Origin of the sequence: Arthrobacter silvisoli (genome assembly GCF_003369445.1) — a bacterium.
GTDB lineage: Bacteria > Actinomycetota > Actinomycetes > Actinomycetales > Micrococcaceae > Arthrobacter > Arthrobacter silvisoli.
This window is the reverse complement of the sequence record NZ_QRCU01000003.1, coordinates 1-54,857: the sequence shown is the minus strand read 5'-3', so window position 1 is coordinate 54,857 and position 54,857 is coordinate 1. Positions and strand designations below refer to the sequence as shown.

Sequence of the window (54,857 nt, the reverse complement as noted above, 5' to 3'; positions counted from 1 at the left end):
GCGGCGATCACGGTCGTGATGCGGTCGGCGGCCCGGAATCTTGCGATCAACGAGGTGAAATCGGCATCGGCGGAGGCGATCACGAACTCGTCGATGCCCACCGGCCCGGCAAGGACATCCATGGCGTCGAGGACGAGGTTGATGTCGGTGCTGCTCTTTCCCCGTTGGGTGAGGGAAGGGCAGTCGATCACCCGGAAGCCGGCCCGGGTCCAGTACACGCGGTACTTCGAGTAAATGACGGGGTTCAAGTAGCAGTTGCGGATCAGGAAACGCCGGGCGCCATCCCGCCCGCCGCCGTCCGCCAAGGCCGACGTCCACAGTTTGGGATCTTCGGCGAACACCCTGGCGGCGGCGGGATCCACCGCCTGCAAGCCGGAGTAGACGTTGTCGAAGTCGACAAACATGGCCGCCCTGATGCCCGGGCGGTGGACCTGGCTCGAAGGCACGATCATCCGCCCAGTTTTGCATTCCGCGGGCCGCCGGACCAGAGGCTGGCCCGCAGGCGCTTGGGTCTCCGGGGTCGCCGGAGCGCTGCGGGGTCGCCGGAACGTTCCAGCGACCCCGCAGCGTTCCGGCGATTTCGCGAGTTCGCCCTTAGCCCGCCGCTTCGATGTCGAGTTTCTCGAGCGCCCGTGCCCGGCGCCGGTGGCCGGCGAGTTCGTCCTCCACGATGGCCACGGCGGGGGCAAGGAGGATCACCAGCAGGCAGATGGTCACCGGAACCCCTGCCGCGGCAAGGACAACAGCGGCGGCCGCCGCAGCAACCACCAGGAACGCGAGCAGGAGATTGACGCGGTTCAGGCCGAGCAGGCTCCCGTAGATCCAGGTCAGGGTGACCTTGAAAACCGCCACGGGAATGGCGACGCTGGCCACGGCGGCGGCTGCACTGATGGTGGCCTCGTGGTCGATGTAGTAGGCCAGCACGTGGAGGCCGGCTCCCGTGGCTGCGATCGACGCGAAGATGAGCATGTGCCCGTAGCCGAAGATGAAGGCACGGTGGCGTCGGAGGTGCAGGGCCCGGCCCGCCGGCAGGATGAAATACACCCACCAGAGAGTGAAGGCCAGGCCTGTTCCGCCGAGGCCGACGAGTGCGGCGTCGAGGGTCCAGCCGTGGAGCGCGACGATCGACCGCAGCGTCTCGATGGCGCCGATGAGGCATTCGCCGAGGGCGATGATGGCCAGCAGTCCGTAGCGTTCGGCGATGTGGTGCGCATGCCACGGGGTCTTCACCTTCCGCTCGGCGATCACGGGTACCACCATTTCCGCCAGGATCAACGGGGCGTAGACCATCAGGGTGGTGGGGATGTCCGTCTTTACGAAGATGGCCGCCACCCAGCCCAGCTGGACCACGGTCAGCAAGCCCGCATACGTCAGGCACGTCTTACGCCGTTGCGGGTCCTGCCGTGCCGCGCGCAGCCACTGGACAATCAATGCCACGCGCATCACCACGTAGCCCAGCACTACCACTTCGTTGTGGACGTACTTCTCTTCCAGCAACGAATGAAACACGGGCTCGATCCCCATGGCCAGGATGAGCACGCCCACCATCTGCACCATGGTGACGATCCGGAAGATCCAGTCGTCGGTGTCGTAGGCACTGGCAAACCAGGAGAAATTGATCCAGGCCCACAGCACGCCGAACATTGCGATCGCGAAGCCGATCAGGCCGAGCCCGGGGTGGTCTTCCGCTACCGCATGTGCGAACTGGCCGCCTGCCACGCTGAAGGCGATCACGAAGGTGAGGTCGAAGAACAGTTCCAGGGGAGTGGCGGCGCGGTGCTGTTCGTGGGGATCGCGGCCGCCCATGCGGGAGAGGGCATGGCGGAGTGGGTTGGACATGCTCACACAGTACCGCCACGCCAACGCGGGGTCAGATACGGCCCATTCCGGGGCGCGACATGGGCCGTAGCTGACCCCGCGTTAGGGGAGCCGGAACGGTCAGACGCGGCCGAGGACGTCGATGTCTTCGAGGAATTCCTGCTGGACTTCCTTGCTGACGGTGGTCTTGGTGTCGGCGATCGCGTCGAGGTAGTCCTGCGTGGTGGGTCCCTTCCGCCCGTTTGAGCCCGGAGCCGTGCCGCCGTCGTCGTACACGGCCTTTTCCAGCGCCCGCTGGGAGGCGCTGCGGGCAGCGAACTCGATGTCCGCAGGGGAGAAGCCCTCGGTGCGGTCCACCAGCAGGGCTACGTCCACGGTGTCCACCACGGCGGCCGGGATGAAGCGCTGCCACATGGCCTCGCGGGCGTGCACGTCGGGCAGTCCGATGGGGATGACGTAGTCGAAGCGGCCGTGGCGCAGGAACGCCGAGTCCAAGGCGCGGATAAAGTTGGTGGCGCAGACCAGGAGGCGGCCGGGCTGTTCGCGGAAGGCCGGGATGATCTTCAGCAGCTCGTTCGTGACGCCTTGCAGCGGCGAGGGCGGATCGCCGGCTCGCTGGGCCGCGATCTCCTCCACCTCGTCGATGAACACCACGGCGTGCTCGAGTTCGGCGATTTCCAGGAATGTCTCACGCAGGGCACCGGCCAGGCCCTTGGGGTCGGAGGCCAGGCGGGAGGGGAAGACCTCCACGAACGGCCATTCGAGCCGGGAGGCGATGGCTTTGGCGAAGGTGGTCTTGCCGGTGCCGGGCGGGCCGAACAGCACCACCGCGCGCGGGGGCACCACGCCGTATTCGTCGGCGAGGTCGGCCTCGGCCAGCGGTAACACCAGGCGCCGTTCCAGCAGTTCCTTCTCCCGGCGCATGCCGGCCACGTTTTCCCACAGGTCGCGGGCCAGGACCCGGCCCCCGAGCAGGCCCAGCGGCTCCAGTTCCTGGCGCTGCACGGGGATGGTGCGTTCGAAGTAGCGCAGGTTCTTCTTCACCACGAAGCCGCGGCCCAGGAACGCCTCCACCCGGGTCTCGGACTCGGGCATCAGCGCGGAAAGCTTGTTCAGCCCGTGTGGTGCCATCCGGTTCTCGACGGCGGCCAGCAGCGAGGTGCCGATCCCGCGGCCGCGGAACTCCGGCAGGGTGGATAGGAAGACGATCCAGCCCTGGTCATGCGCAGCACGCCCGACGGCGGCCCCCACCAGCTGGTCGCCCTGCACCGCCACCACGGCATGGTCCTTCTGGCAGGAGGCAAGGACCTCCGAGAGCGCGTAGACCGGCTCGACACCGTCGGCCTTCAGGCTCTCCCACAGGTGCAGGATGCCGTCCAGGTCGGATGAGTGGAAGTCCCTGATGCGCCAGGTGGTCATGTGCTGCTCCTCGGTGGATCTCCGTTGATTCCTTGGAACCGAGCATAGGGGACGCGGGGGTTTCGGGCCCGGGGTGTTACGGAGCTGGCAGAATCTGGGGATGGGTGCGAACTGGGAAGAACGGATCAAGGATTTTTGGGCAAATGCCGATGACGCAGACGCGGCCGGCACCCTGGCGGCGATGAGGGGCCTCGTCGAGGAGAGGCCGGGTGATGATGCCGCCGCCGTGTACGAGTGGGCTTCCGGGCACGACTTCCTTGGCCGGGAATCCGAGGCGATCCCGCTGTACGAACGGGCGCTGGAGCTTGGGCTTGATGACGCCCGGCGCTCGCAGGCATGGGTCCAGCTGGCCAGTTCGCTGCGGAATGTCGGCAGACCGGACGAAGCCATCCGGCTGCTAGAAGGCTTTCCAGGAGACGGAATTATTGGTGACGCTCCCGACGCTTTCCGCGCGCTCGCGCTTTTCGACGCCGGCCGGCCGGGCGAAGCCCTGCGCGTCGCCTTGGCTGCGCTGGCGAAGACGTTGCCGCTCTATGGCGGAGCGGTGCGGCGCTACGCCGATGACCTTCCGTCAGGGGCGACCTCTTCGCATTGACAAGAACGCTCTCCGCGCTCGCGGGTCCCTTCCGGCCTGGCCGTTCCCAGCCCGGCGGCTGCAAGGGAGCCTGAGGGCGTGGTCAGCGTGAGCGCCACCTCACCCCACCGGGCGGAGCCGCAGCCCCTGCATGCCGCCGTCGATCGCCAGCGAGGTGCCCGACGTCGAGCCGGACAGCGGGCTGGCGAGGTACGCGACGGCGCCGGCCACCTCTGCCGGGTCCACCATCCGGCCGTGCGGCTGGCGGGCGTTGAGGGCGGCGCGTTCGGCGGCGGGGTCCGCTGCCGAATCCAGCAGCCGGCCCACCCACGGTGTGTCCACGGTGCCGGGGTTCACGCAGTTCACCCGGATGCCTTCGCGGATGTGGTCGGCGGCCATGGCGAGCGTCAGGGACAGCACCGCACCCTTCGACGCCGAATACAGCGCCCGTTGCGGCAGCCCCGCCGTCGCGGCGATGGAGCAGGTGTTCACGATCGCCGCGGCCGGGGATTGGCGCAGATGCGGCAAGGCAGCGCGGCTGACCCGGGCGATGCCCACCACGTTGATGTCCAGGACCCGCAGCCATTCCTCGTCGGAGTTGGCGGAGATGTCGCCTTGGGCGCCGATGCCGGCGTTGTTGACCACCACGTCCAGGCGCCCGAACTCGCGGACCACGGCGTCGACGGCGGCCCGCACCGAGGCGTCGTCCGCCACGTTGCACTCGACGCCGAAGTGCGGCGAGCCTGCCGGGTTCAGGTCCAGGACGGCCACCTTCGCCCCGCCTGCGGCGAGCCGGTCGGCGATGGCCGCGCCGATGCCGGAGGCGCCGCCCGTCACGAGGGCGGCCAGGCCCTCGAACTCGGTGCTCACCGGGCCGTTCATCGGGCTCACCGCACCGCCGCGGGATCCCCCGCGGAGGCGGCGGTGATGGCGCCGGCGGCCCGGTAGAACTCCTGGCGCTGGCGGCCGAGTCCCTCGACTTCGAGTTCCACCACGTCGCCCGGCTGCAGGAACGGGAAGCGGCCGGAGAGGGCCACGCCTTCGGGGGTGCCGGTGAGGATCACGTCGCCGGCCTCGAGCACCATGTACTGGCTGAGGTGGTGCACCACGGTGGCGGGGTCGAAGATCATGTCCGAGGTGTTTGAATCCTGGCGGATCTCGCCGTTGACCCAGGTGCGCAGCCGGAGGTTGGCGGCGTCCACCTGGTCGGCGGGCACGAACCACGGCCCCAGCGGGCTCGACGCCGGCAGCGACTTGCCCTTGGTCCACTGGCCCGCGGCGCCGGGCAGCTGGTAGTCGCGCTCGGAGAGGTCATTGGCCACGACGTAGCCGGCGATGTGCCCTGCGGCTTCCTCAACCGAAGAAAGGTAGGACGCTTCTTTGCCGATCACCACGCCGAGCTCCACCTCCCAGTCGTACTTTGCCGACGACGGCGGGATGGGGGCGGCGTCGAAAGGCCCGGCAACGGTGTTGGACGGCTTCAGGAAAACCACCGGGACTTCGGGCGGGAGGGCTCCGGATTCGGCGGCGTGCGCGGTGTAGTTCAGGCCGATGCAAACCAGGGAAGCCGGGCGGGCGATGGGGGAGCCGATGCGCAGGCCCTCTGCCTGGATCTCCGGGAGTTCCCCGGATTCAAGGGCCTTGCGGGTGCGGGCAACGCCGTCGGCGGCGAAGAAACTGCCGTCGATGTCCCGGGCCAGGCCGGTGAGGCTGAAGTACTTCGCGGCGCCGTTGCCCTCTTCGACGAGGACAACCGGCTGCTCGTTTCCGGCTGCTCCCAGCCGGGCGAATTTCACGTTCATGTCTTCCTCCATGCTCAGCGTCATTGCTCCGAGCTTCAAGTGTGGTGTTTCCCCCATTCTTGCGGAAATGTGACCCATTGACAATGGAAACATCCGATGTTTAGTGTCGTCCTAGATCAACGGTCCACACAGCCTCCCGGCTGGGTGCACCGCCCTAAGCTAGGAGCACGATGAGCGTCATCACCGCCATGGAAACCCTCGACATCCGCTTCCCCACGTCCCGGGAGTTGGACGGCTCGGACGCCATGAACCCGGACCCGGACTATTCGGCCGCGTACTTGATCCTGCGCACCGACGCGCAGAACGGTCACGAAGGCCACGGCTTCGTGTTCACCATCGGCCGCGGTAACGACGTGGAAACCGCCGCCATCGCCGCCCTGCGGGAGCACCTCCTGGGCCGCAACGCCGAGGAACTTCTGGAAGACATGGGCGCCACCTGGAAGCTGCTCGCCCACGATTCCCAGCTGCGTTGGCTCGGCCCGGAGAAGGGCGTCATGCACATGGCGATCGGCGCCGTCGTCAACGCACTCTGGGACCTGAAGGCCAAGCGCGCCGGATTGCCGCTCTGGGAGCTGCTGTCCGGGATGAGCCCGGAGGAACTCGTCTCCCTGGTGGACTTCCGCTACCTCAGCGACGCACTCACCCCGGAGGAGGCGCTGGGCATCCTGCGCGCCGCGGAACCGGGCCGCGCGGCGCGGCGGGCCCAATTGCTCGCCGAAGGCTACCCGGGATACACGACGACGCCGGGCTGGCTGGGATACAGCGACGAGAAGCTTTCGCGCCTGGCCAAGGAAGCCGTGGCTGAGGGATTTGCCCAGATTAAGCTCAAGGTGGGGGCGTCCTTGGAGGATGACATCCGACGAATCCGCACCGCCCGCGAAGCCGTGGGCCCGGACATCCGGATCGCAGTCGACGCCAACCAGCGCTGGGACGTGGAGGAAGCCATCGACTGGATGCGCCATCTGGCCCCCTATGACGTTGCTTGGATCGAGGAACCCACCAGTCCGGACGACATCCTGGGCCACGCAGCGATCGCCCGCGGCGTGGCGCCCATCCCGGTGGCCACGGGAGAACATGTCCAGAACCGCGTGGTGTTCAAGCAGATGCTGCAGGCCGGTTCGCTGCAGGTGCTCCAGCTCGATGCTGCACGGGTGGCCGGCGTCAACGAGAACATCGCCATCCTCCTGCTGGCCGCGAAGTTCGGCGTCCGGGTCTGCCCGCACGCCGGCGGGGTGGGGCTGTGCGAGGCTGTGCAGCACCTGTCCATGGTCGACTTCGTGGCGGTCTCCGGCACCAAGGAGGACCGCATGATCGAATTCGTGGACCACCTGCACGAACACTTCGTCACCCCGGTCGATGTCCATGGCGGCGCCTACTGGCCGCCCTCGGCGCCCGGCGCCGGAAATGAAATGCTCCCCGCCAGCCTGGCGGACTACCGTTACCCGGACGGGCCGGTGTGGGCCGCAGAGGCGGGCGCCGCCGCCGGGCCCCGCACAACTGCACGTGCCGCCGCGAGTACTACCGCCGTCGAGAGCTGAAGGAGGAGCCGTGATCCAGCACGCCCCGTGGTTCGAAGAGTCCCGCCTGGGCATGTTCGTGCATTGGGGGCTGTACTCGCTGGCGGCCCGCCACGAATGGGTGATGAACCGCGAGGAGATGACTGTGGAGGAGTACTCGAAGTACTTCCGCCGTTTCGACCCGGACCTCTACGATCCCCGCGAATGGGCCCGGGCCGCCCGCAACGCCGGCATGAAGTACATGGTGCTGACCACCAAGCACCACGAGGGTTTCTGCCTGTGGGACTCGGCCCTCACGGACTACAAAGCCACCAACACGCCGGCCGGCCGGGACCTTATCGCCCCCTACGTGGAGGCGCTGCGGGCCGAAGGGCTGAGGGTGGGCTTCTACTATTCGCTGATCGACTGGCACCACCCCGACTTCACCGTGGACTCGGTGCACCCGCAGCGGAACGCCGACGTCGGGACGCTGAACGAGGGCCGGGACATGTCCCGCTACCGGGAGTACCTGCACGGCCAGGTCCGCGAACTGCTCAGCAACTACGGCACCATCGACTACCTCTTCTTCGACTTCTCCTACCCGGGCGGCATGGACGGCCACCCGGCCGGCGGCAAGGGCCGGGATGACTGGGGTTCCGAGGATCTGCTGGCCTTGGTCCGGGAACTGCAACCCGGGATCGTGGTCAATGACCGGCTTGACCTGCCGGGCGACTTCGTCACCCCGGAGCAGTACCAGCCGGCCGGTCCCATGATGTCCGACGGCGTTCCGCTCGCCTGGGAGGCGTGCCAGACCCTCAACGGCAGCTGGGGCTACGACCGGGACAACCTCGACTACAAGAGTCCGGACCTGCTGGTACGGATGCTGGTGGACGGGGTGTCCAAGGGTGGCAACCTCCTGCTCAACGTGGGCCCCACGGCCCGCGGCAGCCTGGACCCGCGCGCCGCGGAGTCCCTGGCGGGCATCGGCGAGTGGATGCGGCTGCACGGCCGCTCCATCTACGGCGCAGGGCCGTCCTCGCACACTCCGCCCGCAGACGCCCGCTACACCCGCCGCGGAAACCGGCTGTACGTGCACCTGTTCGCCTGGCCATTCGGCTTCGTGCACCTGCCCGGGCTGGCCGGCACGGTGGAGTACGCGCAACTGCTCAACGACGCCTCCGAGCTTCGCCTCCAGGAACCGGACCCGGAGCAGGAGGCCTACGCCACGACACCCGGTGCCCGGCCCGCGGGGACGCTGAGCATCAAGCTGCCGGTCCAGCGGCCTCCGGTGGCCGTGCCCGTGCTGGAACTGTTCCTCAAGGAGGGCGCAGATGCCTGACGCGGCAACCCCGCAGGCGATCGCCCTGCACACCCGGCTCAAGTCCGGCGCGGAGCAGGAGTACGCCGATGCGCACGCTGCGATTCCCGCCGAGCTCGTCGCGGCGCTGAAGGACGCCGGAGTGCGGAACTGGCGGATCTGGCGCAGCGGCCTCGAGCTGTTCCACCTCGTGGAGGTGGACGACTACCAGGCCATGCGCCACGCCCTCGCCGACCACCCGGCGAACCTGCCGTGGCAGGCCCGGATGGCGGAGTTGCTCGAGGTGCAGGACGACTACTCCGGCAATGACTCCGGCATCCCCTTGGTCTGGGAGCTGCCATGACGGATCTCGGATTCGGCAGGCTCGGTTTCGGCGCCGCCGGGATCGGAAACCTCTACACCGCGATCCCCGACGGCGAAGCCCTCGCCACCGTCCTGGCCGCCTGGGACGCCGGCGTCCGCTACTTCGACACCGCCCCGCACTACGGCCTGGGACTGTCCGAACGCCGGCTGGGCGCCGTCCTGCGGGACAAGCCCCGCGCCGGCTTCCTGGTCTCCACCAAGGTGGGCCGGCGCCTCGAACCGCAGGACCCCGCAGGACGCCGGGACGACGAGGGCTTCGACGTACCGGCGACCGCAATGCGCCGCTGGGACTTCAGCGAACAGGGCATTCGGCAGAGCCTCGAGGACTCCCTCGAACGGCTGGGACTGGACCGGGTGGACATCGCCTACCTGCACGACCCCGATGCCTACGACCTCGACGCCGGCATCCGGCAGGCGCTGCCCGTGCTGGAGAAGCTCCGCGGCGAAGGCCTCGTGGACGCGATCGGCGTCGGCACGAACTCCGCGGAGGCAGCGCTCGCCTGCGTCGACGGCGCGGACCTGGACCTGGTGATGCTCGCGGGCCGCTACACGCTGCTGGAGCAGCCCGTCGTCCCGCTGCTGGACCGCTGTACGGCGCGCGGCATCGGAATCGTGGCCGTCGGTGCCTACAATTCCGGGCTCCTGGCCCGGCCCGAAGTGCCGGACGACGCCCATTACAACTACGGCCAGGCACCGCGCGCCCTGCTTGAACGCGCCCGGGAGCTGGCGGCACTGTGCAGGGACTTCGGCGTCGAGCTCCCGACGGCGGCCCTGCACTTCCCGCTGCGGCACCCGGCGGTGGTGAACGTGACGGTGGGGGCACGCAGCCCTGGGCAGATGGCCGCCAATGCGGCGCGCATGGAGACTGCCGTGCCGGAGGAGCTGTGGGCCGCGCTCGCGGAGGTTGGCGGGTGATCGATGCCCACCTGCACCTGTGGAACATCGACGGCGGCGGGTACGGCTGGCTCGGGCCGCAGCACGGTGCGCTGTTCCGCTCCTTCGGGCCTGCGGAGGCCGGCCACGAGCTGGCTTCCTCCGCCGTCCGCGGCGCCGTGCTCGTCCAGGCAGACGACACCCTCGCGGACACTGAAGCGATGCTCGCGGTGGCGGACGGCAATCCGTGGGTGCTCGGCGTCGTCGGCTGGATCCCGGTGGAGCGGCCCGCCGACGCCGAAGCCCAACTGGCGCGGTTGGCCGCCCACCCGCGGTTCCGCGGCGTGAGGCACCTGGTCCACGATGATCCGCGGGACGGTTTCCTGGAGCTCGCACCGGTGCGGGATTCGCTCCGGCTGCTCGCCTCGCAGGGCCTGGCCTTCGACGTGCCCGATGCCTTCCCGCGGCACCTCGGCGCCACGGTGCGGCTCGCCCGGGAGCTTCCGGAACTGACGGTCGTCCTGGACCACCTGGGCAAACCGCCCTTGGGTGCGGGCGTGGATTCGGAGCCGATGGCGCGCTGGCGGGCGGACTTCCGGGGATTTGCTGCTCTGCCGAACGCGGTGGCGAAGCTGTCCGGACTGCACCTGGCAGGGGTTCCCTACACGGCCGCGGTCCTGCGGCCGCTGTGGGAGGAGGCCCTGAAAGCGTTCGGCCCGGCGCGGCTGATGATCGGCGGCGACTGGCCGGTCAGCACGCTCGGCGCACCCTACGCGGAAACCATCGGCGTGCTGCTGGAGCTGCTCGGCGAGCTGTCCGACCTCGAACAGGAGCAGATCCTGGAAGGCACCGCAGTACGGGTGTACGGGCTGGAACTGTAGCTAGAGCGCCTGCCGCAGCCAGTTCTCCACGCCGCTGATGTGCACCGTGACCAGCGCCCGGACCAACTCGGCGTCGCCGCGTTCCAGGGCGTCCGCGATGGCCTTGTGCTCGGCCAAGGTGTGCGCCACCGCCTTCTCCTGGGTGATCCCGCGCCAGATGCGCGCCCTGACCGTGTCCCCGGAGAGGGCCTCGAGCAGTCCGCTGAGGTAGTCGTTCCCCGCGGCCGCGGCGATGATGCTGTGGAATTCGAGGTCGTGGGCCACGAGTTCCTCGACGTCGGTGCCCTCGTCGATCCCGTCCATGGTGGCGCGGAGGGCGGCCACTTCCTCCGGCGTGATGCGGCTTGCCGCCATGTGTGCCGTGGCCGGTTCCAGGATCCGGCGTACCTCGAAGAGCTCCAGGATGGAGCGGTTCTGGTGCAGTTCCACCACGAAGGCCACGGCCTCGTTGAGCAGCTTCGCATCCAGGCTGGTGACGTAGGTGCCGTCGCCGCGCCGCACGTCCAGCACCCGGATGAGTTCCAGGGCCTTCACGGCTTCGCGCAACGAGCTGCGGGACAGGCCGAGGCTTTCGCTGAGCTCCTTTTCCGGCGGCAGCCGGTCTCCGGCCTTGAGCTCGCCGCGGATCAACATGTCCTTGATCTTGCCGATCGCCTCGTCAGTCACAGCCATGGCTCAATCGTAACGGCGAGTGGTCCGATGTCTGCGGAACAGCGGCGCCATGCGGCGAAGTTGAAACTGTACCGTCTGGACGGTATAGTTTTTTCTTGCCAGACATCCACCCTTTTCCAGAGAGCGAGCCACCATGACCACGTCCGTCACCAAGCGCGAACGCTTCGCCGAGAGCGAGGCGGTCAACCGTCCCGATCCCGTCCGCGGCAAGCAGCACGGTGCCGGACGCCGCTGGCTCGCCCTCGGCGCCCTGATGTTCCCGGTGCTGCTGATCGCCGTCGACAACACCGTGCTCAGCTTCGCGGTACCGTCCCTGTCCCTGGCCCTTAAGCCCAGCGGCACCGAACTGCTGTGGATCATCGACGTCTACGCCCTGGTGCTGGCCGGCCTGCTGGTCCCGATGGGCAGCATCGGCGACCGCATCGGCCGCCGCAAGCTCCTGCTGATCGGCGCCACCGGCTTCGCGCTCGTCTCCGTGCTGGCGTCCTTCGCCACGAACGCCGGCCAGCTGATCGGCGCCCGTGCCCTGCTGGGCGTCTTCGGCGCCATGCTGATGCCCGCGACGCTGTCCCTGATCCGGAACATCTTCACCGACCCCACCGAACGCCGCACCGCGATCGCCGTCTGGGCGGCGGGCTTCTCCGGCGGCGCGGCACTCGGTCCGCTGGCCGGCGGACTGCTCCTGGAGCACTTCGAATGGGGTGCCGTGTTCCTGCTGGCCGTCCCGATGCTCCTGCCGCTGCTGATCCTGGCGCCGATCGTGGTGCCCGAATCCAAGGACCCGAAGCCCGGGCCGGTGGACCCGGCCAGCATCCTGCTGGTCATGGGGGCGATGGTTCCGTTCGTCTACGGCATCAAGGAATTCGCGCACGACGGCGGCCCGGCCGCGCTGCTGCCGCTCGCCGTCGGGCTCGTGGCAGGGGCCCTGTTCGTCCGCAGGCAGCTGCGGCGCCAGCGCACCGGCAGGGCGCCGATGCTGGACATGACCCTGTTCCGGAACAAGGCCTTCAGCGTGTCCCTGGCCGCGAACCTGCTGAGCATCTTCTCGCTGGTGGGCTTCATCTACTTCATGTCCCAGCACCTGCAGCTCGTGGCCGGCCGCACCCCGCTCGAGGCCGGGATGCTTATGCTCCCGGGCCTGGCGCTGACCATTGTCGCCGGCCTGGTGACGGTGCCGGTGGTGCGCAGGATCCGCCCGGCCCACGTGGTCACTGCCGGGCTGCTGCTGAACATGAGCGGCTATGCCGTGGTGCTCCTGTTCGGCCAGGGCGGGGAACTGTGGGCGCTGCTGCTCGGCTTCGCGGTCGTGGGCTCGGGCGTGGGTGCCGCGGAGACCATCTCCAACGACCTCATCCTGTCCAGTGTCCCGGCCCCGCAGGCAGGTGCGGCGTCGGCGATCTCCGAGACCGCCTACGAGGTGGGCTCGGTGATGGGCACGGCCGTGCTCGGCAGCATCCTCACCGCCGCCTACCGCTCCGCCGTGGACGTACCGGCAACGCTGGCAGGAGACGCAGCCCGCCAGGCCTCCGAAACCCTCGGCGGAGCGATCGACGCCGCCAAGCTGCTCCCGGCGGAGCAGGCCCGGGCGCTGCTGGAGTCCGCCCGGCACGCCTTTGATTCCGGCGTGGGGATGACCTCGGCGATCGGCATGGTCCTGATGCTGGCCGCGGCAGTCATGGTCGCCGTCGTACTGCGCCAGCGAGCCGGGTCGACAGCATCCTGATGTGTTCCACGAGTTCCGCGGGTTCGTCGACCTCGAAGTCGAACCCCTTGCCTGCAATGTAGATGGCCAGCTCGTCCAGTGAGTCGGAACCGGCCCGCAGGATGCAGCTGTGCTCGTCGACCGCTTCCAGCGCACCGGTGGTGGGGGCGATACGCTCCGCGGCCGTTTCGGCACTGACGTGCAGGGTGAACCGGCCCTGGTAGCGGTAGGCCGAGGTGGAGATCGCCCGCGAGGCGTAGCCGCTGATGTCGGTGTCTGGCGGGGTGCGCGGGGTGAAGCGCGGCCCCGTGGGGATGCGCGGATCGAGGCGGTCCACCCGGTAGGTGCGCCAGTCCTGGCGATCAACGTCCCAGCCGACCAGGTACCAGCGCCGGCCCGTGTGCACGAGCCGGTGTGGCTCGGTAGTGCGGATGCTGCTCGTTCCGTCGTGCTTGCGGTAGTCGAAGCGCAGGCGCAGCGAGTCGCGGCAGGCGGCGGCGATGGCGGTGAGGGTGTCCGGATCTGCCGTGGGACCGCCGCCGGCCAGCGGCACCGTCACCGACTGCAGCGCGTTGATACGGTGGCGCAGCCGGGACGGCAGGAGGGTCTCAAGCTTGGCCAAGGCCCGCACCGACGTTTCCTCGATTCCGGTGATCGACCCGCCGGCGGCCGTGCGCAGCCCCATGGCGACCGCCACGGCTTCGTCGTCGTCGAGCAGCAGCGGTGGTAAGTCCGCGCCGGCACCCAATTGGTACCCCGCGGTGCCGGCTGTGGCCAGTACCGGGTAGCCGAGGCTTCGTAGGCGCTCAATATCGCGGCGGACGGTGCGCGGAGTGATCTCCAGGCGCCCGGCCAGTTCGGCCCCGGACCACGTGCGCCGCGTCTGCAGGAGTGAGAGCAACTGCAGCAGGCGTGCTGAGGTTTGCCACATGGCCTAAAGTCTGCCACGACCTAGGACCGGAACTGACCTAGCACGCTCCTAGGGTGGTGGCTATGAAGACCAACAGCGAAGTCAAGCCCTTCACCATCGACATTCCCCAGGCCGAGCTGGATGACCTGCGGGAGCGCCTTGCCAGGACGAGGTGGACTACGGACCTGCCCGACGTCGGCTGGAGCCGGGGCGTGCCGGTGGCCTACCTCAAGGGGCTGGCAGAGTACTGGCGCGATGCCTACGACTGGCGCGCATACGAGCGGGAGCTGAACAAGTACCCGCACTTCACCACCGAAATCGATGGACAGAACATCCATTTCATGCACGTGCGCTCGCCCGAGCCGGATGCCCTGCCGCTGATCCTGACCCACGGGTGGCCGGGTTCGATCGTTGAGTTCCTGCGCATCATTGGCCCATTGACCAACCCGAGGGCACACGGCGGCGATCCTGCGGACGCTTTCCACGTGGTGATCCCGTCCATCCCCGGAAGCGGCTTCTCCGGGCCGACCCGCGAAGCCGGCTGGGACACTAACCGGGTGACCAGGGCGTTCGCCGGGCTAATGGACCGGCTGGGCTATGAGCGCTACGGCGCGCAGGGCGGCGACACCGGCGCGGTCATCTCCCCGGGACTCGGCCGGCTCAACCCGGACCGTGTGCTTGGCGTGCACGCGAACGGGCTCGCGGCGTTCACTGAGCCTCCCGCGGACAGAACAGGAGAACTGAGCGAGTCCGAGCAACTGCGGCTGAAGCGCCTGGAATACATGAAGACGGAGCAGTCCGGTTACGCGATGATCCAGATCACCCGCCCCCAGACCTTGGCTCATGGGCTGCACGACTCCCCGGTAGGCCAACTCGCCTGGATCGTGGAGAAGTTCAAGGAGTGGACCGACCCGGCTGCGGACCTGCCGGAAGATGCGGTGGACAAGGACCTGCTGCTCACCAATGTGATGCTGTACTGGCTGACCGGCACCGCGGGGTCCTCGGCCAACTGCTATTACGAGACGGCGCATGCCGGGGCGTGGGGCGCGAGCCAGCGTTCCATGGTGCCGACAGGGGTAGCTGTGTTCCCCATGGATGTGTCAATCCGGAGCACGCTCGAGCCCGAACACAATATCGTGCACTGGTCTGAATTCGGCCGCGGCGGCCACTTCGCCGCCATGGAGGCCCCCGAATTGCTGGTCGGCGATATCCGGGAGTTCTTCGGCAAGCTGCGCAGGCCGCAGGTGCCTTAAAGCCGCAGGTGCCTTAAAGCCGCAGGTGCCTTAAAAGAGTTGGCAGCCCGCGGCAATGTTTCAGAAGGAACACTGCCGCGAGCTGCCAGACCCGCGTTCAAGGAAGCTAGATGGAGTCTTCCGCGCCCGGTGCCGGGCGGTTGGCCACTACCGGGGACAGGCCGGTGTAGCCGTCCCGGGCCTCGGCGATCTCGTGGATCCGCTTGCGGCAGGCGTACCAGCCACCGATCATCAGCGCGCAGGCGATGAGGGTGACCAGGAGGGTGAGCGGCGAATCGATGAACACCATCACCAGGACCGCCACAAGGAAGAGCAGCGTCAGGTAGCCGGTGAACGGCGCACCCGGCATCCGGAAGGCCGGACGCTTGAGCCAGCCCTTGTCGGCCCAGCGCTTGAGCTGGATCTGGCACAGCACGATCGTGGCCCAGGTGGAGATGATGCCCACCGAGGCGACGTTGAGGACGATTTCGAAGGCCTCGGAGGGGACAAGGTAGTTCAGCGGAACACCCAGCAGGGAGACACCGGCGGTGATGGCGATGCCGCCATAGGGCACACCGGCCTTGTTCATGCGCTGGGCGAACTTCGGGGCGGAACCGGCCACGGACATGGAGCGCAGGATGCGGCCGGTGGAGTACAGGCCGGCGTTCAGCGAGGACAGCGAGGCCGTGAGGACCACCAGGTTCATGATGGTGTCCACGCCCTGCACGCCGATCGAGCCGAAGAAGGTCACGAAGGGGCTGACACCCTTCTGGTACGTGGTGAACGGCAGCAGCAGCGAGAGCAGGATGACCGAGCCGACGTAGAACACCGCGATACGGAAGACCACGGAGTTGATGGCCTTCGGCATGATCTTTTCCGGGTTCTCGGTTTCGCCTGCGGCCGTGCCCACCAGCTCAACGGAAGCGTAGGCGAACACGACGCCCTGCATGAGCAGGATCATCGGCATGATGCCGTTGGGGAACATGCCGCCGTTGTCGGTGATGAGCGAGAAACCGGTAGGGGCGCCGGTGGGGGTGCCGAACGCGACGAACCAGATGCCAAGGATCAGGAAGGCCACCAGGGCTGCGACCTTGATCAGGGCGAACCAGAATTCCATCTCGCCAAAGACCTTCACCGAGACCAGGTTCAGGCTAAGGACGACAACCAGTGCGATGAGCGCCCAGGCCCACTGCGGCACGGCGCCGATCCAAGGCACGTATTTGCCGAAGAAGTTCATGTAGATGGCCGCGGCCGTGATGTCCACGATGGTGGTCATGGCCCAGTTGATCCAGTAGAACCAGCCCGAGGCGAAGGCGGCCTTTTCGCCGAAGAACTCACGGGCGTAGGAGACGAAGGAGCCCGAGGACGGACGGTGCAGGACGAGTTCGCCCAGGGCCCGCAGGATCAGGAACACGAACGCGCCGCAGATCGCGTAGGAGAGCACCAGGGACGGGCCCGCGGCGTTCAGGCGGCCGCCGGCACCCAGGAACAGGCCGGTGCCGATCGCGCCGCCGATCGCGATCATCTGGATCTGACGCGGCTTGAGGTTCTTGTGGTAGCCCTTGTCCTCGGCGTGCAGCAGCTTCTCGGTTGCGTGCGCCTGCGGCGGGACCGTGTGGTCGGTGATGGGTTGATTGCTCATGGGGATCCTTAGGGGTGTCCTGTGGGGAGGTTCCGGTTAGGGGACGACGGCGGAAAGCCGGCCGCCGTCGTCGTGCTCGCTGCCGCTCCGGTGACGGACGCTTCCGGTAGGGACCCGGCGCGGCGGCGAGGTGTCAGCTGCTCAGGTTGGCAAGCCGTTCGGGACGCAGCAACTCGTTCAGCTGTTCTGCGGTCAACATTCCGTGCTCCAGGACCAGCTCGGCGACGCCGCGGCCGCTGGCCAGCGCTTCTTGGGCGATGGCAGTGGCAGAGGCGTAGCCGATGTGCGGGTTCAGGGCCGTGACCAGGCCGATCGACTGCTCCACGGTAAGGCGCAGGCGCTCGGCGTTGGCGGTGATGCCACGCACGCACCGTTCGGTGAGGGTGTGGCAGGCAGCTTCCAGGTGGGAAATGCTCTTATGGATGCTGTGGACGATGATTGGCTCGAAGGCGTTCAGCTGCAGCTGGCCCGCCTCGGCCGCCATGGTGACGGTGACGTCGTTGCCGATGACCTCGTAGGCCACCTGGCTGACCACTTCCGGGATCACCGGATTGATCTTGCCTGGCATGATGGACGATCCCGACTGGACAGCCGGGAGGTTGATTTCGCCCAGTCCCGCGCGCGGTCCGGAGGACAGCAGGCGGAGGTCGTTGCAAATCTTGGAGAGCTTCACGGCCACGCGCTTGAGCACGCCGGACAGGTGCACGAAGGCCCCGACGTCCTGGGTGGCCTCGATGAGGTCGATGGAGGTGACCAGCGGCAGGCCGGTGATCTCGGCCAGGTGCCGGCAGGCTGCCTCGGCGTAGCCCTTGGGGGCATTCAGTCCGGTGCCGATCGCGGTGGCGCCCAGGTTGATTTCGTGGATCAGCAACTGGGACTCGGCCAGGCGGGCGCGGTCCTCGCCGATCGTCACGGCGTAGCCGCCGAACTCCTGGCCCAGGGTCATCGGCACAGCGTCCTGCAGCTGGGTGCGGCCCATCTTGACGATCGAGCGGAATTCCCGGCCCTTCTCCGCGAAGGCTTCCTCGAGGATGGCGAGGGCCTTGAGGAGGCCCTGGACCGAGAAGATCGTGGCCAGGTTGACGGCGGTGGGGTAGACGTCGTTGGTGGACTGGCTCAGGTTGACGTGGTCGTTCGGGTGCAGGCGGGCGTAGTCGCCCTTGGGGTGCCCCAGGATTTCCAGGGCGCGGTTGGCGATCACCTCGTTGGCGTTCATGTTGGAGCTGGTGCCGGCGCCACCCTGGATCACGTCCACCATGAACTGTTCGTGGAGCTTGCCGTCCAGGATGTCCTGGCAGGCCTGTTCGATGGCCGCAGCGCGCTCCGCGTCCAGGAGGCCGAGCTCCCGGTTGGTGCGGGCGGCGGCCAGCTTCACGGCGGCCAGGCCACGGACCAGGTCCGGGTTGCTGGAGAGCCGCTGGCCCGTGATGGGGAAGTTTTCGATCGCCCGGAGGGTGTGCACGCCCCAATACGCGTCGGCGGGGACGTCGCGGTCGCCCAGCAGGTCGTGTTCCGATCGGAAGCGGTGATCGTTGTTGCCCTGATCGATAGTGCTCATGGCTGTCCTTATCAATGGTGTTGGCACGTGGTTTGTGTCCGGGGTCCGGCCCGCCCACGCTGTGTAGCGGCGCGGGTCCGGCGCCCGCGTCAGCGGGCGGGCTGCGGGTCCGGAGTCCGCGTCAGCGGGCGGACTGGAGGTCGGCGACGGGAAGGAAACCGGCGGCGCGGAGGACACCGACTGCTTTGCCTCCGCCCAGCACCGGCGGGATCTGCAGCCCAGCCAGGGCATCGGCGTCGACCCCCAGCTCGCTGAATACTCCCAGTTCGGCGAGGACCCGCAGGGTGACGGGCAGGCGGGCGCGGTCGCCGCCGTCGGAAATCTTGATCGCGACGCCGGTCCCGTCCGCCAGGCCGATCAGCTGCAGTCCTTCGAAGCCGTCCTTGGCGAGCAGGCCCGGCACCGCGCGCATCAGTGCGGTGACGTCGCGGCCTTCGCCGGCCACCATCTCCGGGAAAGCGCGCATGGCGTAGCCCACCTGGCCTTCCTGGGTTTCCGGTCCCGCGGCGGCGAGCCGGCCGTAGGCGCGGGCCATGCCGCGCAGGCTGTGTGCGAAGAGCGGGGTGCCGCAGCCGTCGGTGCTGACTGCGGCCGCGTCTTCGCCGGTGAGCTCGGTGATGGTGTCACGGACGAGGACCTGAAGCGGGTGCTCCGGGTGCAGGTAGCCCTCCACCGGCCAGCCGTTGATGGTGCAGACCGCGGCCATGGAAGCGTGCTTGCCCGAGCAGTTCTGGGCCAGCTGCGTGGGGCCGTTGCCGGCGCGGAGCCAGGCCTCGCGCTCCTGGGTGCCGTAGGGAAGATCGGTGCTGTTGGCCAGGGCCTCTTCGTCCAGGCCGTGCATTTCAAGGATCCGGCGGGCGCCGTCCTGGTGCATGGCTGCGCCCGAGTGGCTGGCCGCCGTGAGGGCGAGGAGGTCCTGCGGAAGCTCGAGTCCGGCGCGCAGCAGCGCAACCGCCTGCAGAGGCTTGAGGGAGGAACGCGGGTAGATGGGCGCGTCGGGATCGCCGGCGGCCACCTTGGTTTCCGTCGTGGTTCCGGGGTGTCCGGCGCTTGCGGGGCGTTCGCTCGCGGGGCCGAGGGCGATGAGCGAACCGTAGTGGATGCTCTCGACGAGGCCGTCGCGGGTCTGCTCGGCCAAGGGGACGTGGTGCGGGGTCGGCATGGCGTCCTTAGGTAGTTGTTTCGTAGTGGTCTGTACTGCTTCGGGCGGTTCGGCCCGCGGGCGGCAGGGCTAGTCCGCGTGGGAGTTGAGGATGCTGTCCAGTGCGAGGCTGACGGCCTCGAGGTGGGCTGCCATGGCGGCTTCGGCGGCCTTGGCGTTGCCGGCGTCGATGGCCTCGATGATGCGGAGGTGTTCGTTGTCGGAGGCGTGCCGGCGGTCGGCCACCATGTTCAGGGTTTCGGACTGGTGGGCGAGGGCCTCGCGGATATCGGCCACGACGCTTTCGAAGACCTTGTTGCCGCTGGCCCGGGCAATGATCGAGTGGAACGCGGCGTCGAGGCTGACCCATCCCTCGGGATCGTTTTCGGCAAGCATCTCTTCCATAAGCCCGCGGAGTTGCTTGAGGTCCTCATCGCTACGGCGCTGTGCTGCCAGGCCCGCGGCGGGAACTTCGATGTGCGGGCGGGCCTCGTTGAGGTCGCGGGCGGAGTATGGGCCCAGCGTCAGGTCGTTGGCCACCTTGTCGGCGACCACGAAGGTGCCTTTGCCGGTCTTCGTGACTGTCAGGCCGAGTGCGTTGCAGGAGCGGAGGGCTTCGCGGATCACGGAGCGGCTCACTCCGTACTGGCCTGCGAGGGTGGCTTCGGAGCTGAGTTTCGCGCCGAGCTCGACCGCGCCGGATTCGATGTCCTGCCGGATGGCGTTGAAGACTGCCTCGGCCGCGCTGAGGCGGACAAGGGGAGTGGCGGCACGCGGCGCCGGGGTGATTGGCAACGGCGACTGGCCGCCCTCGGCCTGTCCTGCTGTCCGGCTGTCTGACAGGTTCACGATTAAGAATATGGCACGGGTCACAAGGGCCTGTCAATTGGAGGTGTGATGGGGGCGTTTCGGGCCTGGGGCGTTGTGACGGGGTTCTGGTGGGCGGCTGGGTGGAGATTCTGCTGGATCACCGGGGCTGCTCCAGGGCGAGGCCGCCGGAATGTCCTGTTTTTCAGGTGGGCCGTGTGCGGGTGATCCAGCAGAATGTTCCGGTTCCCGGCGCATAATCGAGATGGGATGGCCGGTGAAATGCCGGCCCGCGGGCGGGGAGGTCCAGATGCAGGCGCCGCCGCGCATCACCATCGAGGTCCCGTTGCTCAAGCTGGGCGAGGGGCCGGCCGACTTTGAGGGGCTGGGCAGCCACGTTGATGCGCTGCGCCGGCCCCGTGGGCTGCACATGACCTTGCTGCACGTGGGAATCCTGGAAGACCTCGCAGCGGACGTGGCCGCCTGGACCAAGGGGTTTACGGGCGCAGACGTCGCACTCGAACGCACTGCAGCGTGGCTGCGCGGCCTGCCCGTCCTCGAGGGATTCGCGGCCTGTGCACGCCGCCTGGTTGTTCTGGGCGGAGGCAGTGTGTCCGGCCTGGAAGTCGAGGTTCCGCAGCCGGTGCGGGACTTCCAGCTTTCCCTGGTGGTGGCGTTGCACGGCCTCTTGGACGGCCTCGCCGTGGACAATATCGACGACTTCATCCTCAGCTCCCCGGCGCTGGGCTACAGGTCTCCGCGCTGGATACCCCACGTTGCCGTGGGCCGGCCGAAGAGCAGGTACCGAAGGCCCATCGAGATCGAGCCGTTGGTGCTGGAGTTCGGGGCCTCGCGCATCAGGAACGAGTGGGCGCTGGATGGGCCTAGGGGCGGTTAAGGTCTTTCTGCTCCAGTGCGGCGGATTCCGCGGCATCATTCGGCGCATGCGGCCACCCTGCCCTGGAATGACTGGCCCCGGCAGTCCGATATGGCGAATGATCGCGCGAAATCCGGCGCGACTCTGGTGGCGTGCCAAGGAGCGCTACCCTGAACCGTGATGCCCACCGAAACCAACGCCCCCGGGACAAGCGAGGCAAGCGCAACAAGCGGGGCGAGCGCAACAAGCGAAGCAGCAGCCTTCGCCCACCCCGCGATCGCCGCCGCGCTCAAAGACCTCCGACGTCAACTCGAGGCCAACACAAGGGTCATCCTCGGCATCACGGGCCCGCCCGGCGTCGGGAAATCCACCTTTGCCGCGTGCCTCGCCCGGCATTTCGGGCCGGAAACCAGCGTCGTGGTCCCCATGGACGGCTTCCACCTGGGCGAGGCGGTCATCGCCGGCACCGAACTAAAACAACGCAAGGGCGCCATCGACACCTTCGACGTCGGCGGCTACTTCTCCCTGCTGCAGCGGCTCAAGACGCGCGACGAGGACATTGTCTACGCCCCGCTCTACACACGGGAGATCGAAGAACCCATCGCCGCGTCGATCGCCGTCCCGGCCCGGGTCCCGCTGGTCATCACCGAAGGCAACTACCTCCTGAACCCGGATCCCGCCTGGCAGAAGGTCCGCGCACAGCTCGACGCCGTTTGGTACCTCGAACTCCCGGCGGACCTCAGACTTGACCGCCTGATCCGCCGGCACGTCGAGTTCGGCAAGGAACCCGCTGCCGCCGAAGCCTGGGCCAAGGGCAGCGACGAAACCAACGCCCGGCTGATCCAGGCCGACGGCCATCGGGCGGACCGCATCCTGCCCTGGAGCTAGGACTGGAGCCAGGGCTGGAGCCAGCGCCCAGGGCCACCGGGTACCGTGGAGATGACCCCCGACGCCGACCCGAGGACCTCCATGTCTCCGCGCACCCTGTTCCGAACCCTTGCCTTCGCCGAGGCCGTCACCTGGACATTGCTGCTGATCGGTCTGGTCCTGAAGTACGTCACCGGAACCACGGAACTGGGCGTGCAGATCGGCGGCGGCATCCACGGTTTCGTCTTCCTCTGCTACGCAGCCGTTGCCGCCTTCACCTGGATCAACCAGAAATGGAGCGCCGGAACCGGCCTGCTGGCGATCGCCTCCGCGGTGGTCCCGTACGCGACCGTTCCGGTCGAAAAGCGCTTGGACCGCAGCGGATTGCTCGACGGCGGTTGGCGGCTTGCAGAGGGCGGCGAGGCGCCGAAGGGCGCACTGGAGTCGGTGCAGGCCTGGGTGCTGCGCAGGCCGTGGCTGGCGCTCGGGCTCACCCTCGCCGGCGTGGCCGCCGTGTTCAGCTTCCTGCTGTTCATGGGCCCGCCGGACACCTGGTTCGCCTAGCCACACCGGCAGCAGCGATCAGGCCGGGAGAGCCTAAAGGTGCTGGATGCCTGCCCGCTGCATCGCGTCGCGGTACGTCTCGATGGTCTTCTCCAGCAGTTCCTGCTGCTTGGCCTCGGACAGGGCAAACGCCCGCCCGCCCAGTGCGCTGGCCTTGTAGACCTTGATGCCGTGCTCCCTGAGCGCTGAGTGGTAGGTCTTCTCGAACAGCGTCAGGAAGGACGCCGCTTCTGCCCCGTGCGCGACGACGGCGGAGACCCTGCGGTTGATCTTCAGGAACTGCCGGAACGGCTTGAGCCCGTCCAGCTTTTCCTGCGCGCTCAGCGACGGCGGCAGGCCGGCGTCGCGGACCCAGGGGTAGCTGTGCCACGGCATGACGTAGCGCGGGTCGAGCTCCGCCCCGGTGTAGATTTCCTGGGTACGGCGCGCTGAATCGTCGTCGTTGAAGAACGATACGAACCCGGACACCGTCCCGCGGCCGGGGCTCACCTGGAGGCTGACGATCCGGCACTCGTCCTCGTCGTGCACGGGGTCTATATAGGGGACCAGGGAGCCGGGTTTCCGGGCCATCAGTTCCTCGCAGAGTTGCGTCACAGCGGCAATATTCGGTTCGCGGAGCAGGGCGCGTTTGCTGTCCCAGTCAATGTCCACGTTCTCTCCTTCGGCAGCCCAGCCCCCAGAAATCGTCCGTCTCCTGACACTTTACGCGCCGCACCCGCGTGTCGTCGCCGATAAATTTTCCGAACGGCCGGGCGTGGACTCCGCGCTGCTCTTTCGGCTTCAACGGCGCCGTCGTAGGCTGGACGGCAAGGACAGGAACCATCCAAAGCCGCGTGACCCATGGGACGAACCCCTCCCAAGCTGGCTCTTTGCGCAACAATCGCCGCTGCCTTGCTTGCGGCCTTTGGAGTGGCGTCGCCGCCTCCGGCCGCGGAACCGGCAAGGGGACTGGCAAGCACGACGGCGGCAAGCACAGTTGCCGCCCCGTCCCCTTTGGCCCAATTGCGGCGGATGACCATGGGACAGCGGATTGGGCAGTTGTTCATGGTCGCCGCCAACGCCACAGGCGCCTCGTCCGCCACACTGTCCGACCTTTCCTCCTACCATGTGGGCAACGCCTACCTCTCGGGCCGCAGCGCGGAAGGCACCACGGCAACCGCCGCCGTCGTCCGGCGCATGACACAAGGCGTCTCGGCCGCCACGACGGGAAATGTCAGGCTGCTCGTGGGAACCGACCAGGAAGGCGGCTACGTCCAGGTCCTCAGCGGCCCCGGCTTCTCCACTATCCCCACGGCCCTGTCCCAGGGCACGCTCGCTCCCGCGACGCTGCAGGGCTACGCGCGGACCTGGGGCGGACAACTTGCCGCTGCCGGCTTGAACCTGAACCTGGCCCCCGTGCTGGACACGGTGCCCAGTGCAGCTTTTGCCCCATTGAACGCCCCCATCGGCTACTACGAACGCGAATACGGCTACACGCCCGCCACCGTCTCCAGCCACGGCTTGGCCTTTGCCGCAGGGATGAGGCAGGCAGGACTGGTCACCGCCGTCAAGCACTTTCCCGGGCTGGGGCGGGTCACGGCCAACACGGACACCAGCACCAACGTCCATGACACAGTCACCACGGTTACGGACCCGTACCTGCAACCCTTCCGGGACGCAGTGAACGCGGGCACCGGCATCGTCATGGTTTCCAGCGCCTACTACGACAAGATCGATCCCGCCCACATCGGCCCGTTCTCCGGCATCATCATGAAGACCATGCTGCGTGCGAGCCTCGGCTTCAACGGCGTGATCCTTTCCGACGACCTGTGCAACGCCGCGCAGCTGGCACCGTGGTCCCTGGCCGAACGCGCCGTGAACTTCTTCAGTGCCGGCGGCACCATGCTGCTGTGCGCCAACCCGGCCAGCATTCCCGCCATGTACCGCGCGGTGCTCAGCCGCGCCCAGTCGAGCACAGCCTTCGACGCGGTGGTCAACGCGGCAGCACTGAACGTGCTCCAGCTCAAGGCAGGCGCCATCCCGAACGCCTTCGGCCATGGAGCCACGAGCTACATGACCGACTTCAACGGTGACGGCACGGGCGATGTGTTGGCCCGGGACGCTGCGGGTGCGCTGTGGCTGTATGCGGGCAAGGGCAACGGCACCTGGTTTCCGCGGGTCCAGGTGGGCGGCGGCTGGCAGTACATGACGGCGTTGTTGAGCCCGGGTGATTTCAACGGTGACGGCACGGGCGATGTGTTGGCCCGCGACGCCGGCGGGGCGCTGTGGCTGTACCCGGGCAAGGGCAGCGGCACCTGGTTTCCGCGCGTCCAGGTGGGCGGCGGTTGGCAGTACATGACGGCGTTGTTGAGCCCCGGTGATTTCAATGGTGACGGTGCGGCGGATGTGTTGGCCCGGGACCCGTCCGGGGCGCTCTGGCTGTACCCGGGCAACGGGCGGGGGCTGTGGTTCCCGCGTGTTCAGGTGGGCGGCGGTTGGCAGTACATGACGGCGTTGTTCAGCCCGGGTGATTTCAATGGTGACGGTGCGGCGGATGTGCTGGCCCGGGACCCGTCCGGGGCGCTCTGGCTGTACCCGGGCAAGGGCAACGGCACCTGGTTCCCGCGGGTCCAGGTGGGCGGCGGTTGGCAGAACATGACGGCGTTGTTCAGCCCCGGTGATTTCAATGGTGACGGTGCGGCGGATGTCCTGGCCCGGGACCCGTCCGGGGCGCTCTGGCTGTACCCGGGCAAGGGCAACGGCACCTGGTTCCCGCGGGTCCAGGTAGGCGGCGGTTGGCAGAACATGACGGCAATTTTCTAGGGACAACCGGCAACGGCCCACGCGGACTCTGGCGGCCCCAGCCGGTGGTCCCTAGACTGGCAGTTACCATCGTGCGGAACACCCGCAGCGGGGGCGGGGTCCCACGGAATAACCCAGGGAGCATCCCCATGCGTGAAAACATCCGGCGTGGAAACGTCCGCAAAACGTCAAGAGCATTCCGTCGTGCCGCCGTCGCCCTGCTGGCCGTAGCAGGCCTCCTTTTCCTTCCCGGCCCCATTGCTTCGGCAAAAGCGCCGGCCCCGCATAAAACCCAGGCAGCCAAGTCCATCGTGCTTCCCGGAGCCGGCGGCGCCGAAGGCATCGCCGCGGGCAAGGGCACTGTGTTCTACGCCGGCGACCTCGCCACCGGGGATATCTTCCGCGGCGACATCCGCCAAGGCACAGCCGGACTCTTCATCGACGCCCCCGCCGGACGCGTGGCTGTCGGCATGAAGTTCGACCGCCGCCACGACCTGCTCTTCGTCGCGGGCGGTCCCGCCGGCACGGCCTACATCTATGACACCAGAACGGCCACCGCCAAGGCCACGATCCAGCTGACCGGCAAGCAGCCGTCCTTCATCAACGACGTCGTCCTCACCCGCGAAGGCGCATGGTTCACCAATTCGAACGTCGCCGAGCTCTACTTCGTCCCGGTGGGCGCCGACGGCAGCCTCGGGGCCGTCCGGACGCTCCCGCTCAGCGGACCGGCGTCGGACACCTCCGCCCAGTTCAACCTCAACGGAATCGCGGCAGCGGACGGCGGACGGACCCTGATCGTGGCGCACTCGGGCAACGCGGCCCTGTACACGGTCAACCCGGAGACCGGCGCCAGTGCGGCGGTATCGGGCGTCAGCGTCCCGAACGTGGACGGCATCCTGGTCCGCGGCCACGCGCTCTGGGCCGTGCAGAACTTCAGCAACCAGATCAGCAGGGTCAAGCTGTCCGCGGACCTGTCGTCCGGTGTCGTGAAGGATGTCATCACCAGCCCGCTGTTCCAGATCCCGACGACGGCCGCCAACTTCGGCGGGAAGCTCGCCGTGGTGAACGCCAAGTTCGGTGTCCCGGCACCGGGGAACTTCGACGTCGTGGTCCTGCGGGGGAAGTCCGGCTAGCGGCCGCTGCGCAGCTTTTCCATGTCGCGCCGGTCCTTCTTGGTGGGCCGGCCGGCGCCCCGGTCGCGCTGGGGCAGGCCGAGCGCCGCGGGCGCAGGCCGCTCGGGCGTGTGGTCGGTGAAGCAGTGGGAGGCCGCCTCGGCACCCACGCGCTTCGCGATCAGCTGCCGCACTTCCAGGATGCGCTCGAAGCCGGGCTGCCGGACGCGAACGGTGTCCCCGATGATCACCGTCTGCGAGGCCTTGACCGGGTTCCCGTTGATCCGCACGTGCCCGGCGCGGCAGGCGGCGGTGGCCGCCGAGCGGGTCTTGTAGGCGCGGATCGCCCACAGCCACGCATCGATGCGGGTGGAGGAGGTCGGCAGGCTGTTCATGGCTGCGAACGAGTCTAGCCCCTACCGCCACCCTGACCGCGCTGCGCTCGGCCAGGGAACCCTGGCGGCGTGGCCCCAGTTTGCCTGCCGGAACGGACGGCACGGCCTAGCGGCGGCGCAGTTCGGCGTACACCAGGTGCGGAACCACGGTGCCGGCGTCGCGCTCCAGGAAGTTGGTGCCGGGCGCCACGATGTCGTCGATCGCGTCCAGCAGGGTGTCGCTGAGAGTCGTGTCCGCTGCCTTGATGTAGTCGGTCAGGTGCTCCTCGGTGCGCGGGCCGATGATCACGCTGCTCACCGAGGGGTGGTTCAGGGCGAAGGCCACGGCCAACTGGATGAGGCTGAGCCCGTGCTGTTCGGCCAGGCGGGCCAGGGCGTCGGCGGCATGGAGCTTGTGCTGGTTGAACGGCGCGGTGACGTCGAAGCGGCCGGGCAGGGCGTCGGCCCGCGAACTGGCCGGCTGGCGGGCCCCGAGCCGGTAGCGGCCGGACAGCCAGCCGCCGTCGAGCGGTCCGTAGCTGAGCACCCCGAGGTTGTACTGCTGGGTGATGGCAAAGACGTCGCGCTCGTTGGCGCGGACCAGCAGCGAGTACGGAACCTGGTCCACCACGGGCGGGATGAGGTGGTTGGTGTTGGCGATCCACTGCGCCTCCACCAGCTGGGCTGGCGTGAAGACGGAGGTGCCGTAGTAGAGGATCTTGCCCTGCCGGATGAGGTCGTTCAGGGCCGTGATGGTTTCCAGGACATCGGTGTTGTAGTCCGGCCGGTGCGCCTGGTAGAGGTCGATCCTGTCCGTCTGCAGGCGGTTAAGGCTGGCCTCCACGGCTTTCATGATCCAGCGCCGGGAATTCCCCGAATGTGCCGGGTTCGAGCCCATTTGGCCGTGGAATTTCGTGGACAGGAAAACGTCGTCCCGGCGGCCCAGCAGCGCGCGGCCAACGATGGCCTCCGCTTCGCCCTGAGAGTAGATGTCCGCGGTGTCCACGCTGGTGATTCCGGCGTCGAGGGCGGTGCGGATGATCCGGATGCTGTCGTCCGGCCCGGTGGGGGCCGATCCCGTGCCGAAGTTGAGGGTGCCCAGGGTCAGTGCGCTGATCGGGACGCCTGTGCGTCCCAGCGTTCGAAGCTCGCTGAGGCTCATCTACGGCTCCCTTCATGGAGATGGTCGCGGTGAACCAGGAGTGGACAATCGATTGACACGAGGCTACTCATTTGCGAGGAACATCGCCCGAAAAGCGTAGGAGTTCTTAGCTTTTCGTATTCCGAAGTAACGAAAACGGCATCATGACGAAGCGTGAATGGGCGCGCGGACACGCAATTACACAAATATTGCCCTCTGCCGGATCCAGTGAATTAGTTGGAAAGGAAGGCGCAGGAATACGGAGAGAGGACGAACGGCATGACCCAGGCGACAGCGGACGGAACAGCTTCGATCAAGCAGGCGTTTGCGCAATTCCCGTCCGGGGTGGCCGCGTTCAGTGCCATGGTCGGTTTCGCCCCCGAGGTGCTGGTGGCCTCGAGCTTCACCGTGGGTGTTTCCCTGGAGCCGCCGTTGGTGATGTTCGCCGTGCAGAACTCCTCCACCACCTGGCCGAAGCTTCGCAGGGCGCCTCGCCTTGGCGTCTCAGTGCTTGCCGAGGGCCAGGAAGCCGTGTGCCTGCAGCTGTCCTCCCGCAAGGGCGGGCGTTTCGCCGGGGTTGCCACCTCAACCAGCGACGGCGGCGCGGTCACCATCGACGGGGCGGTGCTGGCCCTGGAGTGCGAGATCGTGTCCGAGACCCCGGCCGGTGACCACGCGATCGTGGTGCTCGAAGTCAAGGCCACCGAGATCAACGACGACGCCCGACCCTTGATCTACCACGGCGCGTCTTTCCGGCGCCTGACCGAAGCGGCGTGACGCCTTCCCAGGCTGCGCGCTTTCCAACGCGGGGTCACTTACGGCCGGTGTTGGGCGCCAACATGGGCCGTAAGTGACCCCGCGTTGGCGTGACGCGTTAACGGGAGCCGGCCGACGACTTTTCGGGGGACTTCGTGCGGGCTCCGTTGCGGGTCCCCGGAGGTGCTTCTTCGCGCGGCTCCAGGTGAGCCTTTTCGCGTGCTTCCTCCCGGGCCTTTTCGCGTGCTTCCTCGCGGGCGTCGGCTTCCGCGACGGCGGCGGCCCACTCGGCGTTGAGGACCGGCGGTTCGGGCGTCACGGCGAGCAGCAGCGGGTGGTGCTTCGCCTGGTTTTCGACGGCGGCGGCAGTTCCTTCCGCGATCCTGGTCCTGAGCTGGCCCGGTGTGGGCCATTCCTTCGGCGTGAACAGCTTCTTCCACGGGATCCTGCGGCCGGCGGACCCGGCGGGCGCGGCGGCTGCCGCCGCTCCTGAGGCTGCCTCAGCGTCGCCGACGGCGGATGCGGCGTCATCGTCCGCCGTCGCCGCTTCCGCAGGGGCGGTCGGTTCCAAGGTCTCCCCGGAGTCCGCGTGGCCGTGCGGGAGACGGACCACCGGGCCGGCGTCGTTCTTCGGGAAGATCCCCACCATTGCGAGCATGATGACCGACAGGAGCCGCGCGAGCCCCGCGAGCACGAGGGTGACCATCATGCACAGGGCCAGGCCCAGGAACATCAGGAAGGCCAAACCAAGGGTCCCGAAAAAGGTCATGTTGAGGGCGAGTGTTGTCGGATCTTCCACGTAACCTCCCCGCGCCGAAGTTTCGACCCGTGCCGGATGCCGGGCACGGTTCCTAGCCTACGATTGAATCCGGCCGGAATCACCCGGCCGGCCGCGCGCTGCCCCGGGTTGTAGCGAAGCTGTTATCTCGTCCGGGAGGAACCATGCCGCTCGACCTTTCCAGGCTCCGGAACGGCGCATGCCCGTGCCTGTCCGGCGAACAGTACGAGCAGTGCTGCGGAGTCTTCCACCGCGGCGACGCCGAAGCGCCGACGGCGGAGCAGCTCATGCGCTCCCGGTACAGCGCCTTCGTGGTGCTGGACCCCGGCTACCTGCTGCGCACCTGGCACCCGGACACCCGTCCCGCCGCCTTGGACCTCGACCCGGACACGCAGTGGCGCCGCCTGGACATCATCGGAACATCCCGCGGCGGCCCGCTGGACTCGGAGGGGACCGTCGAGTTCGCGGCACATTTTTCGCACGACGGCGAACGCGGAGTGCAGCGCGAAAAGAGCCGCTTCCTGCGGGTGGACCGCCGCTGGTACTACCTCGACGGGATAGTCGGCTAAAGCGCCGTGCCGAGGGCCACCGACGCGAGCTTGGTGTTGGGACGGTCGGCTTACGCGCTAACGCGCTACGCGCGGTACTTGCGGTGCAGGTTCTCCCGGGCAGACGGTCCGGGCGTCGCATCTGCGATCCACGGGCCGGTGCCTTCCGAGGAATCCAGGATCCCCGCCTCCAGCCAGGCGTAATCCCCGGCGAGGACCTTCCTCGACACCGCATGGTCGGCGTCGTCCGTGTTCTTCCAGAGCTGCTCGAAGGATGCATCCACCCGCAGCCGGGCCTGTTCGCAGTAGGCGTCGGCGAGTTCGAAGGCCGCGGCGCCGTGCTCCGGGTTGCTGCGCAGCAGCGCCTCTGCCCGCGAGCAGCTGGCGGCCATGGCGAACAGCTCCGCGCCGATGTCCACGATCCTGCCCAGGAACGCCTGCTTGTGCTCCAGCCCGGCCTGCCAGCGGCCCATTCCGTAGAAGGTCTGCCGGGCCAGCTTCCGGGAGGCCCGCTCCACGTAGCGCAGGTGCCGGGCGAGCCGGCCGAACTCGCCGTAGGAGCGCGGGTCCATGCCCGCCCCGGCCACCAGCTTGGGCAGCCACCGTGCATAGAAGCCGGTGGCGCCGACGGCGGCCCTGGCCTTGTCCTGCAGGCTCGCGTCCGCTGAGGCGAGGTCGCCCGCTGCCGCGAGGTGCGCGTCCACCGCTTCGCGGGCGATCAGCAGGCGCATGATCTCCGAAGACCCTTCGAAGATCCGGTTGATGCGCAGGTCCCGGAAGAGCTGTTCGGCGGCGACGGCACGTTCCCCGCGGGCCTCCAGGGAGTCGGCCGTTTCGAAGCCGCGGCCGCCGCGGATCTGCACCAGCTCATCGGCGATCTGGCAGCTCAGCTCCGTGGACCAGAGCTTGGCCAGGGCCGCTTCGATCCGGATGTCTTTCTGCCCCGCGTCGGCCATTTCGGCGCACAGCTCAAAGACCGCCTCCAAGGCGAAGGTGGTGGCTGCGATGAACGCGATCTTCTTGCCCACGGCCTCGTGCTTGCCGACAGGACGGCCCCACTGGGTGCGGGCGTTGGACCATTCACGGGCGATCTTGAGGGACCACTTGCCGGCAGCCACGCACAAGCCGGGAATGGAGAGCCGGCCCGTGTTGAGGGTGGTGAGGGCGATCTTCAGGCCCTGGCCTTCCTTGCCCAGCCGGTTCGCGGCCGGAACCCGGACCTGGTGGAAACGGGTGACCCCGTTTTCGATGCCGTGCAGGCCCATGAAGGCGTTGCGGTTCTCCACCGTGATGCCGGGGGAGTCCATGTCCACGACGAAGGCGGTGATGCCGCCCTTGTGTTCCGTGCCGTCCGGGGCCGTGTAGGGCGGGACCTTGGCCATGACCACCACGAGTTCGGCGATCACCCCGTTGGTGGTCCACAGTTTCACGCCGTCCAAAACATACGAACCGCCGTCGTCCGCCGGGATCGCGGTGCAGCCCATCCGGGCGGGGTCGCTGCCGACGTCGGGCTCGGTCAGGAGAAAAGCAGTGATGGCGCCGGCGGCACAGCGCGGCAGGTACTGCTGCTTCTGTTCGTCGGTGCCGAAGACCTTGACCGGCTCGGGGACGCCGATGGACTGGTGGGCCGAGATCAGGGCGCCCAGGCTGGGGTGGACCGAACCCAGCAGCGCCAGGGCCCGTCCGTAGTAGACGAGGGACAAGCCGAGGCCGCCGTATTCCCGCGGAATCTTCATCCCGAAGACACCGAGCTCCGCCAGCCCGGCAAGGTGGCGGTCGGGGATGCGGGAGTCGCGTTCAATGGCGCGCCCGTCCATGGTTTGGCAGTACTCGCGCAGGGCCGTCATGAACGCTTCGCCGCGTTCGACGTCGTCCGCCCGGGCCTGCGGCCACGGATGGATCAGCCCGAGGTCGAAATCACCGAGGTAGAGGCCCTTGGCGAAGCTGGGGCGGGACCATTCCTGCTCCCTGGCCGCTTCCGCGACGGCCCGCGCTTCGGCTGCGGTGACGGTGGAACTGCTGCGCCCAACCGCGCTGTTCTCGGTGGTCGATGTCATGGCAGGACTCCTCCGGCCGCGTCTGCGGCATAGGACCCAGGGTTCGCCTCGGGTGGTGAACCCTTCAGCTGTCCCTCAATGCTACCCGCGGGTAGCTAGCTCTGCCAGAGAACGCGTTGGGCCCGGGAGAAGCCTCCTCCGGGCCGCCGGCTGCCATCCGTCACCTGAAAAGGGCCTTGCTTGGCAATATTCAGCGATATATCGTTAAGTATCGCCAGATGGTTGGCGTTCATCAGGCAGAAAGGCTGGTGCCACCATGAAAGGCACTCACAACAACGAGCACGGAGACTGCAGGCCCGGCAACGGTCGTTTCGAGCGCGGCAGGAGCCACCGCGGACCCCACGGCCATGGTGGAGGCGGGTTCGGACGCGGCGGGTTCGGACCCGGCTTTGGACCGGGCTTTGGCCCCGGCGGTTTTCGGCGGGCCAGCAGGGGTGACGTCCGCTGGGCGATCCTTTCCCTCCTGGCCGAGAAGCCTTCCAACGGATACGGGCTGATCCAGACCATTGCCGAAAAGACGTCCGGCGCCTGGCGTCCCAGCCCGGGGTCCATCTACCCGACGCTGCAGCAGCTTGTGGATGAGGAACTGATCGAACCCGTAGGGGAGGGCAGGCGCACAGAGTTCACGCTCACGGAGGCGGGCAAGGCCTACGTGGCCGAGCACGCCGAAGAGCTGAACAACGCCTGGGACGCGGACCCCGAGGGCGCCCTGCCCGCGTTTCACGAGAGCGTGGTGAAGCTCATGCGGGTCATCCATCAGTTCCGCATCGCGGCGAGCGATCAACAGCGCAAGGCCGCCATGGAGAAAATCGATGAAGCCCGGAGGGCGCTGTACCACATCCTTGCGGACTAGCCGGCCGTTCGCCGGTGCTGTGGTGGTGTCCGCGGCTAGTGAAGCGTATTGGGCTGGCGCACCAGGGAGCCCGTCATTGCCTGCAGTTCTCCCGGAATCTCAACATTCCCGGCTTGGTGGACCACCCGCTCCCAGGCGAAGTTGATTCCATCGACCAGCGCGCCCAAGGCGCTCCGCAGCAGGAACCAGAGGAACTGCCCGGTCCCTGCCAAGGCAAGCGTTGCCAGTGCAGCCACGGCCAGGAAGGCGGCCAGGGCGAGCCCGATCAGCAGCGTTCCGATGAAGACATAGACGGACGTGTCCAGAGCCGTGAAATCGAGGTTCATTGGTCCCCCTTTGGACTTATGTGCCTGAGGAATGGTGTGCCTGAGCTGAGGGTGGTGCTTTGAACAGGGTGTGGTGCAGTCCGGGGAAGGCCGGTGTTTCGAGATTAGGAGCGGCCCGGGGTTTCCGGCCAGCAACGCGGGCGCGCCGCGCGGAGTTGTTGCGTGATTGAAATCGTCCGGGGAAGCAAGGTCACGGCGCGGTTGCGGAAGGTCCCCCGAAGCCGGGCGGACGGGCCGGGCCGACGGCACCGGCCGCCCTGCGTTAACCTTGAACGGGCAGTTTCCGGAAAATCCCGCTGCCACGACGTACCGCGGCAGCTGAAGGAGAGTGTGTGTCACGCTCAGCGATGTCCTCGGCTGACGCCATCGGTGCCCGACTCCGGGACCTGGAACTCCTCACCAAGGGCCCGGCCTGGGCCCTGACGCGCTCGGCGCCCTGGGTGATTGCGGTGCTGCAGGCATCCTTCACCCGCGCCCGGCCGCAGCTTCCGCTCGAAGAGTTCCACGCCGACGTCGACGCCTTCCTTGAGCAGCTCCGCCGCCAGGAGCCGGGACTGGGCGGATCGGCGAACGGCAAGTCGTTCGGCGACGAATGGACCCGCAAGCAGTTCCTGACCCGCCGGAACCAGTCCGGCCGGATCGTCTACGAAGTCACGGAAGCCGCGGCCCGCGTGCTGGCGTTCCTGGACAGCCTTTCCAGCGAACGCTCCACCCTGAACGGTTCCCGCCTGGGGACGCTGCTGGGCGACGTCGAGAAGCTCGCCAACGAAACCAACCCGGACCAGAGCGCCCGCCTGGAAGCCCTGGAAGACGAAATCCAGGAGCGCCAGCAACTGATCGCGGACATCAGCTCCGGCGATTTCGACGGCCTGCTGGACGACGAGGAAGCTGTCGAGGCCGCCGGGAACATCCTGGACCTCGCCGCCAGCCTGCCCGCCGATTACAAGAAAATGCGCGACCGCATCGAGGAACTGGTGGGCGAGTTGCGCAACCAGATCATCGAGGAATCCCTCAGCAAGGGCGCCACCATGGCCCAGGTCCTGGAGGCGGACAAGCGCCTGCGCCAGAGCCCCGAAGGCAGGACCTTCCGCTCCTTCACCGCGTTCCTCGAAGACCCCCAGCAGCAGCTGCGCTTCCGCTCCGCAATCGGCGAGGTGCTGGGCCGGCAGTTCGCCGACGAGCTCAGCCATGAGGACCGCGAGACACTCAGGAACCTTGTGGCCGAACTCCGCACCCAGCACAGCCAGATCCAGCGGATCTACGGCAAGCTCTCCGAGAGCCTCAACGCCTACATCCAAAGTGACGATATCCGCCAGTCCGTGCGGCTGCGGAACGTCCTGCGGGAGGCGGAGCAGGCCATCCGTTCCATGCCGTACGAACGCGACCGGCCCGGCCTGGTCCGCGCCCCGGTGCTCTACAACGCCGCCTTCGAGTCGCTCGCCATGGTCAAGCTCTTCGACCCGGACGAGTTCGCGGCGCCGCCCAAACTCGCAGAGCCGATCGCCTTCAGCGATGCGGACCGCGTACGGTCCCTGCGGTCCGCGAAGGCGAGGCCCGACGTCGTCCGTGCGGCTGCCGCGGGAGCCTCCACCTTGGCGGAGGCCTGGGAGAACCTGCCCGGCGACGAACGGCACATCAACACCGTCCGCGCCCTGCTGTCGCACGCCCTGCACAGCGGCGCGGCGTTCGGACAGGAAGCCTGGGAAAACATCGACTTCGAACAAATCGACGGCAGCACCCGCACTGCGTACCTGCCGCTCGTGACACTCACCGTCCCCGACGTGGCCTCCGCTGCTGTGACCTCCGACAAGGATTCCGATGACTGACGCCCCCACCACCGACGGACAGGTCCACCCACCGCAGGACGGCGTGGACATAACGCACCATGTCCATGCGGAGGCATCCGGGGACGGACATGTCCACCTCGAACATGTCAGCGCAGATCCATTCCGTGTGACGCCGCGCGATACCTTCGTTGACGGCGCTGCCCTCTTCCCGGGGGACACCGGGGTGCTGCCCATGAAGCTGCGCCAGGCCCTGGTGCGGCTGCTGAAGGGGCCATATGTCGACGGCGGCCGGGACGAAAAGCTCTGGACCACCCTGCTCGACAACCAGCAGATCCTCCGCAGCCGCCTCTCCGAGCTGTTCCTGAACCTGCAACTCGACCACGAACGCAAGATTGCGGTGCTCCGCCCGGTGGACCCGGAAGTGATCGGCGGCGGTGCCCGCTCCAGCATCCTGCGCCAGCAGCGTGCCCTGAGCCGCGTGGAAACGATTGTGCTGCTGCGCCTGCGCCTGCTGCTGGACCGGCACGCCTCGGCCCAGACCGAGCCCACCATCACCCGCGAGGAAATCTCCGAACTCGTGGCCCACTACCAGCCCTCCGGACAGCAGGACGCCCTGCGCGACGCCGACGTGGTCAACCGCACCATCACCAAGCTCCTGGCCCGCCAGCTCCTCCTGGCCACCGGCATTGACGACACCTTCTCCATCTCCCAGGCCCTCCCGCTGGCCCTCCCCTTCGAAAACATCGGCGACATCCCCGCCCAAATCGAAGCCCTGGTAGCAGCGGGGGCCGACGAAACCGGCACCGAGCCGCTCCTGGAACTGGCAGAAACGGACGACGACGGCGAGGCTTCCGAAACTGGTAACGGCACCTTGGGTGGCGAGAATGCCGATGCCGGCCCCGCCTCTTCGGCGGCATCGGCATCCACCGCGGAGGCATCCGCAACCACAACTGACGGGAGCACAAAGTGACCATCGCGAGCATGCTTCCGATCGGCGAGCAGGTGAACCCGGGCCAGATGCGGCTGGCGCTGGTGCAGGTGGTCAACTGGGGCACCTTCCACGGGGCGCACACAATGCACGTGGACCGCAACGGCACCTTGCTGACGGGCAACTCAGGCGTCGGCAAGTCGACGCTGTTCGACGCCATGCTGCGGGTCTTCGATGCCCGGCCGCGCTCGAACGAGGCGGCGGCGCAGCGGGCCGGCGGTTCCGTGGAGGACAGGCGCACCACGTTCACGTACATGCGCGGCAAGGTGGGCGACAAAGCGGTGGGCGAGGGCTCGGCCAGTGCCTTCCAGCGGCCGGGCGCCACCTGGTCCGCCGTCGCGCTGACGTTCGACAACGCCGCCGGCACCCGGGTGACGGTGTCGGCGCTTTTCGACCTGCCGAAGAACGGCACGGAGTCCAGCGTCGGCCGCTTCTACCTGATCGACCACAAGCCGCTGGACCTGGCTGCGATCGAGGGCATCGCGGAGAAGCGCTTCACCAAGGGGGCCCTGGAGGGTATCTTCCCCGAGGCGCAGGTTTTCGACGTGCACAAGGCGTTCGCGGAGCGTTTCCGCCGCCTGCTCGGGATCAGCTCGGACCAGGCCCTGCCGCTGCTGCGGGTGATCCAGGCGGGCAAGGGCCTGGGCGGCAGCGTCAACACCTTCTTCCGGGACCAGGTGCTCGACCCGCCGGCCACGCTCGCGGCGGCGGACGACGTCGTGGAGGAATTCAGCAACCTGATGTCCATCCGGCAGCGCCTGGAGGACGTGCGGCAGCAGCGCGACCAGCTGGCGCCGGTGCCCGGACTGAACCGGGAGTACGCGCAGTCGCTGCTGGAGGCGAACAGGCTGCGGGAGCTCAGCGGCGAGGAATTCGATTCATACAAGCAGCAGCTCGCCGTCGAGGTCCGCACGAAGACCCTGGCCCGCTTCAAGGAGCTCGCCCAGGAGAAGGCCAAGGAGCTCGGCGCTGAACGGTCGGTCCGTGATGCCCTGGCCAAGGAGCTGCGGCAGCTCGAGTCGGACTACAACAACCAGGGTGGCAACGCGATTTCGGCGATCGAGCAGTCGCTGGAGAACGCCCGGCTAGGCCTGAAGCTGCGGCAGGACGTGGAGGCCGCGGCCCGGAAGGCCTTGGCCGACGCCGGCCTGGACCTTGAGTGGTCGGCCGAGGGCTGGAGCCAGGCCCACGAGCAGGCGGCGGCGCGTTCGGCCGAGCTCCAGGACGATTCCGAGGCGCTGCGTGAACTGCGCTTCGAGGCCTTCGACGGGCACGCGAGCAAGAAGCGCGAACTTGCCACGGCGCAGCAGGAACTCGCGTCGCTGCGGAGCAGCAAGTCGTTGCTGCCGCCGTCGAGCATTGAGAACCGGGCCGCCATCGCGGCGGCAACGGGTGTCCCGGAAGAGCGCCTGCCTTTCGCAGGCGAGCTGATCGACCTCGTGGAAGGGGAGGAGCAATGGCGGCCCGCCGCCGAGCGGGCCCTGCGCAGCCTCGCCACCACGCTGCTGGTCCCCGGCGAGCACTTTGCCGCCGTCACGCGCTTCCTGAACGACAACACCATCCGCGGCGCCCTGCGCGCGGTGGACGTGTCCAAGCCGCTCGCCGGCGGTGCGCTGGCCGTGGAGGACGTGTCCGACGGCGATCTCCTGACGAAGCTGGACATCCTCACCTCGGGGATCAACGCCGACGCCGGGGAATGGGTCCGCGAGCGGATCGCCTTGGACTTCGCCTACCCCTGCGTGGAGGACCCGGACAAGCTGGCGGGCCTGGACAAGGGCCTGAGCCTGGGCGGCGTGGTCAAGCGGAACCGGCACACCGTGGAGAAGGATGACCGCTTCACCGGCCGCCAGGATTACGTGCTGGGCTTCGACAACGCCGCCAAGCAGGAGCTGCTCGCCGCGAAGGTCGGGGAACTGGAGAACGAGCTGGCCAAGGCCGCCGAGCTCGCCCAGAGCCGCGAAGATTCGCACCAGGGCATGGCCCGGCAACTTGAGGCCCTCCGCCGCGTGGCCGAGGACGAACGCAGCTGGGAACAGGTGTCCGCCGCGGTGGCCGCGGATGAGCTGGCCCGAATCGAGCAGCGCCTCAAGGACGCCCTGGCTGCGCAGGCGGACCTCGAACCGCTGCGCGCCAGCATTGAGGCCGTGCGCGAAAAGCACCAGTCCTCCACAGGTTCGGCCGCCGTGTTGCAAAGCGAATACAAGGCCCTGGACCAGCAGATGACCATGGCCGACTCGTTGCTGGACGCGGCGCGCCAGCGCCTGGCCGACGCGCCGCCGTCGGACGCCACCGTCGCCGCGCTGGAACCGCAGTTCACCGGCTTCGGCGACATCACCGAACTGCACGAACTGGACAACCTGGCCAACCGGGTCCGCACCTCGCTGCTCGCCGAGCTGCACGCGGCCGAGTCCAAGGGGCAGGCCCTCGCGGAACGGCTCAGCCGTATCTTCGAAGGCTTCGTGCGCGACTGGGGCACGGCGATTTCCGCGGACCACGGCACGTCGATCGGGGCGGCCGGCGAGTTCGAGTCCCGCTACCACCAGATCGTCAGTGAAGGCCTGCCGGCGCAGGAGGCCGAGTTCAGGCAGTTCTTCAACCAGCGCACACACGAATCCTTCAGCACCCTGCTGCACCTGCTGGACGAGGAACGGCGGGCCATCACCAGCCGCATCCTGCCGCTGAACGGCATCCTGTCCGAGGTGAACTTCCACGAGGGCAGCTACCTCGAGCTGGACATCAAGCAGACTATGCCCGCCACCGCCAAGCAGTTCAAGGACGCCATCCAGAACGCGCTCAAAGCCCGCCACAGCCGCCGCACTGGTTCTGCCGGTGCCGCCGGCAGCACGGCGGAGGACGACGTCGAACTCGGCAACCGCTACAAGTCCCTCGAGACGCTGGTCAAGCGGCTCGGTTCGCAGGCGCCGGAGGACCGCCGCTGGCGGGCCGAGGTGCTGGACGTGCGCGGCCACCTGTTCATCCAGTGCAAGGAACACCGGCAGGTGCAGGGCCCGCGTGGCGGTGTGAAGACGGAAGTCTTCATGCACACGGACACCGGCTCCATGTCCGGCGGCGAGCGGCAGCGCTTCACCGCGTTCATCATGGCCGCGGCGCTGAGCTACCAGCTGGGCATCGCGGAGCAGGGCTTCACCACGTACGGCACCGTGATGATGGACGAGGCCTTCGTGCTCGCCTCCGAGGAGTTTGCCGGCGCGGGCATCAAGGCGCTGCACGAGTTCGGCTTCCAACTGCTGCTCGCCGCCCCGGAAAATGTCATCGATCTCTCCCGGCACCTCGGCTCGGTCACGGAGATCCTGCGGGACAAGCGCACCAACCGGTCCGGCGTGCTCACGGCTCCGGTGATCAGCGGCCCCGGCGTGCCGGGTCAGTGGCGTTCGGAGGCCAACCCGGTGGACATCGTGTTCCGCTGAGGCCCTTCTCTCCTTGGCAACGCGGGGTCAGATACGGTCCATGTTCGGGGCATTTACGGGCCGTAGCTGACCCCGCGTTGCTCAGGCCTATGCCTCGCGGACGCGGGACAGGAAACGGGAGGTCCGCTCCTGCAGGCCCGCGATTTGGCGAAGCACGACGGCGGCCGGGTCCGGGTTGATCTCGTTGGCGGGCGGCTCCTTGCGCACGTTGGCGCAGCACAGGAAGTCGGCGCAGATCAGTGTGCCCAGGGTGTTGCCGTCACGGCCGGACTGCCCGGCGCGGCGGGCTACCCACAGGTAGACCTCTTCCTTGGAGAAGACATCCCGGCACAGCTCGCACAGCACGGCCCGGTTCTTGCCCGCCCCGCCTTCGGGCGCGCGCAGCATGATGCCGGTGAGCTTCCCGTCGGCCGGCATGACGAGGTAGCCGCGCAGGGGCATCTTGGGGTCCCGCCAGCCCAGGAATTCAAGATTGTCCCAGTCGAGGGCCTCGAAATCCCGGGGAAGGTTGAGCTTGGCGGCATCGGAGCGGCTCGCATTGATGAAGGACGAACGGATCTGCTGGGCGGTGATTCTCTGCATGGTGAAGTTTCTTTCGCATCGGATGGACCCCTACGCAATGCAGGTGCAGGGGGCGAAGAATGGGCGCGAAGCGTCCGCCAATCCGGCATGGCACGAAAAGCCCGTTGGAGGATTTTGAAGATTCCTCGGGGTCTTGGGAAAGATGCGGCCGGTCAGTTGGCCTGACGGCCTTGCGGGATGGCTGACGCGAGGGGAAGCGCACAGCAGGCCGTAACGGCCACCCCGCTCACCATGGCAGCGTTCGCCGATGCAGCGCGCATGCTCATTCCCTCGATCCTGTGATGCATGATTTGGTGCCGGCTAATCGTCCGGTTCCGCCATCCTGCCAAACGGCGCGGGCCTCTGTCCACGCGGGCTTCTGTCCACGCGGGACGGAGACACAACGCGGGACGGAGACAACGCGGGGTCAGTCCGGGCCCATGTTCGGGGCATTCATGGGCCGTAAGTGACCCCGCGTTGCCTGACAGGCGCAAGGAATTGACGCAGGATGAACCGGACGCGCCTGGTGCCATCCGGAATTAGGTGACGTAAGTGTTTCGTAATTAGCAGAAGGATAGGCTAGCCTTACTTGGGTTTGCACCGCTTACCTAAGGATTCACATGGCTTCCCTCCTCCCACGCCGTGCGCTGCTCAAGACCGCAGGCAGCGCAACCGCCGCGCTGGCCGCCGTCGCGCTTTCCCTCACTGCCTGCTCCACCGGCCCGGCCGACAGTGCCCGGAACGCCTCGACTGCGGCCGCCAGCGCAGCGTTCCCCGTGACCATCAAGAACGTTTTCGGCGAGACCACCATCAAGGAACAGCCCAAGCGCGTCGTCACCGTCTCCTGGGTCAACGACGACATCGCCCTGGCCCTCGGCGTCGTTCCGGTGGGTGTCCCGAAGAACGAGTGGGGCAACAATGACAAGGGCTCCACCCCGTGGAAGGACGCCGCCCTTGAAAAGCTCGGCGCTTCCTTCGGCAGCGGCAAGGCCCCTGTCCAGTTCTCCGAGGCCGACGGCATCAACTTCACCGAGATCGCCAAGCTGAACCCGGACGTCATCCTGGCCGCCTACTCCGGCCTCGAAGCGGCGGACTACAAGAAGCTGTCCGAGATCGCCCCGGTGGTGGCCCAGCCCGAACTGGCCTACGGCACCCCGTGGCAGGAAGCCACCACGCTGATCGGCAAGGCCCTGGGCAAGACCGCCGAAGCGGAGAAACTCGTCACCGACACCGAGGCCACCATCAAGGCCGAGGCTGCCAAGTACCCGCAGATCGCCGGCAAGACCTTCATCTACGGCAACCTGGAGCCGGCCAAGGGCGACGGCGTGAACGTTTACCTTGCCGCCGACAACCGGCCGCGCTTCCTCAGCGAAATCGGCATGAAGGCTGCCCCGATTGTGGAGGAGAAGTCAAAGGGCTCCAAGGAGTTCTTCACCGGCTGGTCCGCCGAGAAGGCCAACGAACTGGACTCTGACGTCTTCGTGTCTTGGGTTCCGGATGCCAAGACCAAGGAGCAGATCGTCAAGGACCCGTTGCTGGGCCAGATCCCGGCGGTGAAGAACGGCGCCCTGGTGGCCGATTCGGATAACACCCTCACCCTGGCCATCTCCGCCTCCTCGCCGCTGAGCCTGCCGTGGGCCTTGGACAAGTTCCTGCCGCAGCTCGCCGCGGGCGCTGACGCCGCCGCCAAGTAGGCCCCTCCATGACGGCAAGCACGACGGCGGCCTCCTCCGTGGAGCGCGAACTGGCAGCTAAAGCCCTTAAGACCGCTCCGAACGGGCAACAACTGCCAGTTCGTGCGGAGGTTCGCGCCCGGAAAGGCAAGCAGCCCGCCTGGCTGCTGGCCGTCGTCGTCGTGCTCGCCCTCGCCTGCGGCGCCTCCCTGGCGGTGGGTGCCCGCGCCATCCCGCTCGACACGGTGTGGGACGCGCTGCTCCACTTCAACCCCGCGGAGGGCAACCACGCCGTGGTCCATGCCCGGATCCCGCGCACCGGACTCGGCCTGCTCGCCGGCGGCGCCCTCGGCCTGGCCGGTGCCGCAATGCAGGGCGTTGCCCGCAACCCCTTGGCCGATCCCGGCATCATGGGCGTCAACGCCGGGGCGGCGCTCGCCGTCGTCGCCGGCATTTACCTCTTCGGCATCACGGGCCTCGGCGGGTACATCTGGTTCGCTTTCCTCGGCGCCGCGGCAGCTGCCGCCGTCGTCTACCTGCTCGCCTCGATGGGCAGGGACGGCGCGACGCCGGTCAAGCTCGCCCTGGCGGGCGCCGCCCTGAGCGCCGGGCTGTACTCCCTGATGAACGTGGTGCTCGTTTCCAGCCAGGACACCCTGGACCGCTTCCGCTTCTGGCAGGTGGGTGGCGTGGCCGGGCGCGACTGGTCCGTCATCCTGCCCGGCCTGCCGTTCCTGGTGGTCGGTGCTTTGATCGTGCTGCTCAGCGGCCGGATCCTCAACGGCCTGGCCCTTGGCGACGACCTCGCCCGCGGCCTCGGCCAGCGCGTGGGCCTCTCCCGCGCAATCGTGGCGCTCGGCGTCGTGCTGCTGTGCGGATCGGCGACGGCGCTCGCCGGACCCATCGGGTTCCTCGGGCTGGTCATTCCCCATGCCGTGCGCTTCTTCACCGGCCCGGACTACCGCTGGATCCTGCCCTTCTCCCTGGTGCTGGCCCCGGCGCTGCTGCTGGCCGCCGACGTCGTAGGCCGGGTGGTACTCCTCCCCGGCGAGGTCCCGGCCGGCATCATGACCGCGATCCTCGGCGCCCCCGTGTTCGTGTGGCTCGTCCGTCGCGGCAAGGGAGTTTCCCTGTGAGCCGCGTTGTTGAGCGCGCCACCCTTGAGCGCGAACTGGCAGCTGATGCCCTCAAAACCGCGGAAAAGGGTCATTACCTGCCAGTTCGCGCGGGGAAACGAAAGCTTAACCGGACCTGGCTGCTCGCGGCCGCCGTCGTGCTCCTGCTCGTGGCGGGCATCCTGCTCGGCAGCTACACGGTCACGGTTCCGGACTTCGTCACCATCGTCACGGCCCACCTCACGGGCGGCGAGAAGATCCCAGGCGCCAGCTTCATCGTGATGGAGGCCAAACTGCCGCGGGTCATCATGGGCCTGATGATCGGCGTCGCGTTCGGGCTGTCCGGCGCATTGTTCCAGACGATGCTCCGCAACCCGCTCGCCAGCCCGGACGTGATCGGCATCAGCAACGGCGCCAGCGCGTCCGCGGTCCTGGCGATCGTGGTCTTCGGCGCTTCAGGAGCCGCCGTGTCCGCCGCGGCCCTGTTCGGCGCCCTCGCCGTCGCCCTGCTCATCTACCTGATCTCCCGCGGCGGAAGCCTCCGAGGGGCCAGCGGGCGCAACGGAAACGCCGCCGGCAACCGCCTGGTCCTCGCGGGCGTCGGGTTCGCCGCCGCGCTCGGGGCCCTGGTGAGCTTCCTCATGACCCGCGCGGACATCCGCACCGCCGCGGAAGCCCTCATCTGGCTCAACGGCTCCCTCAACCCGGCCACCTGGGAACGGATCGGCGTGCTGCTGCTGGCACTCTGCGTCCTGCTGCCGCTCACGGCGGTCCTGGCCAAGCCGCTGCGGATGCTCGAACTCGGCGATGACACCGCCGCGGGCCTCGGAATCCGCGTCGGAGCAGTGCGGCTCGGCCTGGTGCTCGCCGCCGTTGCCCTCGCGGCGGTCGCGACGGCGGCAGCCGGCCCGGTCTCCTTCGTCGCCTTCCTTGCCGGGCCCATCGCCCGCCGCTTCACCGGGAAACCCAGCCTTCCGGCGTCGGCCCTTACCGGTGCCGCGATCGTCCTGGCCGCCGACTACTTCGCCTACAACGTGGCACCGATGCTGCTGGACGGCACGGTGCTGCCGGCCGGCGTCGTGACCGGCGCCCTGGGCTCCCCCTTCCTGCTCTGGCTCCTGGCCACGTCCAACCGAAAGGACTCCTGACATGGCACGTCTCAGCGCCCGGGACCTGACGCTGCAGTACGAGCAGCGCCGGGTCATTGAAGGGCTCCGCACGGAGATCCCCGAAGGCAAGGTGACCATGATCGTGGGCGCCAACGGCTGCGGAAAGTCCACCCTGCTGCGCGGCCTGTCCCGGCTGCTGAAGCCAAGCGGCGGGGCCGTGACCCTGGACGGCAAGGACATCCGCAGCCGCCCGGCGAAGGAACTCGCCCGGACCCTCGGCCTCCTGCCGCAGCACCCCGTCGCCCCGGACGGCATCACGGTGCGGGATCTCGTGGGCCGCGGCCGGTACCCGCACCAGGGCTTCTTCCGGAACTGGAGCCACGGCGACTCCTCGCCCCATGACCTCGCGGTGCGGCATGCCCTCGAAGTCACCGCCACCACTGAGCTGGCGGGCCGCAACGTGGACGAACTGTCCGGCGGCCAGCGGCAGCGGGTTTGGATCGCCATGGCCCTGGCCCAGGAAACCGAGCTCCTGCTGCTCGACGAGCCCACCACCTACCTCGACCTTGCGCACCAGGTGGAAGTCCTGGACCTCGTCACGGACCTGAACCGCCGCCGCGGCACCACCGTGGTGATCGTGCTCCACGACCTCAACCTCGCCGCACGCTACGCGGACCACGTCATCGCCATGAAGGACGGTGCCATCGTGGCCGAAGGCTCCGGCAGCGAGGTCATCACCGAAGAGCTTGTCCGCACCGTGTTCGGCCTCGAATCCCGCGTTGTCCCGGACCCCGTTTCCGGAACCCCGCTGGTCGTGCCGATCGGCCGCCACCACTACCCGCACGCGCACGCTGCCCACGACCGCGCTGCCCAAGACCGCGCTGCCCAAGACCACGCGCACGCTGCCCAAGACCACGCTGCCCAAACGCACGCGCACGCTGCCCACACCGCCGAACCCGCACTGGAGATTGCCTCATGAGCACGGAAACCACACCGATGGCCAAGAACCGCGCAGCAACCACAGTCACCGAGCCCATGGTCCTGGCCTTCGACGTCACCGTCACCGCCGTCCAGGACATCGGGCCCAACTTCCGCCGGATCACCTTCGGCGGCTACTGCCTGCGCGGCTTCGGGGTCTCCGGCAACACCCTGGACCTGCGCATCAAGCTGCTGATCCCCTCGCTCGACGCCGAGGGCCGTACCCTCCCGCTGCCCGCCTTCGAAATGGGCAACACCGGCTGGTACCAGGAATGGCTCGCCATGGACCCCGCCGTGCGCGGCAGCATGCGCACCTACACGGTGCGCCACGAACGCCTCGACGCCGTCTACCCGGAGATCGACGTCGACTTCGTGATGCACTTCGATGCCGACGGCAACGGCGGCCCCGCCGCCAACTGGGCCCTCAACGCGAAGCCCGGGGACTCGCTGACCGTCATCGGCCCCAACAACCGTGCCGCGCACTGCGTCACCGCGGAAATCTACTCCGGCATCGAATGGCGGCCGGGCCTGGCCCAGCGCGTCCTCCTCGCCGGCGACGAAACCTCGGTCCCCGCCATCAGCGCCATCCTCGAAAGCCTGCCCGCCGGGCTCAGCGGCCACGCCTTCCTCGAGGTCCCCGAAGCAGGGGACTTCCAGGACCTCCAGACGGCCGCCGACGTCGAAATCACCTGGCTGGCGCGCGGCGCCTCGATCGGCCGTTCCCGGCCGCACGGCCAGCTCCTGCAGGACGCCGTGCGGCGGGCCGTGCCCGTGCCCGGCTGGGTGGGCATCGCCTCCAAAGCCGCAGCCGGCCCCGAACCCGAAGACGTCAACGTGGACCAGGACATCCTCTGGGAAACCCCGCAGCGCATGGACACCGCCTCCATCAAAGCCACCCGCAACCCCGACCTTCCGGCTGGCGCGCTGCCCTTCTACGCCTGGATTGCCGGCGAGGCAGGAGTCATCAAGGAAATGCGGCGGTATCTGGTGCGGGACGTCGGGATCGACAGGAAACAGGTGGCCTTCATGGGGTACTGGCGCAAGGGGAAAGCGGAGCTTTAGTTTCCCGCGCCTTACGGCTTAGCACGCGACGACGGCCGCTCGGCTTTGGACGCGGCACGTCACCTTTGGACGCGTACGACGGCGGTCGCTCGGCTTTCGCCTTCGCCGCTACTTTGCAGTCGCTTAGCGTTCAGACCCTTCCCAAACTTCGCAAGCTCAGTTCGGGTCCCTCGGGTCCTCTCTTCCTCCCGCCGCTCCGCTTCGGTCGCTGGGCGACCTGCGCTTCGCTTTGGTCGGCGATGCGCTCCCTGCAGACCACCGACTGCGGCTGGTGAGTTTGTCACCTTATTGCCTGTCACCGTAGCCGTTGCCCGCCTTCGTGCCGCTCGGGCTTAGCTGTGCCCGACGCCGTTCGTTAAGCTCCCTGTTCCCTTGCGGTTGATTGGGGTGGGTAGGGTCCGTGGGGTGGGTGGGATTCTTTCTTCTTCGGAGGGGCGGCGGCGCTACGTTGCTCTCGGGGACTCCTTCACCGAGGGGGTGGGAGACCGGAACAAACACCTTCCCAACGGGGTCCGGGGCTGGGCCGACCGTGTTGCCGAGAAGCTGGCCAAGGCTGAACCGGGCTGGGAGTACGCGAACCTGGCCGTCCGCAGCAAACGGCTCCGGCAGATCGTCGACGACCAGCTCGAACCCGCCCTCGCACTCAGGCCGAGCCTGATCACCCTCTACGCCGGCGGCAACGACATCCTCGACTTCGGCACGGACATGGACCAGCTCATGGCCGAGTACGAACAGCTCGTCGACCGCCTCGCCGGAACCGGCGCCACCCTGGTCCTCTTCACGGGCTATGACGTCAGGGTCTCCGCCGTGTTGGAACCCTTCAGGAAACGCAACGCCCTGTACAACCAGCGGGTCCGCGAACTGGCCGCGCAGTACGGCGCCGTGCTGGTGGACTACTGGTGCATGGACGCCTACCACGACCGCCGGATGTGGGCAGCCGACCGGCTCCACATGTCCAAGGCCGGCCACAAATACCTCGCCGCCCGGGTCCTGGACCAGTTGGGCGTGCCGCACAAGATCTCCCCAAAGGACTGGGACCCGCCCCGGCGCCTGAAGCTGCGCGAATGGGAACGCCTGCAGCGCCGCTGGATCCACGACTGGGTGGTTCCCCTGTTCGGGCGCAAGCTGCGCGGCGTCACCCTTGGCGATTCCCTCAGTCCCCGCTGGCCCGAACCCGTAAAGGTCCCGCGCAAGGGCGGACTGCGGAAACTCGCGGAACAAGCAGCGTCAAAGGAGCCCGCATGAGCCCCGAAAACCTGAGCCCCCGGAACCCAAGCCCCGCACCGTTGCGTTTCGTCGCCGTCGGGGATTCCTTCACCGAAGGCGTGGGTGACCGTGACCTCCGCCTCCCCAACGACTGCCGCGGCTGGGCCGACCGGGTGGCCGAAGAGCTGACCCGGAATGATCCGGCCACCCGCTACGCGAACCTCGCAGTCCGCGGTCGCCGGCTCCGCCGCATCGTGGACGAGCAGTTGGACGCCGCGCTCGCGATGGAACCGACCCTCGTCAGCTTCCACGCCGGCGGCAACGACCTCCTCGCCGCCCGCCTGGACCTCGGGGCGCTCATCCGTCGCTTCGAGGCCGCCGTCGCCAGGATCGCGGGAAGCGGCACGCAGCTGGTTCTGTTCACCGTGTACAACGTGCCGCTGTCCCCGGTCCTTGAGCCCCTCAAGCTGCGCACCGCCGTCTTCAACAAGCACATCAGGCGCATCGCCGCGGACTGCGGCGCGCTCCTGGTGGACCACTGGTGCTTCGAGCGCTTCCAGGATCGCCGGATGTGGGCGCCGGACCGGCTGCACATGTCCACTCCCGGCCATGAATACATGGCGGTGAAAGTCCTCGAGGTGCTCGGCGCTCCGCACTCGCTGCCGCCGCCGGTCCTCGCCCCGCCGCTGCAGCGCAGCCGCGCGAAGATGATCGCCGACGACGCCGCGTGGCTGAGGCGCGACGTCGCTCCCTGGTTCTCCCGGCGGCTCCGCGGTGTCTCCAGCGGCGACCACCTCGGCGCCCGCTGGCCGGCCCTGATGCCCGCGGTCCTTCCGGAACGCCTGGGCACCTCGAAGGCGCAGTTCCAGTCCGCGGCCAGGGCGTGAACCGGCTGGGACCAGTGCTGTCCCAACGGATCTCAGACGATGTCGAATTCGTTGCCCTCTGGGTCCTGCATGGCGGCGGCATAGAGACCCGCATCCGGCTCATCCCTGATCCGCAGCACGGTGGCACCGGCTTTGACCAGCCGTTCCACCGCAGCCGTGACACGTTGTACGCGGATGCCCGGCGACACGTCACGTCCCCCGCCGACCTTCAGATCGAAATGCCACCGGTTCTTGGCGACCTTCGGCTCCGGCACCTGCTGGAACCACACCCTCGGCCCACGTCCCGCAGGATCGATGATCGACTCTGGAATGTCCCCGGCGCCGGCCGGCAATTCTGCCTCGGGCACTCCCGTTGCAGCCCAATAGGCCCGCCACGTGGCGTGGCCGTCCGGCGGGGGCTCAGGTACGTAGCCAAGGGCCTCGGCCCAGAAAGTGACCATTCTCTGCGGATCGGAGCAATCGATTGTCAGTTGCACTGTCATCTCCATACGCAGAGCATTCCAGAAGGGCCTGACAGGCAAGACGGGTCTGACAGACAGTTTCGCAAATCCGCTACTTAGTCGAGCAGGTTCTCGTAGCCTTCGGCGGCCGAGGTCACGGAGAATTCGATGACCTCGAAATCGGCCACGCCGTTGGAATAGAAGGGGTCGCGGGCCAGGGCTTCGTCCAGGGTGGCGCGGTCGACGCCGGACAGCAGCACACCGCCGATCGCCGGAACGCGGCGGCCGGACGCAAGGAAGATTCCGGCGTCGAAGGTCTCCTTCACCCAGGCCATGTGGGCGGGGCGGTGGTAGTCGACGATCTCGTCCGGAACCTTGTACGTCAGCGACACAATGAACATGCCACCAGACTACCCAGCGGGGCCCCGCCTAGGATGGTTCCATGACCGAACCCCGCTGGCTGAATGCCGAGGAACGCCGCGCCTGGCTGGCCCTCGTGAGCATCAACACCCTGCTGCCGGCGGCGTTGGACACCAAGCTCCAGGCGGCGGGGAAGCTGTCCCTCTTCGACTACAACGTGCTCGCGATGCTCTCCGAATCCGAGGGCCGCTTCCTGCCCATGAGCGAGTTGGCGGCCCGCACCAGTGCGTCCCTGTCCCGGTTGTCGCACGTGGTCACCAAGCTGCAGAAGCGCGGCTGGGTGGAGCGCGAGGGCCACCCCAGCGACGCCCGCGTCACCGTCGCACACCTGACCGACGCAGGCATGGACACCATCGTCGGCCTCGCCCCGGGGCATGTGGAATCGGTCCGCGAGCTGATGCTGGACGCCATGACCGATGACGACGTCGCGGACCTCGCGCGCATCGGCGAGAAGATCGTGGCCCGCCTGAAGCCGGACCACTGGATTCTGCGCGAACGCTGAGCCGCGGGCTTAACGCGCGCTGAGCGCGCTGAAGCCAGGTCCGCGGATCCTGCGCGGGCGCCGGGCCGCCGCACCTGGTGATTAGACTGTCGGCATGGATTTTTCGGCCCGCTATGTCGCCCTGGGGGATTCCTTCACGGAAGGTGTCGGCGACCCCGACCCCGCCCGCCCCAACGGCGTCCGTGGCTGGGCGGACCGTGTGGCCGAACAGCTCGGCCGGAACAGTGACTCCTTCGGCTACGCCAACCTCGCCATCCGCGGCCGGAAACTCCGGCAGATCATGGCAGAACAAGTGGACGCCGCCGTCGCGCTCCAACCGACACTGGTGACCATGTACGCCGGGGCGAACGACATCTTCCGCCCGAAGGTAGACATCGATTCCCTGATGGAGGATTACGACGCCGGCCTGGCCGCCTTGCGTGCCACCGGTGCCGCCGTGGTGCTGTTCACCGGGTTCGACGCCCGGAGCTCGAAGGTCTTCGGCACCATGCGCGGGCGGACCGCGATCTACAACGAACTGGTCCGGGAAATCGCGGACCGGCACGGGGCCACCCTGGTGGACTATTGGCGCTTCGGCGAGTACCACGACTGGCGCATGTGGGACCGGGACCGGATGCACATGTCCGTCGCGGGCCACATCAACATGGCGAACCGGGTGCTGGACGTGCTGGAACACGAGCGCCTGGCTCCCGAAGAACACGGCATGGCAGGCGGCGGGAGCACCGCCGTCGGACGCGTTGGCGGGATCGCCGCCCTCCGGGACAACGCCCAATGGATGCGCGAGCATGCCGTTCCGTGGGTGGTCCGCCGGGTCAAGGGCACATCGTCGGGGGACGGGCTGAGCCCGAGGTACCCGGAGCTGACCCGCCTGTAGCGGAACCGGCCCGCTACGTCCGGAAACCCGGGGTGGCGAGCAGTCCGCCGTCGTTGCTTACGGCCAGGACGTCCACATCCCACCGCCCGGTGGCGATGTCCAGGGTGCGCCGGCCGCCGGCCATGATCGCCGTGGCCAGGACGTCGGCCGTGACGATGTCCGCTGCCGCCACGGAGACTTGCCGGAACCCGCTGGAGGCCGTGCGTGCCAGCCCTGCGGCCCAGATGTGTTCGCCGCGTTCCGCGGTTCCGGAGGTCGCCAGGGCGCTGCGTGAGTTCGCCGGGCCAAGGGGGAAAGCGGAGACCAGGGCGCCACGGTCCGCGGGGTCCACCACGCCGGCACGCCACGGTTCCCCCCTGCCCGGTTCCGGGGAACCGTGGGCCAGGACGTCGCCGCCGGCGTTGAGGCACCAATCCTGCAGGCCGAGGGCGAGCAGGACGGTTCCGGCCTCCATGATCGCCTGGGCCTTGACGATGCCGGCCAGGTCAAGGACCCCGTCCGGACGCTCGGGCGTGAAGGCGCCCTCGGTGTCCAGGCGCCAGCGCAGGGCCTCGGCATGTGTCCGGCGCATGTCGTCCGAAGCCTGAGCCAGCGCGAGCTCGCCCCGCGCGATCGCGCTCGCTTCCGACCCCGGCCGGTAGAGGCTGAAGGTCCGGTCGTGCGCGAGGAAAACCTGCTCGACGGCGGTGGTGGCGGCCTCGAGTTCCAATACCTTCGCTTCAGGTCCCGTGAGTCCGTGAGCCGCGGGCACGGTGAGGCTGACCACGGTGCCCATGCTGCGGAAGGTCCGGGAACGAAGGTCAGAAGTTCGCGGCATCGAGGGCTCCCTGGAGTGAGGTCAGGTAGGCGTCGCTCGTGACGGTGGCGCCGCTGACCGTCTGTACATTGGCCGATTGCGCGTCAAGGACTTCGCTGCGGAGCACCGGCGCCGCCCGGTTGCTGATCTGCACGGAGCGCTGCTCGGCGTCGGTGAGCTGCAAGGCGGTGACGTCGGTGATGACCCCGCCCTTGACCGTCACCTGCACCTGGACGGTTCCGAAGCGGGTCTGGACCGCGGTGCCCGTGAAGCTGCCGCCGGCCTTGGCCGCCGCCCCGGCCTTCGCCGAAGCCCCCGCCCCGCTGGAACCTGTGCCGTCGGAACCGGTCCCTGCCGCCGCGCCGTTCACGTCCGACGTCGTAACTGCCGAGGCACTGGATTCGGCGATGTGCGCTCCAGCTTGCCATCCGGCCAGGAGGATGCCCGCCGACGCCATCGCCGCCGCGAATGCTGCCCTGGGTCTCACCAGTCAAACCTTTCGTAGTGGAGTTGTGCTTCCGGCACCCCGGCCCTCCGGGCATCCGCGAGGACCAGCTGCGCCCAGGCCGCGGGACCGCAGACGTAGACGTCGGCCCCGGCCGGGTCGTGCACATAGTCCCGCAAGCCGCCGGGAACCTCACTGGCCGGGAGCCAGCTGTTCCGTGCCCGCGGGCCGGTCAGGTGGAAGAGCGTGGCTCCCCGCCGCCGGCACAGCTCCATGATTTCTTCGCCCAGGTACAGCTCGCCGGGGTTGCTGCCGCGGAGCAGGACCGTGGCGTCGCCGGACGCGAACGGAGTGGATTCGAGGAGCGCCCGGATGGGGGTGATTCCGATGCCTGCCCCGATCAGCACTACCCGCTTCTTCGTTCGGGCCGCGCTGCTGAAGATGCCGTACGGGCCCTCGATCGCCACCTTGGTGCCCGGCCGGAGCGTGGTAAGTGCGGCCGATCCGTCGCCCAGGTTGCGCACCGTGATGCGGATGGCCCCGGCCCCGGCCCCGGCCCCGGTCCCGGCCCGGCCGGCCGACGGCCGTGCTGCCGCCGGTTCTGCCGAGAGGCTGAACGGATGAGCCTGCCACCACATACCCGGGGCGAGGAAGCGCCAGACGAAGAACCGGCCACCGCTGCCCGCGAGCTCGTGCAGGCGCAGGCCGTGCATTTCGATGCTCACCACGCCGGGCGCCACCGGGACCACACGGCTCACGGTCAACTGGTGCCGGAAGGTCGCCACGAGGGGCACCGCCACCCGGTACCAAAGCAGCGCCCCACCCGTGCCCAGGCACAGCAACAGCCAGTACCAGCGCTGCCAGGTCCCCTCGGCGAACATTCCGCCCACGCTGAACTGGTGGGGGATGGCCGCGGCGACGGCCAGGTACGTCAGCAAATGCACCACGTACCAGAACTCGTAGGGGAAGCGACGCCGCACCGCCACCAGGGAACTGACCACGACGGCGATGAACATGGCCAGCGAAACGAACGCGAGCCACATGTCGGGGACCAGTGTCCACAGTGCCACCGCCTCGCTGACCGGATCCAGGCCCTCTGCCAGGCCATAGCCGATGGACAGGAGCAGCCCGTGCCCGAGCAGCAGGTATAGGGCCGGTTTGCCGAGCTTGCGGTGGAATTCCAAAGCGCGGTCATGGCCCACGGTGTTATCAACGAACGGCAGCCGCGCTGCGAGCAGGAGCATCATCAGCACCACGTCCATGCCGGTAAGGCCGGCCAGGATCCCGGCCGCCGTGACGATCCGGGAAGCGGTGCCCAGCGAGGAGGCACCGCCGTCGGCCAACCACAAAGCCGCCGCGGCGGAAAGGGAGGACCACAGCAGCACGGTGAGCAGATCGGTGCGGACCATGCGGCGCCGCTGCCGGGAGCGCAAGCCGTGTTCGACGGCGGAGCCCGCCGCGGGAGGCGGGGCCGGGTACTGGCGGCGCGGGGTTTCAAGGAGTTGCTGCTTCATGCAATCCAGATTCCGGCCGGAGCCTTTCGTTTCGCTGTGAAAGGCCTTGAAACAGGATATGACCTGCGCGGGACCGGTCCTGGGCCCGTGATCGGCCGCGCCGCAGGCAAGCCCGTATACACCGGATTGGTCTTAATTTCACGTAGCACCTAGACTTATTAGGCGCTAGGTGGCGCGGAGCGTGTGCAATTGCTCCGGTTGGCGGTGACTGTCGGAAACGGCGGAACATCCGGCGGCCGGTAGTTAGGGGCTCAAGTTGCTTCGTTCCTCCATCCGCCCGGTATCCCGGAACCAGTTTCCGGGCCCACTCCTTCGCCGCAGCGGCAATCCTGTACTGGCTTCAACCGGTCCGTGATGCTGCGGGAACTACCGAAAACATAGTGGACCGGCGTCGGACGTCACTGACCGCACGGCAAGCAGGAATTCTGCAGGCCGTTATTTCCAAACTTTGAGGAGAGTCGACATGGCAGCACACTGCCAGGTGACCGGAGCCGAGCCGGGCTTTGGACACAGCATTTCGCACTCGCACCGCCGCAACAAGCGCCGGTTCGACCCGAACATCCAGAAGAAGCGCTACTGGGTTCCGTCCCTGCGCCGCAATGTCACGCTGACTGTGTCGGCCAAGGGCATTAAGACCATCGACGTTCGCGGCATCGACGCAGTCGTCGCCGACATCCTTGCTCGTGGGGTGAAGCTCTAATGGCAAAGAAGGACAAGGACGTACGTCCGATCATCAAGCTGAAGTCCACCGCGGGCACCGGCTACACCTACGTGACGCGCAAGAACCGTCGTAACGACCCGGACCGCCTGGTCCTGAAGAAGTACGACCCGAAGATCCGCCAGCACGTCGAATTCCGAGAGGAGCGCTAAACATGGCTAAGAAGTCCAAGATTGCTCGCAACGAGCAGCGCAAGGTCATCGTTGAGCGCTACGCCGCCAAGCGTCTCGAACTCAAGAAGACCCTGGTTGACCCCAACGCGACTGACGAAGCACGCGAAGAGGCCCGCCTCGGCCTGCAGAAGCTGCCCCGCAACGCCTCCCCGATCCGCGTCCGCAACCGCGACGTCATCGACGGCCGCCCGCGCGGTACCTTCCAGAAGTTCGGCATCTCCCGTGTCCGCTTCCGCGACATGGCCCACAAGGGCGAACTCCCGGGCATCACCAAGTCTTCCTGGTAATCACGTCTTCCTGTAATCCAGGAGCGCTGATTCCAGCAGCTTGAGAAGGGCCGGCAACCGTTTGGTTGCCGGCCCTTTGTGCGTTCCGGAGGCTGCGGGGCTGGGAATGCATGCCACCATGCTGCCCGCCTTTCCTGGATGCCCGACCTTCCTGGCGCCGGCCCCGGCGAACCCGATCGTCGGCTCCGGTGGACATGTTCTTCCGTGGGGGCGTGGGTTGGACATGGTGCTGTTATGTGCGCTCGTCGCCGGCCCGGCTGGACATGTCCGGTGGATGTGAGCGGCTTCACGTGGCCGGTCCAGGCTTCGTTGCGCGGCCGGCGGGGCTTCATGGGTGGTTTTCGCCCGGGATTCCGGGGTTCCTGCCACGGCGTCAGGCTGATTTGCGCAGGCTCAGCGGCCCGTGTAATGTTTTCTGAGTCGCCGCGAGGGGGACAGCGAAGAGCTGGGACCCGGAGGCGGCCAAACTCCCCCGAAGATAGCCGGATTTCCGGCTGGCCTTGATGCCTTCAAGGGACCTTCTTGTTCAGAAATTGACGGAAACGTTGATTTGCCTGAACGAAGGGAATCGGGTAAGTTTGGAAAGTTGCTCCGGAGCGATCCTGAATGTTTGGTTTGGGTGGTGCCGGGTGTGTCTGTTGTTTGAGAACTC

54 protein-coding genes (1 of these 54 running past the window's edge) are annotated in these 54,857 nt (G+C 67.9%); 31 read left to right on the top strand and 23 right to left on the bottom strand.

Annotation, left to right across the window (positions count from 1 at the left end; genetic code table 11):
• From DWV11_RS00380 to DWV11_RS00370, 3 genes are all read right to left on the bottom strand, one after another.
• Positions 1-452, bottom strand: the beginning of a protein-coding gene (locus tag DWV11_RS00380; protein WP_115786813.1) for an NYN domain-containing protein. Its footprint begins 814 nt before the window's first position; 452 of the gene's 1,266 nt are visible here — the first part of the coding sequence; the start codon lies at positions 450-452; its stop codon lies beyond the left edge, outside the window.
• 142 nt (positions 453-594) lie between these two features.
• Entirely contained in the window at positions 595-1,839 is a 1,245-nt protein-coding gene (locus DWV11_RS00375; protein WP_245953364.1) for a low temperature requirement protein A, read from the bottom strand.
• 99 nt (positions 1,840-1,938) lie between these two features.
• Positions 1,939-3,237, bottom strand: coding sequence for an ATP-binding protein (locus tag DWV11_RS00370; protein ID WP_115786812.1), 1,299 nt, complete (start codon positions 3,235-3,237; stop codon positions 1,939-1,941).
• Between the two features lie 100 nt (positions 3,238-3,337).
• On the opposite strand from DWV11_RS00370, the gene DWV11_RS00365 reads away from it, so the two are divergent.
• Positions 3,338-3,832, top strand: coding sequence for a tetratricopeptide repeat protein (locus tag DWV11_RS00365; protein ID WP_245953363.1), 495 nt, complete (start codon positions 3,338-3,340; stop codon positions 3,830-3,832).
• 99 nt (positions 3,833-3,931) lie between these two features.
• Here DWV11_RS00365 and DWV11_RS00360 read toward each other — a convergent pair whose 3' ends face one another.
• Together DWV11_RS00360 and DWV11_RS00355 are read right to left on the bottom strand one after the other, a co-directional pair.
• Positions 3,932-4,693 (bottom strand): SDR family NAD(P)-dependent oxidoreductase, encoded by a 762-nt coding sequence (locus tag DWV11_RS00360; protein WP_115786810.1) that lies wholly within the window; start codon positions 4,691-4,693, stop codon positions 3,932-3,934.
• A gap of 5 nt (positions 4,694-4,698) precedes the next feature.
• The gene (locus DWV11_RS00355; protein WP_115786847.1) at positions 4,699-5,613 is read right to left on the bottom strand and encodes a fumarylacetoacetate hydrolase family protein; all 915 of its coding nucleotides are present in this window, start codon (positions 5,611-5,613) and stop codon (positions 4,699-4,701) included.
• Positions 5,614-5,783: 170 nt separating this feature from the next.
• Between DWV11_RS00355 and DWV11_RS00350 the strand changes: the two genes are divergently transcribed.
• Genes DWV11_RS00350 through DWV11_RS00330 form a run of 5 tightly spaced genes read left to right on the top strand, consistent with a single transcriptional unit; the run spans position 5,784 to position 10,544 of the window.
• On the top strand, positions 5,784-7,151 hold the full coding sequence (locus DWV11_RS00350; protein WP_115786808.1) for an L-fuconate dehydratase: 1,368 nt from the start codon (positions 5,784-5,786) through the stop codon (positions 7,149-7,151).
• A gap of 10 nt (positions 7,152-7,161) precedes the next feature.
• Positions 7,162-8,448: an alpha-L-fucosidase gene (locus DWV11_RS00345; protein ID WP_115786807.1), complete on the top strand. Its 1,287-nt coding sequence runs from the start codon at positions 7,162-7,164 to the stop codon at positions 8,446-8,448.
• A complete protein-coding gene (locus DWV11_RS00340; RefSeq protein WP_115786806.1) occupies positions 8,441-8,770 on the top strand; it encodes an L-rhamnose mutarotase in 330 nt (109 codons plus the stop codon). Before DWV11_RS00345 ends, DWV11_RS00340 begins: the two co-directional genes overlap by 8 nt.
• On the top strand, positions 8,767-9,705 hold the full coding sequence (locus DWV11_RS00335) for an aldo/keto reductase (protein ID WP_115786804.1): 939 nt from the start codon (positions 8,767-8,769) through the stop codon (positions 9,703-9,705). Before DWV11_RS00340 ends, DWV11_RS00335 begins: the two co-directional genes overlap by 4 nt.
• Positions 9,702-10,544, top strand: coding sequence for an amidohydrolase family protein (locus DWV11_RS00330; RefSeq protein ID WP_115786802.1), 843 nt, complete (start codon positions 9,702-9,704; stop codon positions 10,542-10,544). Before DWV11_RS00335 ends, DWV11_RS00330 begins: the two co-directional genes overlap by 4 nt.
• On the opposite strand, the gene DWV11_RS00325 is transcribed toward DWV11_RS00330, so the two are convergent.
• Complete coding sequence (locus DWV11_RS00325; protein WP_115786800.1) at positions 10,545-11,216, bottom strand: FadR/GntR family transcriptional regulator; 672 nt, start codon at positions 11,214-11,216, stop codon at positions 10,545-10,547.
• A 133-nt stretch (positions 11,217-11,349) separates the two neighbouring features.
• Between DWV11_RS00325 and DWV11_RS00320 the strand changes: the two genes are divergently transcribed.
• A complete protein-coding gene (locus DWV11_RS00320) occupies positions 11,350-12,939 on the top strand; it encodes an MFS transporter (protein WP_115786799.1) in 1,590 nt (529 codons plus the stop codon).
• On the opposite strand, the gene DWV11_RS00315 is transcribed toward DWV11_RS00320, so the two are convergent.
• A complete protein-coding gene (locus tag DWV11_RS00315; RefSeq protein WP_115786798.1) occupies positions 12,890-13,849 on the bottom strand; it encodes a helix-turn-helix transcriptional regulator in 960 nt (319 codons plus the stop codon). The genes DWV11_RS00320 and DWV11_RS00315 overlap by 50 nt on opposite strands.
• 62 nt (positions 13,850-13,911) lie before the next feature.
• Between DWV11_RS00315 and DWV11_RS00310 the strand changes: the two genes are divergently transcribed.
• On the top strand, positions 13,912-15,081 hold the full coding sequence (locus DWV11_RS00310; protein ID WP_115786797.1) for an epoxide hydrolase family protein: 1,170 nt from the start codon (positions 13,912-13,914) through the stop codon (positions 15,079-15,081).
• 106 nt (positions 15,082-15,187) lie between these two features.
• Here DWV11_RS00310 and DWV11_RS00305 read toward each other — a convergent pair whose 3' ends face one another.
• The 4 genes from DWV11_RS00305 to DWV11_RS00290 form a co-directional block, all read right to left on the bottom strand.
• A complete protein-coding gene (locus DWV11_RS00305; protein WP_115786796.1) occupies positions 15,188-16,702 on the bottom strand; it encodes an amino acid permease in 1,515 nt (504 codons plus the stop codon).
• Positions 16,703-16,835: 133 nt separating this feature from the next.
• Positions 16,836-18,260, bottom strand: a complete 1,425-nt coding sequence (aspA, locus tag DWV11_RS00300) for an aspartate ammonia-lyase (protein ID WP_115786795.1) — start codon at positions 18,258-18,260, stop codon at positions 16,836-16,838.
• A 121-nt stretch (positions 18,261-18,381) separates the two neighbouring features.
• Positions 18,382-19,422 (bottom strand): asparaginase, encoded by a 1,041-nt coding sequence (locus tag DWV11_RS00295; RefSeq protein WP_115786794.1) that lies wholly within the window; start codon positions 19,420-19,422, stop codon positions 18,382-18,384.
• A gap of 69 nt (positions 19,423-19,491) precedes the next feature.
• Positions 19,492-20,250, bottom strand: a complete 759-nt coding sequence (locus DWV11_RS00290; protein WP_115786793.1) for a FadR/GntR family transcriptional regulator — start codon at positions 20,248-20,250, stop codon at positions 19,492-19,494.
• Between the two features lie 268 nt (positions 20,251-20,518).
• Between DWV11_RS00290 and DWV11_RS00285 the strand changes: the two genes are divergently transcribed.
• The 3 genes from DWV11_RS00285 (at position 20,519) to DWV11_RS00275 (ending at position 22,516) form a co-directional block, all read left to right on the top strand.
• Positions 20,519-21,106 carry a hypothetical protein gene (locus DWV11_RS00285; protein WP_115786845.1) on the top strand — a complete coding sequence of 196 codons (588 nt, stop codon included), beginning with the start codon at positions 20,519-20,521 and terminating at the stop codon, positions 21,104-21,106.
• Between the two features lie 156 nt (positions 21,107-21,262).
• Positions 21,263-21,973, top strand: a complete 711-nt coding sequence (locus DWV11_RS00280) for a nucleoside/nucleotide kinase family protein (RefSeq protein ID WP_245953362.1) — start codon at positions 21,263-21,265, stop codon at positions 21,971-21,973.
• A gap of 81 nt (positions 21,974-22,054) precedes the next feature.
• Entirely contained in the window at positions 22,055-22,516 is a 462-nt protein-coding gene (locus DWV11_RS00275; RefSeq protein WP_168404475.1) for a DUF3817 domain-containing protein, read from the top strand.
• 33 nt (positions 22,517-22,549) lie between these two features.
• Here the strand turns inward: DWV11_RS00275 and DWV11_RS00270 are convergent, their stop codons facing one another.
• Complete coding sequence (locus DWV11_RS00270; RefSeq protein ID WP_115786790.1) at positions 22,550-23,167, bottom strand: uracil-DNA glycosylase family protein; 618 nt, start codon at positions 23,165-23,167, stop codon at positions 22,550-22,552.
• Positions 23,168-23,533: 366 nt separating this feature from the next.
• On the opposite strand from DWV11_RS00270, the gene DWV11_RS20270 reads away from it, so the two are divergent.
• Together DWV11_RS20270 and DWV11_RS00260 are read left to right on the top strand one after the other, a co-directional pair.
• Positions 23,534-25,318 (top strand): glycoside hydrolase family 3 N-terminal domain-containing protein, encoded by a 1,785-nt coding sequence (locus tag DWV11_RS20270; protein WP_245953361.1) that lies wholly within the window; start codon positions 23,534-23,536, stop codon positions 25,316-25,318.
• Between the two features lie 128 nt (positions 25,319-25,446).
• Entirely contained in the window at positions 25,447-26,430 is a 984-nt protein-coding gene (locus DWV11_RS00260) for an SMP-30/gluconolactonase/LRE family protein (protein WP_115786789.1), read from the top strand.
• On the opposite strand, the gene DWV11_RS00255 is transcribed toward DWV11_RS00260, so the two are convergent.
• Positions 26,427-26,804: an RNA-binding S4 domain-containing protein gene (locus DWV11_RS00255; RefSeq protein ID WP_115786788.1), complete on the bottom strand. Its 378-nt coding sequence runs from the start codon at positions 26,802-26,804 to the stop codon at positions 26,427-26,429. The genes DWV11_RS00260 and DWV11_RS00255 overlap by 4 nt on opposite strands.
• 106 nt (positions 26,805-26,910) lie before the next feature.
• Entirely contained in the window at positions 26,911-27,945 is a 1,035-nt protein-coding gene (locus DWV11_RS00250; RefSeq protein ID WP_115786787.1) for an aldo/keto reductase, read from the bottom strand.
• Positions 27,946-28,203: 258 nt separating this feature from the next.
• On the opposite strand from DWV11_RS00250, the gene DWV11_RS00245 reads away from it, so the two are divergent.
• Complete coding sequence (locus DWV11_RS00245) at positions 28,204-28,701, top strand: flavin reductase family protein (RefSeq protein WP_115786786.1); 498 nt, start codon at positions 28,204-28,206, stop codon at positions 28,699-28,701.
• A 97-nt stretch (positions 28,702-28,798) separates the two neighbouring features.
• Here DWV11_RS00245 and DWV11_RS00240 read toward each other — a convergent pair whose 3' ends face one another.
• On the bottom strand, positions 28,799-29,449 hold the full coding sequence (locus tag DWV11_RS00240; protein WP_115786785.1) for a hypothetical protein: 651 nt from the start codon (positions 29,447-29,449) through the stop codon (positions 28,799-28,801).
• 173 nt (positions 29,450-29,622) lie between these two features.
• On the opposite strand from DWV11_RS00240, the gene DWV11_RS00235 reads away from it, so the two are divergent.
• Complete coding sequence (locus tag DWV11_RS00235; protein ID WP_115786784.1) at positions 29,623-30,027, top strand: YchJ family protein; 405 nt, start codon at positions 29,623-29,625, stop codon at positions 30,025-30,027.
• A gap of 65 nt (positions 30,028-30,092) precedes the next feature.
• Here the strand turns inward: DWV11_RS00235 and DWV11_RS00230 are convergent, their stop codons facing one another.
• On the bottom strand, positions 30,093-32,063 hold the full coding sequence (locus tag DWV11_RS00230) for an acyl-CoA dehydrogenase family protein (protein ID WP_115786783.1): 1,971 nt from the start codon (positions 32,061-32,063) through the stop codon (positions 30,093-30,095).
• Between the two features lie 256 nt (positions 32,064-32,319).
• Here DWV11_RS00230 and DWV11_RS00225 point away from each other — a divergent pair, with 256 nt between their 5' ends.
• Complete coding sequence (locus tag DWV11_RS00225; RefSeq protein ID WP_115786782.1) at positions 32,320-32,916, top strand: PadR family transcriptional regulator; 597 nt, start codon at positions 32,320-32,322, stop codon at positions 32,914-32,916.
• A gap of 35 nt (positions 32,917-32,951) precedes the next feature.
• Here DWV11_RS00225 and DWV11_RS00220 read toward each other — a convergent pair whose 3' ends face one another.
• A complete protein-coding gene (locus DWV11_RS00220; protein WP_115786781.1) occupies positions 32,952-33,242 on the bottom strand; it encodes a hypothetical protein in 291 nt (96 codons plus the stop codon).
• 347 nt (positions 33,243-33,589) lie between these two features.
• Here DWV11_RS00220 and DWV11_RS00215 point away from each other — a divergent pair, with 347 nt between their 5' ends.
• The 3 genes from DWV11_RS00215 to DWV11_RS00205 are packed head-to-tail and all read left to right on the top strand — an operon-like array spanning position 33,590 to position 39,445.
• Positions 33,590-35,068, top strand: coding sequence for a DUF3375 family protein (locus DWV11_RS00215; RefSeq protein WP_425452031.1), 1,479 nt, complete (start codon positions 33,590-33,592; stop codon positions 35,066-35,068).
• Positions 35,061-35,999, top strand: a complete 939-nt coding sequence (locus DWV11_RS00210) for a DUF4194 domain-containing protein (protein ID WP_115786779.1) — start codon at positions 35,061-35,063, stop codon at positions 35,997-35,999. The genes DWV11_RS00215 and DWV11_RS00210 overlap by 8 nt, the downstream gene beginning before the upstream one ends.
• The gene (locus DWV11_RS00205) at positions 35,996-39,445 is read left to right on the top strand and encodes an ATP-binding protein (protein WP_115786778.1); all 3,450 of its coding nucleotides are present in this window, start codon (positions 35,996-35,998) and stop codon (positions 39,443-39,445) included. The genes DWV11_RS00210 and DWV11_RS00205 overlap by 4 nt, the downstream gene beginning before the upstream one ends.
• A gap of 87 nt (positions 39,446-39,532) precedes the next feature.
• Here the strand turns inward: DWV11_RS00205 and DWV11_RS00200 are convergent, their stop codons facing one another.
• The gene (locus DWV11_RS00200; RefSeq protein ID WP_115786777.1) at positions 39,533-40,027 is read right to left on the bottom strand and encodes an FBP domain-containing protein; all 495 of its coding nucleotides are present in this window, start codon (positions 40,025-40,027) and stop codon (positions 39,533-39,535) included.
• A gap of 599 nt (positions 40,028-40,626) precedes the next feature.
• On the opposite strand from DWV11_RS00200, the gene DWV11_RS00195 reads away from it, so the two are divergent.
• From DWV11_RS00195 to DWV11_RS00165, 7 genes are all read left to right on the top strand, one after another.
• On the top strand, positions 40,627-41,700 hold the full coding sequence (locus DWV11_RS00195; RefSeq protein WP_115786776.1) for an iron-siderophore ABC transporter substrate-binding protein: 1,074 nt from the start codon (positions 40,627-40,629) through the stop codon (positions 41,698-41,700).
• An 8-nt stretch (positions 41,701-41,708) separates the two neighbouring features.
• Complete coding sequence (locus tag DWV11_RS00190) at positions 41,709-42,815, top strand: FecCD family ABC transporter permease (RefSeq protein WP_115786775.1); 1,107 nt, start codon at positions 41,709-41,711, stop codon at positions 42,813-42,815.
• Complete coding sequence (locus DWV11_RS00185; RefSeq protein ID WP_115786774.1) at positions 42,812-43,942, top strand: FecCD family ABC transporter permease; 1,131 nt, start codon at positions 42,812-42,814, stop codon at positions 43,940-43,942. Before DWV11_RS00190 ends, DWV11_RS00185 begins: the two co-directional genes overlap by 4 nt.
• 1 nt (position 43,943) lies before the next feature.
• Positions 43,944-44,882 carry an ABC transporter ATP-binding protein gene (locus DWV11_RS00180; RefSeq protein ID WP_115786773.1) on the top strand — a complete coding sequence of 313 codons (939 nt, stop codon included), beginning with the start codon at positions 43,944-43,946 and terminating at the stop codon, positions 44,880-44,882.
• Positions 44,879-45,943 (top strand): siderophore-interacting protein, encoded by a 1,065-nt coding sequence (locus DWV11_RS00175; RefSeq protein ID WP_115786772.1) that lies wholly within the window; start codon positions 44,879-44,881, stop codon positions 45,941-45,943. Before DWV11_RS00180 ends, DWV11_RS00175 begins: the two co-directional genes overlap by 4 nt.
• 405 nt (positions 45,944-46,348) lie before the next feature.
• A complete protein-coding gene (locus DWV11_RS00170; RefSeq protein WP_115786771.1) occupies positions 46,349-47,188 on the top strand; it encodes an SGNH/GDSL hydrolase family protein in 840 nt (279 codons plus the stop codon).
• Positions 47,185-48,036 (top strand): SGNH/GDSL hydrolase family protein, encoded by an 852-nt coding sequence (locus DWV11_RS00165; protein ID WP_115786770.1) that lies wholly within the window; start codon positions 47,185-47,187, stop codon positions 48,034-48,036. Before DWV11_RS00170 ends, DWV11_RS00165 begins: the two co-directional genes overlap by 4 nt.
• Positions 48,037-48,068: 32 nt before the next feature.
• Here the strand turns inward: DWV11_RS00165 and DWV11_RS00160 are convergent, their stop codons facing one another.
• Positions 48,069-48,524: a VOC family protein gene (locus DWV11_RS00160; protein ID WP_115786769.1), complete on the bottom strand. Its 456-nt coding sequence runs from the start codon at positions 48,522-48,524 to the stop codon at positions 48,069-48,071.
• A gap of 68 nt (positions 48,525-48,592) precedes the next feature.
• Positions 48,593-48,877: a YciI family protein gene (locus tag DWV11_RS00155; protein ID WP_115786768.1), complete on the bottom strand. Its 285-nt coding sequence runs from the start codon at positions 48,875-48,877 to the stop codon at positions 48,593-48,595.
• A gap of 41 nt (positions 48,878-48,918) precedes the next feature.
• Here DWV11_RS00155 and DWV11_RS00150 point away from each other — a divergent pair, with 41 nt between their 5' ends.
• Together DWV11_RS00150 and DWV11_RS00145 are read left to right on the top strand one after the other, a co-directional pair.
• Positions 48,919-49,398: a MarR family winged helix-turn-helix transcriptional regulator gene (locus DWV11_RS00150; protein WP_115786767.1), complete on the top strand. Its 480-nt coding sequence runs from the start codon at positions 48,919-48,921 to the stop codon at positions 49,396-49,398.
• Between the two features lie 94 nt (positions 49,399-49,492).
• Positions 49,493-50,272, top strand: a complete 780-nt coding sequence (locus DWV11_RS00145) for an SGNH/GDSL hydrolase family protein (protein ID WP_115786766.1) — start codon at positions 49,493-49,495, stop codon at positions 50,270-50,272.
• A gap of 13 nt (positions 50,273-50,285) precedes the next feature.
• Here the strand turns inward: DWV11_RS00145 and DWV11_RS00140 are convergent, their stop codons facing one another.
• Genes DWV11_RS00140 through DWV11_RS00130 form a run of 3 tightly spaced genes read right to left on the bottom strand, consistent with a single transcriptional unit; the run spans position 50,286 to position 53,027 of the window.
• The gene (locus DWV11_RS00140) at positions 50,286-51,089 is read right to left on the bottom strand and encodes an FAD:protein FMN transferase (RefSeq protein ID WP_245953360.1); all 804 of its coding nucleotides are present in this window, start codon (positions 51,087-51,089) and stop codon (positions 50,286-50,288) included.
• The gene (locus tag DWV11_RS00135) at positions 51,073-51,555 is read right to left on the bottom strand and encodes an FMN-binding protein (protein ID WP_245953359.1); all 483 of its coding nucleotides are present in this window, start codon (positions 51,553-51,555) and stop codon (positions 51,073-51,075) included. Before DWV11_RS00135 ends, DWV11_RS00140 begins: the two co-directional genes overlap by 17 nt.
• Positions 51,552-53,027, bottom strand: coding sequence for a ferredoxin reductase family protein (locus DWV11_RS00130; RefSeq protein ID WP_245953358.1), 1,476 nt, complete (start codon positions 53,025-53,027; stop codon positions 51,552-51,554). The genes DWV11_RS00135 and DWV11_RS00130 overlap by 4 nt, the downstream gene beginning before the upstream one ends.
• Positions 53,028-53,490: 463 nt before the next feature.
• Here DWV11_RS00130 and rpmB point away from each other — a divergent pair, with 463 nt between their 5' ends.
• Genes rpmB through rpsN form a run of 3 tightly spaced genes read left to right on the top strand, consistent with a single transcriptional unit; the run spans position 53,491 to position 54,205 of the window.
• The gene (gene rpmB / locus DWV11_RS00125; RefSeq protein WP_070348672.1) at positions 53,491-53,727 is read left to right on the top strand and encodes a 50S ribosomal protein L28; all 237 of its coding nucleotides are present in this window, start codon (positions 53,491-53,493) and stop codon (positions 53,725-53,727) included.
• Positions 53,727-53,897 carry a 50S ribosomal protein L33 gene (rpmG, locus tag DWV11_RS00120; RefSeq protein ID WP_070348673.1) on the top strand — a complete coding sequence of 57 codons (171 nt, stop codon included), beginning with the start codon at positions 53,727-53,729 and terminating at the stop codon, positions 53,895-53,897. Before rpmB ends, rpmG begins: the two co-directional genes overlap by 1 nt.
• A gap of 2 nt (positions 53,898-53,899) precedes the next feature.
• Positions 53,900-54,205 carry a 30S ribosomal protein S14 gene (rpsN, locus tag DWV11_RS00115; protein WP_070348674.1) on the top strand — a complete coding sequence of 102 codons (306 nt, stop codon included), beginning with the start codon at positions 53,900-53,902 and terminating at the stop codon, positions 54,203-54,205.
• Positions 54,206-54,857: the final 652 nt, after the last annotated feature.

What these genes read in the sequence shown, in the direction of transcription:
- DWV11_RS00180 (WP_115786773.1), top strand. Translation starts at nt 43,944, where the DNA reads ATGGCACGTCTCAGCGCCCGGGACCTGACGCTGCAGTACGAGCAGCGC.
- DWV11_RS00320 (WP_115786799.1), top strand. Translation starts at nt 11,350, where the DNA reads ATGACCACGTCCGTCACCAAGCGCGAACGCTTCGCCGAGAGCGAGGCG.
- DWV11_RS20270 (WP_245953361.1), top strand. Translation starts at nt 23,534, where the DNA reads ATGGGACAGCGGATTGGGCAGTTGTTCATGGTCGCCGCCAACGCCACA.
- DWV11_RS00145 (WP_115786766.1), top strand. Translation starts at nt 49,493, where the DNA reads ATGGATTTTTCGGCCCGCTATGTCGCCCTGGGGGATTCCTTCACGGAA.
- DWV11_RS00275 (WP_168404475.1), top strand. Translation starts at nt 22,055, where the DNA reads ATGTCTCCGCGCACCCTGTTCCGAACCCTTGCCTTCGCCGAGGCCGTC.
- DWV11_RS00215 (WP_425452031.1), top strand. Translation starts at nt 33,590, where the DNA reads ATGTCCTCGGCTGACGCCATCGGTGCCCGACTCCGGGACCTGGAACTC.
- rpmG (WP_070348673.1), top strand. Translation starts at nt 53,727, where the DNA reads ATGGCAAAGAAGGACAAGGACGTACGTCCGATCATCAAGCTGAAGTCC.
- DWV11_RS00220 (WP_115786781.1), bottom strand. Translation starts at nt 33,242, where the DNA reads ATGAACCTCGATTTCACGGCTCTGGACACGTCCGTCTATGTCTTCATC.
- DWV11_RS00295 (WP_115786794.1), bottom strand. Translation starts at nt 19,422, where the DNA reads ATGCCGACCCCGCACCACGTCCCCTTGGCCGAGCAGACCCGCGACGGC.
- DWV11_RS00130 (WP_245953358.1), bottom strand. Translation starts at nt 53,027, where the DNA reads ATGAAGCAGCAACTCCTTGAAACCCCGCGCCGCCAGTACCCGGCCCCG.
- DWV11_RS00315 (WP_115786798.1), bottom strand. Translation starts at nt 13,849, where the DNA reads ATGTGGCAAACCTCAGCACGCCTGCTGCAGTTGCTCTCACTCCTGCAG.
- rpsN (WP_070348674.1), top strand. Translation starts at nt 53,900, where the DNA reads ATGGCTAAGAAGTCCAAGATTGCTCGCAACGAGCAGCGCAAGGTCATC.
- DWV11_RS00350 (WP_115786808.1), top strand. Translation starts at nt 5,784, where the DNA reads ATGAGCGTCATCACCGCCATGGAAACCCTCGACATCCGCTTCCCCACG.
- DWV11_RS00165 (WP_115786770.1), top strand. Translation starts at nt 47,185, where the DNA reads ATGAGCCCCGAAAACCTGAGCCCCCGGAACCCAAGCCCCGCACCGTTG.
- DWV11_RS00245 (WP_115786786.1), top strand. Translation starts at nt 28,204, where the DNA reads ATGACCCAGGCGACAGCGGACGGAACAGCTTCGATCAAGCAGGCGTTT.
- DWV11_RS00325 (WP_115786800.1), bottom strand. Translation starts at nt 11,216, where the DNA reads ATGGCTGTGACTGACGAGGCGATCGGCAAGATCAAGGACATGTTGATC.
- DWV11_RS00310 (WP_115786797.1), top strand. Translation starts at nt 13,912, where the DNA reads ATGAAGACCAACAGCGAAGTCAAGCCCTTCACCATCGACATTCCCCAG.
- DWV11_RS00240 (WP_115786785.1), bottom strand. Translation starts at nt 29,449, where the DNA reads ATGACCTTTTTCGGGACCCTTGGTTTGGCCTTCCTGATGTTCCTGGGC.
- DWV11_RS00335 (WP_115786804.1), top strand. Translation starts at nt 8,767, where the DNA reads ATGACGGATCTCGGATTCGGCAGGCTCGGTTTCGGCGCCGCCGGGATC.
- aspA (WP_115786795.1), bottom strand. Translation starts at nt 18,260, where the DNA reads ATGAGCACTATCGATCAGGGCAACAACGATCACCGCTTCCGATCGGAA.
- DWV11_RS00340 (WP_115786806.1), top strand. Translation starts at nt 8,441, where the DNA reads ATGCCTGACGCGGCAACCCCGCAGGCGATCGCCCTGCACACCCGGCTC.
- DWV11_RS00355 (WP_115786847.1), bottom strand. Translation starts at nt 5,613, where the DNA reads ATGAACGTGAAATTCGCCCGGCTGGGAGCAGCCGGAAACGAGCAGCCG.
- DWV11_RS00375 (WP_245953364.1), bottom strand. Translation starts at nt 1,839, where the DNA reads ATGTCCAACCCACTCCGCCATGCCCTCTCCCGCATGGGCGGCCGCGAT.
- DWV11_RS00195 (WP_115786776.1), top strand. Translation starts at nt 40,627, where the DNA reads ATGGCTTCCCTCCTCCCACGCCGTGCGCTGCTCAAGACCGCAGGCAGC.
- DWV11_RS00225 (WP_115786782.1), top strand. Translation starts at nt 32,320, where the DNA reads ATGAAAGGCACTCACAACAACGAGCACGGAGACTGCAGGCCCGGCAAC.
- DWV11_RS00250 (WP_115786787.1), bottom strand. Translation starts at nt 27,945, where the DNA reads ATGAGCCTCAGCGAGCTTCGAACGCTGGGACGCACAGGCGTCCCGATC.
- DWV11_RS00155 (WP_115786768.1), bottom strand. Translation starts at nt 48,877, where the DNA reads ATGTTCATTGTGTCGCTGACGTACAAGGTTCCGGACGAGATCGTCGAC.
- DWV11_RS00150 (WP_115786767.1), top strand. Translation starts at nt 48,919, where the DNA reads ATGACCGAACCCCGCTGGCTGAATGCCGAGGAACGCCGCGCCTGGCTG.
- DWV11_RS00190 (WP_115786775.1), top strand. Translation starts at nt 41,709, where the DNA reads ATGACGGCAAGCACGACGGCGGCCTCCTCCGTGGAGCGCGAACTGGCA.
- DWV11_RS00255 (WP_115786788.1), bottom strand. Translation starts at nt 26,804, where the DNA reads ATGAACAGCCTGCCGACCTCCTCCACCCGCATCGATGCGTGGCTGTGG.
- DWV11_RS00360 (WP_115786810.1), bottom strand. Translation starts at nt 4,693, where the DNA reads ATGAACGGCCCGGTGAGCACCGAGTTCGAGGGCCTGGCCGCCCTCGTG.
- DWV11_RS00235 (WP_115786784.1), top strand. Translation starts at nt 29,623, where the DNA reads ATGCCGCTCGACCTTTCCAGGCTCCGGAACGGCGCATGCCCGTGCCTG.
- DWV11_RS00285 (WP_115786845.1), top strand. Translation starts at nt 20,519, where the DNA reads ATGCAGGCGCCGCCGCGCATCACCATCGAGGTCCCGTTGCTCAAGCTG.
- DWV11_RS00140 (WP_245953360.1), bottom strand. Translation starts at nt 51,089, where the DNA reads ATGCCGCGAACTTCTGACCTTCGTTCCCGGACCTTCCGCAGCATGGGC.
- DWV11_RS00200 (WP_115786777.1), bottom strand. Translation starts at nt 40,027, where the DNA reads ATGCAGAGAATCACCGCCCAGCAGATCCGTTCGTCCTTCATCAATGCG.
- DWV11_RS00230 (WP_115786783.1), bottom strand. Translation starts at nt 32,063, where the DNA reads ATGACATCGACCACCGAGAACAGCGCGGTTGGGCGCAGCAGTTCCACC.
- DWV11_RS00210 (WP_115786779.1), top strand. Translation starts at nt 35,061, where the DNA reads ATGACTGACGCCCCCACCACCGACGGACAGGTCCACCCACCGCAGGAC.
- DWV11_RS00305 (WP_115786796.1), bottom strand. Translation starts at nt 16,702, where the DNA reads ATGAGCAATCAACCCATCACCGACCACACGGTCCCGCCGCAGGCGCAC.
- DWV11_RS00160 (WP_115786769.1), bottom strand. Translation starts at nt 48,524, where the DNA reads ATGGAGATGACAGTGCAACTGACAATCGATTGCTCCGATCCGCAGAGA.
- rpmB (WP_070348672.1), top strand. Translation starts at nt 53,491, where the DNA reads ATGGCAGCACACTGCCAGGTGACCGGAGCCGAGCCGGGCTTTGGACAC.
- DWV11_RS00365 (WP_245953363.1), top strand. Translation starts at nt 3,338, where the DNA reads ATGGGTGCGAACTGGGAAGAACGGATCAAGGATTTTTGGGCAAATGCC.
- DWV11_RS00175 (WP_115786772.1), top strand. Translation starts at nt 44,879, where the DNA reads ATGAGCACGGAAACCACACCGATGGCCAAGAACCGCGCAGCAACCACA.
- DWV11_RS00370 (WP_115786812.1), bottom strand. Translation starts at nt 3,237, where the DNA reads ATGACCACCTGGCGCATCAGGGACTTCCACTCATCCGACCTGGACGGC.
- DWV11_RS00260 (WP_115786789.1), top strand. Translation starts at nt 25,447, where the DNA reads ATGCGTGAAAACATCCGGCGTGGAAACGTCCGCAAAACGTCAAGAGCA.